At 46.9% G+C, this 57,671-nt stretch carries 57 protein-coding genes (1 of these 57 running past the window's edge); 31 read left to right on the top strand and 26 right to left on the bottom strand.

Going from position 1 to position 57,671, the window contains the following annotated elements:
* The 4 genes from C9J03_RS00270 to C9J03_RS00255 form a co-directional block, all read left to right on the top strand.
* On the top strand, positions 1–862 hold the final stretch of the coding sequence (locus tag C9J03_RS00270; protein WP_044620889.1) for an acetoacetate--CoA ligase. Its footprint begins 1,178 nt before the window's first position; the window shows 862 of its 2,040 coding nt (coding positions 1,179–2,040); its start codon lies beyond the left edge, outside the window; its stop codon occupies positions 860–862.
* Between the two features lie 291 nt (positions 863–1,153).
* Positions 1,154–2,143, top strand: coding sequence for an ABC transporter substrate-binding protein (locus C9J03_RS00265; protein ID WP_044620888.1), 990 nt, complete (start codon positions 1,154–1,156; stop codon positions 2,141–2,143).
* An 80-nt stretch (positions 2,144–2,223) separates the two neighbouring features.
* Positions 2,224–3,123 carry an ABC transporter permease gene (locus C9J03_RS00260; RefSeq protein WP_039460802.1) on the top strand — a complete coding sequence of 300 codons (900 nt, stop codon included), beginning with the start codon at positions 2,224–2,226 and terminating at the stop codon, positions 3,121–3,123.
* Positions 3,116–4,360: a quaternary amine ABC transporter ATP-binding protein gene (locus tag C9J03_RS00255; RefSeq protein ID WP_044620887.1), complete on the top strand. Its 1,245-nt coding sequence runs from the start codon at positions 3,116–3,118 to the stop codon at positions 4,358–4,360. Before C9J03_RS00260 ends, C9J03_RS00255 begins: the two co-directional genes overlap by 8 nt.
* Positions 4,361–4,453: 93 nt before the next feature.
* Here the strand turns inward: C9J03_RS00255 and C9J03_RS00250 are convergent, their stop codons facing one another.
* Together C9J03_RS00250 and C9J03_RS00245 are read right to left on the bottom strand one after the other, a co-directional pair.
* Positions 4,454–4,828 carry a hypothetical protein gene (locus C9J03_RS00250; protein ID WP_044620886.1) on the bottom strand — a complete coding sequence of 125 codons (375 nt, stop codon included), beginning with the start codon at positions 4,826–4,828 and terminating at the stop codon, positions 4,454–4,456.
* Between the two features lie 126 nt (positions 4,829–4,954).
* Positions 4,955–5,929 (bottom strand): CobW family GTP-binding protein, encoded by a 975-nt coding sequence (locus C9J03_RS00245; RefSeq protein ID WP_044620885.1) that lies wholly within the window; start codon positions 5,927–5,929, stop codon positions 4,955–4,957.
* Positions 5,930–6,179: 250 nt separating this feature from the next.
* On the opposite strand from C9J03_RS00245, the gene C9J03_RS00240 reads away from it, so the two are divergent.
* The 3 genes from C9J03_RS00240 to C9J03_RS00230 all read left to right on the top strand — a co-directional run bounded on the left by C9J03_RS00240 (position 6,180) and on the right by C9J03_RS00230 (position 9,635).
* The gene (locus tag C9J03_RS00240) at positions 6,180–7,562 is read left to right on the top strand and encodes a TldD/PmbA family protein (RefSeq protein WP_044620884.1); all 1,383 of its coding nucleotides are present in this window, start codon (positions 6,180–6,182) and stop codon (positions 7,560–7,562) included.
* Positions 7,562–8,905, top strand: coding sequence for a TldD/PmbA family protein (locus tag C9J03_RS00235; RefSeq protein WP_044620883.1), 1,344 nt, complete (start codon positions 7,562–7,564; stop codon positions 8,903–8,905). Before C9J03_RS00240 ends, C9J03_RS00235 begins: the two co-directional genes overlap by 1 nt.
* Before the next feature lie 466 nt (positions 8,906–9,371).
* Positions 9,372–9,635, top strand: a complete 264-nt coding sequence (locus tag C9J03_RS00230; protein WP_044620882.1) for an Lpp/OprI family alanine-zipper lipoprotein — start codon at positions 9,372–9,374, stop codon at positions 9,633–9,635.
* Positions 9,636–9,689: 54 nt separating this feature from the next.
* On the opposite strand, the gene C9J03_RS00225 is transcribed toward C9J03_RS00230, so the two are convergent.
* Positions 9,690–9,938, bottom strand: a complete 249-nt coding sequence (locus C9J03_RS00225) for a hypothetical protein (RefSeq protein ID WP_044620881.1) — start codon at positions 9,936–9,938, stop codon at positions 9,690–9,692.
* Positions 9,939–10,022: 84 nt separating this feature from the next.
* Positions 10,023–10,478, bottom strand: coding sequence for an acyl-CoA thioesterase (locus C9J03_RS00220; RefSeq protein ID WP_044620880.1), 456 nt, complete (start codon positions 10,476–10,478; stop codon positions 10,023–10,025).
* A gap of 358 nt (positions 10,479–10,836) precedes the next feature.
* Here C9J03_RS00220 and C9J03_RS00215 point away from each other — a divergent pair, with 358 nt between their 5' ends.
* Positions 10,837–11,907: a US12 family protein gene (locus C9J03_RS00215; RefSeq protein WP_044620879.1), complete on the top strand. Its 1,071-nt coding sequence runs from the start codon at positions 10,837–10,839 to the stop codon at positions 11,905–11,907.
* A 96-nt stretch (positions 11,908–12,003) separates the two neighbouring features.
* Here C9J03_RS00215 and C9J03_RS00210 read toward each other — a convergent pair whose 3' ends face one another.
* Positions 12,004–14,250 carry a peptidase U32 family protein gene (locus C9J03_RS00210; protein ID WP_044620878.1) on the bottom strand — a complete coding sequence of 749 codons (2,247 nt, stop codon included), beginning with the start codon at positions 14,248–14,250 and terminating at the stop codon, positions 12,004–12,006.
* A 112-nt stretch (positions 14,251–14,362) separates the two neighbouring features.
* The gene (locus C9J03_RS00205) at positions 14,363–15,295 is read right to left on the bottom strand and encodes a LysR substrate-binding domain-containing protein (RefSeq protein WP_044620877.1); all 933 of its coding nucleotides are present in this window, start codon (positions 15,293–15,295) and stop codon (positions 14,363–14,365) included.
* A gap of 140 nt (positions 15,296–15,435) precedes the next feature.
* On the opposite strand from C9J03_RS00205, the gene C9J03_RS00200 reads away from it, so the two are divergent.
* Positions 15,436–16,308, top strand: a complete 873-nt coding sequence (locus C9J03_RS00200) for a DMT family transporter (RefSeq protein WP_044620876.1) — start codon at positions 15,436–15,438, stop codon at positions 16,306–16,308.
* A 3-nt stretch (positions 16,309–16,311) separates the two neighbouring features.
* Positions 16,312–16,824, top strand: coding sequence for a YgjV family protein (locus tag C9J03_RS00195; RefSeq protein WP_044620875.1), 513 nt, complete (start codon positions 16,312–16,314; stop codon positions 16,822–16,824).
* A 309-nt stretch (positions 16,825–17,133) separates the two neighbouring features.
* Here the strand turns inward: C9J03_RS00195 and C9J03_RS00190 are convergent, their stop codons facing one another.
* Positions 17,134–17,484, bottom strand: coding sequence for a hypothetical protein (locus tag C9J03_RS00190; protein WP_231580621.1), 351 nt, complete (start codon positions 17,482–17,484; stop codon positions 17,134–17,136).
* A gap of 543 nt (positions 17,485–18,027) precedes the next feature.
* On the opposite strand from C9J03_RS00190, the gene C9J03_RS00185 reads away from it, so the two are divergent.
* Both C9J03_RS00185 and C9J03_RS00180 read left to right on the top strand, forming a co-directional pair.
* Positions 18,028–19,503, top strand: coding sequence for a peptide MFS transporter (locus C9J03_RS00185; protein WP_044620874.1), 1,476 nt, complete (start codon positions 18,028–18,030; stop codon positions 19,501–19,503).
* Between the two features lie 363 nt (positions 19,504–19,866).
* A complete protein-coding gene (locus tag C9J03_RS00180; RefSeq protein ID WP_044620873.1) occupies positions 19,867–20,910 on the top strand; it encodes a GMP reductase in 1,044 nt (347 codons plus the stop codon).
* 92 nt (positions 20,911–21,002) lie between these two features.
* Here the strand turns inward: C9J03_RS00180 and C9J03_RS00175 are convergent, their stop codons facing one another.
* Positions 21,003–21,662, bottom strand: a complete 660-nt coding sequence (locus C9J03_RS00175; RefSeq protein WP_338064677.1) for a Crp/Fnr family transcriptional regulator — start codon at positions 21,660–21,662, stop codon at positions 21,003–21,005.
* 213 nt (positions 21,663–21,875) lie between these two features.
* Here C9J03_RS00175 and add point away from each other — a divergent pair, with 213 nt between their 5' ends.
* Positions 21,876–22,871: an adenosine deaminase gene (gene add, locus C9J03_RS00170; RefSeq protein ID WP_044620871.1), complete on the top strand. Its 996-nt coding sequence runs from the start codon at positions 21,876–21,878 to the stop codon at positions 22,869–22,871.
* Positions 22,872–22,953: 82 nt separating this feature from the next.
* Here add and C9J03_RS00165 read toward each other — a convergent pair whose 3' ends face one another.
* The 4 genes from C9J03_RS00165 to C9J03_RS00150 all read right to left on the bottom strand — a co-directional run bounded on the left by C9J03_RS00165 (position 22,954) and on the right by C9J03_RS00150 (position 27,237).
* On the bottom strand, positions 22,954–24,051 hold the full coding sequence (locus C9J03_RS00165; protein WP_044620870.1) for an ABC transporter permease: 1,098 nt from the start codon (positions 24,049–24,051) through the stop codon (positions 22,954–22,956).
* On the bottom strand, positions 24,048–24,974 hold the full coding sequence (locus C9J03_RS00160) for an ABC transporter ATP-binding protein (RefSeq protein ID WP_044621859.1): 927 nt from the start codon (positions 24,972–24,974) through the stop codon (positions 24,048–24,050). The genes C9J03_RS00165 and C9J03_RS00160 overlap by 4 nt, the downstream gene beginning before the upstream one ends.
* 2 nt (positions 24,975–24,976) lie before the next feature.
* Positions 24,977–25,942 carry an HlyD family secretion protein gene (locus C9J03_RS00155; RefSeq protein ID WP_044620869.1) on the bottom strand — a complete coding sequence of 322 codons (966 nt, stop codon included), beginning with the start codon at positions 25,940–25,942 and terminating at the stop codon, positions 24,977–24,979.
* Between the two features lie 392 nt (positions 25,943–26,334).
* Positions 26,335–27,237 (bottom strand): LysR family transcriptional regulator, encoded by a 903-nt coding sequence (locus C9J03_RS00150; RefSeq protein ID WP_044620868.1) that lies wholly within the window; start codon positions 27,235–27,237, stop codon positions 26,335–26,337.
* A 127-nt stretch (positions 27,238–27,364) separates the two neighbouring features.
* On the opposite strand from C9J03_RS00150, the gene C9J03_RS00145 reads away from it, so the two are divergent.
* From C9J03_RS00145 to C9J03_RS26565, 5 genes are all read left to right on the top strand, one after another.
* Positions 27,365–28,369 (top strand): zinc-binding alcohol dehydrogenase family protein, encoded by a 1,005-nt coding sequence (locus tag C9J03_RS00145; protein ID WP_044620867.1) that lies wholly within the window; start codon positions 27,365–27,367, stop codon positions 28,367–28,369.
* A 261-nt stretch (positions 28,370–28,630) separates the two neighbouring features.
* A complete protein-coding gene (locus C9J03_RS00140; RefSeq protein ID WP_044620866.1) occupies positions 28,631–29,674 on the top strand; it encodes a GMP reductase in 1,044 nt (347 codons plus the stop codon).
* A gap of 189 nt (positions 29,675–29,863) precedes the next feature.
* Positions 29,864–32,515 carry a molybdopterin-dependent oxidoreductase gene (locus C9J03_RS00135; RefSeq protein WP_107291648.1) on the top strand — a complete coding sequence of 884 codons (2,652 nt, stop codon included), beginning with the start codon at positions 29,864–29,866 and terminating at the stop codon, positions 32,513–32,515.
* A 144-nt stretch (positions 32,516–32,659) separates the two neighbouring features.
* Complete coding sequence (locus tag C9J03_RS00130; RefSeq protein ID WP_044620864.1) at positions 32,660–34,030, top strand: FAD-binding oxidoreductase; 1,371 nt, start codon at positions 32,660–32,662, stop codon at positions 34,028–34,030.
* Positions 34,031–34,202: 172 nt separating this feature from the next.
* On the top strand, positions 34,203–34,370 hold the full coding sequence (locus tag C9J03_RS26565) for a hypothetical protein (protein ID WP_162845536.1): 168 nt from the start codon (positions 34,203–34,205) through the stop codon (positions 34,368–34,370).
* A 22-nt stretch (positions 34,371–34,392) separates the two neighbouring features.
* On the opposite strand, the gene C9J03_RS00125 is transcribed toward C9J03_RS26565, so the two are convergent.
* On the bottom strand, positions 34,393–34,875 hold the full coding sequence (locus C9J03_RS00125; RefSeq protein ID WP_052829587.1) for a GNAT family N-acetyltransferase: 483 nt from the start codon (positions 34,873–34,875) through the stop codon (positions 34,393–34,395).
* Between the two features lie 288 nt (positions 34,876–35,163).
* Between C9J03_RS00125 and ylqF the strand changes: the two genes are divergently transcribed.
* The 4 genes from ylqF to C9J03_RS00105 all read left to right on the top strand — a co-directional run bounded on the left by ylqF (position 35,164) and on the right by C9J03_RS00105 (position 39,473).
* Positions 35,164–36,117 (top strand): ribosome biogenesis GTPase YlqF, encoded by a 954-nt coding sequence (ylqF, locus tag C9J03_RS00120; RefSeq protein ID WP_039463519.1) that lies wholly within the window; start codon positions 35,164–35,166, stop codon positions 36,115–36,117.
* Between the two features lie 244 nt (positions 36,118–36,361).
* Complete coding sequence (locus C9J03_RS00115; protein WP_044620863.1) at positions 36,362–36,748, top strand: hypothetical protein; 387 nt, start codon at positions 36,362–36,364, stop codon at positions 36,746–36,748.
* Positions 36,749–36,820: 72 nt separating this feature from the next.
* Positions 36,821–38,923, top strand: coding sequence for a protein-disulfide reductase DsbD family protein (locus C9J03_RS00110; protein ID WP_044620862.1), 2,103 nt, complete (start codon positions 36,821–36,823; stop codon positions 38,921–38,923).
* A 1-nt stretch (position 38,924) separates the two neighbouring features.
* Positions 38,925–39,473, top strand: coding sequence for a protein disulfide oxidoreductase (locus C9J03_RS00105; protein WP_197078568.1), 549 nt, complete (start codon positions 38,925–38,927; stop codon positions 39,471–39,473).
* 89 nt (positions 39,474–39,562) lie between these two features.
* On the opposite strand, the gene C9J03_RS00100 is transcribed toward C9J03_RS00105, so the two are convergent.
* Both C9J03_RS00100 and C9J03_RS00095 read right to left on the bottom strand, forming a co-directional pair.
* Positions 39,563–40,081: an aminoacyl-tRNA deacylase gene (locus C9J03_RS00100; protein WP_044620861.1), complete on the bottom strand. Its 519-nt coding sequence runs from the start codon at positions 40,079–40,081 to the stop codon at positions 39,563–39,565.
* 168 nt (positions 40,082–40,249) lie between these two features.
* A complete protein-coding gene (locus C9J03_RS00095) occupies positions 40,250–40,762 on the bottom strand; it encodes an NlpC/P60 family protein (protein ID WP_231580620.1) in 513 nt (170 codons plus the stop codon).
* A 132-nt stretch (positions 40,763–40,894) separates the two neighbouring features.
* On the opposite strand from C9J03_RS00095, the gene C9J03_RS00090 reads away from it, so the two are divergent.
* A complete protein-coding gene (locus C9J03_RS00090) occupies positions 40,895–41,197 on the top strand; it encodes a hypothetical protein (RefSeq protein WP_044620859.1) in 303 nt (100 codons plus the stop codon).
* Positions 41,198–41,348: 151 nt separating this feature from the next.
* Positions 41,349–42,110 carry a 1-acylglycerol-3-phosphate O-acyltransferase gene (locus C9J03_RS00085; RefSeq protein ID WP_044620858.1) on the top strand — a complete coding sequence of 254 codons (762 nt, stop codon included), beginning with the start codon at positions 41,349–41,351 and terminating at the stop codon, positions 42,108–42,110.
* A gap of 62 nt (positions 42,111–42,172) precedes the next feature.
* Here C9J03_RS00085 and C9J03_RS00080 read toward each other — a convergent pair whose 3' ends face one another.
* From C9J03_RS00080 to C9J03_RS00065, 4 genes are all read right to left on the bottom strand, one after another.
* Entirely contained in the window at positions 42,173–43,030 is an 858-nt protein-coding gene (locus C9J03_RS00080) for an alpha/beta hydrolase (RefSeq protein ID WP_044620857.1), read from the bottom strand.
* Positions 43,031–43,128: 98 nt separating this feature from the next.
* Positions 43,129–43,719 carry a TetR/AcrR family transcriptional regulator gene (locus C9J03_RS00075; protein ID WP_044620856.1) on the bottom strand — a complete coding sequence of 197 codons (591 nt, stop codon included), beginning with the start codon at positions 43,717–43,719 and terminating at the stop codon, positions 43,129–43,131.
* Between the two features lie 153 nt (positions 43,720–43,872).
* Entirely contained in the window at positions 43,873–44,121 is a 249-nt protein-coding gene (locus C9J03_RS00070) for a hypothetical protein (protein ID WP_039469709.1), read from the bottom strand.
* 161 nt (positions 44,122–44,282) lie between these two features.
* On the bottom strand, positions 44,283–44,636 hold the full coding sequence (locus C9J03_RS00065) for a DUF2750 domain-containing protein (RefSeq protein WP_039469710.1): 354 nt from the start codon (positions 44,634–44,636) through the stop codon (positions 44,283–44,285).
* 241 nt (positions 44,637–44,877) lie between these two features.
* Between C9J03_RS00065 and C9J03_RS00060 the strand changes: the two genes are divergently transcribed.
* From C9J03_RS00060 to C9J03_RS00045, 4 genes are all read left to right on the top strand, one after another.
* A complete protein-coding gene (locus tag C9J03_RS00060) occupies positions 44,878–45,474 on the top strand; it encodes a class I SAM-dependent methyltransferase (RefSeq protein WP_044620855.1) in 597 nt (198 codons plus the stop codon).
* Positions 45,475–45,679: 205 nt separating this feature from the next.
* Positions 45,680–46,576: an EamA family transporter RarD gene (gene rarD / locus C9J03_RS00055; protein ID WP_044620854.1), complete on the top strand. Its 897-nt coding sequence runs from the start codon at positions 45,680–45,682 to the stop codon at positions 46,574–46,576.
* A 90-nt stretch (positions 46,577–46,666) separates the two neighbouring features.
* Entirely contained in the window at positions 46,667–47,065 is a 399-nt protein-coding gene (locus C9J03_RS00050) for a globin (protein WP_044620853.1), read from the top strand.
* Positions 47,066–47,170: 105 nt separating this feature from the next.
* Positions 47,171–47,917, top strand: coding sequence for a hypothetical protein (locus C9J03_RS00045; protein WP_044621856.1), 747 nt, complete (start codon positions 47,171–47,173; stop codon positions 47,915–47,917).
* 31 nt (positions 47,918–47,948) lie between these two features.
* Here the strand turns inward: C9J03_RS00045 and C9J03_RS00040 are convergent, their stop codons facing one another.
* The 5 genes from C9J03_RS00040 to C9J03_RS00020 all read right to left on the bottom strand — a co-directional run bounded on the left by C9J03_RS00040 (position 47,949) and on the right by C9J03_RS00020 (position 53,815).
* Positions 47,949–48,212 carry a DUF2960 domain-containing protein gene (locus tag C9J03_RS00040; RefSeq protein WP_044620852.1) on the bottom strand — a complete coding sequence of 88 codons (264 nt, stop codon included), beginning with the start codon at positions 48,210–48,212 and terminating at the stop codon, positions 47,949–47,951.
* 34 nt (positions 48,213–48,246) lie between these two features.
* Positions 48,247–50,310, bottom strand: coding sequence for an EAL domain-containing protein (locus tag C9J03_RS00035; RefSeq protein ID WP_044620851.1), 2,064 nt, complete (start codon positions 50,308–50,310; stop codon positions 48,247–48,249).
* 459 nt (positions 50,311–50,769) lie between these two features.
* Positions 50,770–51,237 (bottom strand): anaerobic ribonucleoside-triphosphate reductase-activating protein, encoded by a 468-nt coding sequence (gene nrdG / locus C9J03_RS00030; RefSeq protein WP_044620850.1) that lies wholly within the window; start codon positions 51,235–51,237, stop codon positions 50,770–50,772.
* A gap of 68 nt (positions 51,238–51,305) precedes the next feature.
* Positions 51,306–53,426 (bottom strand): anaerobic ribonucleoside-triphosphate reductase, encoded by a 2,121-nt coding sequence (gene nrdD / locus C9J03_RS00025; RefSeq protein ID WP_044620849.1) that lies wholly within the window; start codon positions 53,424–53,426, stop codon positions 51,306–51,308.
* A gap of 194 nt (positions 53,427–53,620) precedes the next feature.
* Positions 53,621–53,815, bottom strand: coding sequence for a hypothetical protein (locus tag C9J03_RS00020; RefSeq protein ID WP_044620848.1), 195 nt, complete (start codon positions 53,813–53,815; stop codon positions 53,621–53,623).
* On the opposite strand from C9J03_RS00020, the gene C9J03_RS00015 reads away from it, so the two are divergent.
* A complete protein-coding gene (locus C9J03_RS00015) occupies positions 53,814–55,253 on the top strand; it encodes an MltF family protein (protein ID WP_044620847.1) in 1,440 nt (479 codons plus the stop codon). The genes C9J03_RS00020 and C9J03_RS00015 overlap by 2 nt on opposite strands.
* Positions 55,254–55,445: 192 nt before the next feature.
* Positions 55,446–55,571 (top strand): hypothetical protein, encoded by a 126-nt coding sequence (locus tag C9J03_RS27075; RefSeq protein WP_276329418.1) that lies wholly within the window; start codon positions 55,446–55,448, stop codon positions 55,569–55,571.
* 152 nt (positions 55,572–55,723) lie between these two features.
* Here C9J03_RS27075 and C9J03_RS00010 read toward each other — a convergent pair whose 3' ends face one another.
* Entirely contained in the window at positions 55,724–56,752 is a 1,029-nt protein-coding gene (locus tag C9J03_RS00010) for a hypothetical protein (RefSeq protein ID WP_044620846.1), read from the bottom strand.
* Between the two features lie 192 nt (positions 56,753–56,944).
* Complete coding sequence (locus tag C9J03_RS00005; protein ID WP_082060451.1) at positions 56,945–57,100, bottom strand: putative quorum-sensing-regulated virulence factor; 156 nt, start codon at positions 57,098–57,100, stop codon at positions 56,945–56,947.
* A gap of 161 nt (positions 57,101–57,261) precedes the next feature.
* Here C9J03_RS00005 and C9J03_RS26415 point away from each other — a divergent pair, with 161 nt between their 5' ends.
* A complete protein-coding gene (locus C9J03_RS26415; RefSeq protein WP_146149045.1) occupies positions 57,262–57,582 on the top strand; it encodes a hypothetical protein in 321 nt (106 codons plus the stop codon).
* The last annotated feature ends 89 nt before the right edge of the window (positions 57,583–57,671 follow it).

The raw sequence follows: 57,671 nt of genomic DNA, 5'->3' as shown, positions 1-57,671 counted from the left end.
GTACCTTGAGACCTTGGAAAAGCAAGGCTATCGCCCCAAAGACAACACAGACCTATCCTCGCTGCGTACCCTGTGCTCTACCGGCTCAGTGCTTGCCCCTGAGCAATTTGATTATGTCTATGACGCTATCCATGATGATATTCAACTCGCCAGCATTTCAGGCGGTACCGACATCTGCGGCTGCTTTGCCATTGGTAACCCTCTCGGCCCGGTTTACCGTGGTGAATGCCAAGGATTGGCACTGGGGATGGACGTACAGGTCTTCAATGACAATGGCCAAGCGATTTACCAACAGCAAGGTGAGCTCGTCTGCCGCAACAGCTTTCCCAATCAACCGGTTGGATTCTGGAACGATCCAGACGGCAGCAAGTACCACAACGCCTATTGGAATAGCTTCCCCGGTGTTTGGCATCATGGCGACTTCGTCAGCCTATCCAGTACCGGGGGGATGGTGTTCTACGGCCGATCCGATGCGGTTCTTAACCCTAGCGGAATAAGAATAGGTACCGCTGAAATATACCGCCAGGTAAACCGGTTGGAGGAAGTCAAAGACTCGCTGGTTATCGGCCAGAACAAAGGCACCGATGTTCGTGTTGTCTTGTTTGTCCAATTAACCGAAGGGGAACTGCTCACAGACGAGCTGAAAGCCCGTATCCAGAAGACGATCCGCGAGCACTGCTCGCCGCGCCATGTGCCGGAAGTGATCCTGGCGGTAAAAGATGTCCCCCGCACCAAGTCGGGCAAGCTGGTCGAGTTGGCCGTGCGCAATATCGTCCACAACCAACCGGTGAAAAATATCGGTGCACTGGCCAACCCTGAATCTTTGGAAGAGTTTAAGGACAGGGATGAGTTGAAGATTTAACTCCGCTCTTTTCCCATCTAATTTCAACCATCACACCACTGAATGTAAGGCTGCCATCATTCACTATGGCAGCCTTACCCTAATAGTTAGAACTCAAAGCACTACCATCAAGCAACCGTAATGAAGTTGAGATCCAAATCTTACTTTTTGATGTGGTTCATTCAAAAGCAGCAATAAAATCATTATTACCGCTCACATTTATTTACAAATCATATACAATCGTATCGAGCAACTAATTTGAACACTAACGATTATTGTTGAACTGAACATTTTTGAGAAAGGATACTCGATATGAAAGTCAAAACCCCATTACTGCTTGCCATAAGCGCACTGGCATTGAATGCCAATGCTAGCGAATGTGGGAAAGTCACCATTGCTGACATGAACTGGAGTTCAGCTAGCCTTATCGCCAATATCGACCGCTTTATTTTGGAGCACGGCTATGAGTGTGACGCTGAACTTATTCCGGGCGACACCATGCCAACCGGCACATCGATGATAGAAAAAGGCCAGCCCGATGTTGCACCGGAACTTTGGAGCAATAGTCTAAAGGATGCGCTGGATAAAGGTGTTGCCGAGAGGCGTCTGCGCTATGCAGGCAAAGCGCTTGTAGACGGCGGTGAAGAAGGATTCTGGGTACCCGCTTACCTTGTTGATAAATATCCAGAGATGAAAACCATTGAAGGTGTTGAGAAACACGCCAAACTCTTTGAGCATCCAGAAGATCCCGACAAGTCAGCCTTCTATAGCTGTCCGGCGGGCTGGAACTGCCAAATCAGTGCTGGCAACCTCTTCAAGGCGATGAAGCTTGATGAATCAGGCTTTGTGATTGTCGATCCTGGCTCAGCCGCAGGGTTGTCCGGATCGATTGCCAAGGCCTATGAGCGACAGGAGCCTTGGTTTGGCTACTACTGGGCACCGACAGCGGTACTGGGCAAATACGACATGGTTAAAGTCGACTTCGGCAGTGGTATTGACCAGGACGAGTTTGTTAACTGCATCACCCAAGAGGAGTGTGAGTCTCCCAAGACCACTATGTACCCGCCATCACCGGTACATACCATTACCACGGAAAAGTTTGCGTCTCGATCACCTGAGGCCTACGAATACTTCACCAAGCGTGGTTTCACCAATGCCGACATGAACCAGATTCTGGCATGGATGGAAGATAATCAAGCTGATGGTGAAGAAGCAATGTTCTATTTCCTCGAGGAGTACCCACAAATCTGGCAGCAATGGGTGCCACAAGATGTCGCGAAAAAGGTGCAGGACGCACTCTAAGCCACATCAAAATGAAAGGTATAGGATTACCATGTTGTATGCCGGGGCCCTTCGGGGCTCCGGTAAAAAAGGAATTAAACATGTCAGAGTCTAATTGGCTAAGCGAGTTTCCGGAGATGGATCGCTCTGATCTCCGTGCAATCCGCAAAACACTAGATGGGGCCTACCGTGATTTTTCACGTGAATACGGCGACCTCATTGAATCTTTCTTCGATCCTCTTCTCTCTTTTCTCGTCTGGTTTGAAAAGCTCCTCATTTCCACCCCCTGGGTGATTGTGCTTGGCGTTTGTACCGCGCTAATCTACGCGGCAAGCCGCTCCTGGAAACTGTCACTGAGCTGTTGTGTTTCCCTCACCCTCATTGGCTATTTTGGCATGTGGGAAGATACCATGCGCACCCTCAGCATAATTACGGTATGTACCCTGCTTGCCATTGTGATGGGTATACCCATCGGTATCGCGATGGCTCGCTCTAACCGCGTGCAAGCACTCGTCACGCCACTATTGGACGTAATGCAAACCATGCCCGCCTTTGTCTACCTAATACCGGTGGTGATGCTGCTGGGGATCGGTAAAATCCCGGGATTAATTGCTGTAGTGATCTACGCTATCCCGCCTGTGATCCGCCTGACAAACCTGGGGATCCGGCTGGTCGATAAAGAAGTATTAGAAGCCGCGACAGCGTTCGGGGCCAATAAAAAACAACGCTTGCTCGGTGTTCAGCTTCCTTTGGCCATGCCGACCATTATGGCCGGGATCAACCAGACCATAATGATGGCGCTATCTATGGTTGTTATTGCCTCAATGATCGGTGTGAAAGGACTGGGCCAGCCTGTACTTAAATCGATAACCAATCAATACTTTACCCTGGGGCTATTAAACGGCCTTGCTATTGTTGCCCTTGCAATCCTGTTTGATCGCGCTTCACAGGCTTATGCCAAACGCACTCAAGCCCACCTGGGAGAACTCACCCATGACTAAACCATTAATTGAAGTTAGCGGTCTATACAAGATTTTTGGCCCAAAATCGACATCGGTGATTGAACGGGTTAAGCAGGGTGACAGCAAAGATAAAATACTCAACGATACCGGCCATACAGTAGGGCTCAAAGACATTAACCTGAAGATAAACAAAGGGGAAATCTTTGTCATCATGGGCTTATCGGGCTCCGGGAAGTCAACCTTAATACGTCACTTCAACCGCTTGATCGACCCGACATTGGGAAAAATCTTGGTCGAGGGAACTGATGTGATGCAGCTATCGGCTGATGAGTTAGTTACCTTCCGTCGGCACAAAATGTCGATGGTTTTCCAACGTTTTGGCTTATTGCCTCACCGAACCGTCGTCGATAATGTCGCTTACGGGCTTGAGATCCAAGGGATCAAAAAAGCTAAACGGCTAGCCAAAGCCACCGAGTGGCTTGAAGCCGTCGGACTGCAAGGGTACGAAAACCAATATCCTTCTCAATTATCTGGCGGCCAGCAGCAACGGGTCGGCCTTGCCCGGGCGCTAAGCACCGATGCGGAAATCCTACTGATGGACGAAGCCTTTTCGGCCTTGGATCCACTGATCCGCAGTGAGATGCAAGACCAGCTCATTGAGCTTCAGGAAAAGCTGCACAAGACCATTATTTTTATCACCCACGACTTGGACGAAGCCTTGCGGTTAGGTGATCGCATTGCGATTCTCAAAGACGGCGAGCTGGTGCAGCAAGGCTCTCCTGATCAAATCCTGCTACACCCTGCCGATGAATATGTTGAGGCCTTCGTCAAGGATGTCAATCGCGCCCGGGCTCTGACTGTTGAAACCGTCATGCAGCCGCCCGCTTACCGGATCACGGCAAAAACTATCGAAGAAGCCTTGGTGGAGATGAAGCGAATCAAGCAAGATTACGCCTATAATGTCACCGAAGATGGGTACCAGGGCGTCATCACCAAAGAGAGTTTGCTTGATGCAGCCAAGACCGGTGCCAGCCAAGACCTAAAGCAAGATATCTATGAAAAAGTGCCAGTTATCTCTCCTGATTCAGCCATTGAAGAAGTGCTGCCTGACACCATGTCATGTGATTACTCTTTGCCCGTTGTTGACGAAGATGGCAACTTGCAAGGTGAATTGGAACGCAGCGCGGTTGCAGAAATCTTCTCTGACATTAGCGAGGTCAAGCCTTCCCCAAAGGAAGCACCGAGCGCCCATCCCGTGATGGATAAAGCCTGTTAGACCTGCGCTGATCATCGCTGCATAGCAAACCGCCCATACCAGTAAGCCGGTATGGGCGGTTTTATAATATACAGTCCCGAAACAAGGGCGATATTATGAGCTCTCTTTCATCGCAGAGATAACCGATGGGTCATTCAGCAAGTTAAAGAGCATGCTTTTAGCTGATGCTCGCTGGGAATCGGATAGCACCTTCTTTGGGTTTTCCCTGGCGAGGGTTAGGATATTCTTGATGAACTTGCTGTTAGTTCCGGATAGCTCATAGACAAAGCGGAGGGTATCGAGCAGCTCACCCTGAGGCAAACTGTAAACCGCCATTTCACAGCTCAGTCCATCCATCGCAAGAAAATTGTTTACCACTTCCCTGCGTTCAGCATTGAACTTCTCTTTGGCTAAATGGCCGTCAATCAACGCCTGAACTCTGTCGGCGATAGCTACAGGCACTTCCATGGTTTTTGTTTCTTGATTCATTACTGATTCTCCTGCTCTCGCTGGTACACAATGCCGATACTGGTTGGTGGGATTTACCTCCAGCTCAAGCAATTTGGTTACGTTTCTTTCCTGACAACTTTAGACTAACCACCTTCAAATAAGGGGTTATAAATCTGAGATACCCAACAGTACCTGCTCTAATTCATCCCAGGGCATGAGCTGACTGTCGATCACTTCGAGGCGGCTTTCAAACCCTTCCAGAGTCACTTGGTTAACAGACACTACACCATTGTTGACGTTGAACGCGTGGCAGCCCTTATTAGTATTAACCACGCCTTTGACCCGCTCAGCCGTCAAGTTACACAACATGGCAAACAGTTGGTCAAAGTCAAAAGTGATTTCGGCACCAAAAATCCAGCCACAGCTGAAGTAGCCCTGACCTTTGTTTTCCTTGCGGATAAACTTCTGGTTCGGCGGCAACTGGAACTGGGGCTCCATTTCTGCATGCTCATGGTGATGGGCCTCCATTGCCGGTGCCTCGTTTTGTTCAGCCCTGTCCGTATCAAGCAGGTTGGCTGGAAACTCGCCCTGCTTTACCAGCATACTCACCAGTTTCTTTGGCTGTTGGGTGGCTACCCAGTGCTCGAAGATACCGACATCAACCTCATCACACTCATCAAGCTTATTGCCAATAACAATTTCTGCCACATCAAGTTGATCGTTGAAGTTCTGGTTTTCCGTATACTTTTTATTGGAAAGGTTACGGGGGTCAACCAGAGCCACCGTCGCTTTCAAGTCGATGTAGTCCTTGAACTGGTTTGAAGTCAGAACCGAGATGATCTTATGCGGATGGCCAAGTCCGGTCGGCTCAATCAGCAATCGATCGGGGTTCTGGCGAAGCAAGGCCGTGATCCCGACGGATGTCGGTACTCCGGCTGTACAGCACATACAGCCGCCCGGAACCTCTTTGATCATCGCACCGGAATCGGTCAGAATGGCACCATCAATCCCGATTTCACCAAATTCGTTGACCAGAACCGCCCACTTTTCATCGGCTGGCTTGTTCTTAAGCAGGTTGAGGATCGTTGTGGTTTTTCCAACACCAAGGAAACCGGTGATAACATTCGTTGGTATGCGCATAGAGAGTGTTTTTCCGTAAATATTGACGGCAAATTACCATGAAATGCGCCCGTGCCACAAATCAGGTTTTTGATTTATTTTGTTATTTTGACTAAGCCTATATAACAAACCAATTTTTGATTAAAAAGTCGCCCTTATTGGGCACATAACACACATTTTACCTTTTAATGCCAAGCCATCATTGGCAATTGTGCTCACAATTTGATTACATATCGTTTTTCGTGAGATTGCTAACACGCAAGGAGCATCTATGCTAAACCCTGCAACAGCACAAGCAGTGATCGACCATGCCCTCTTCCTTGGAGCCGATTTTGCCGAACTGTTCGTTGAACACCACCAGTCCAGCTCTGTCGAGCTTCTATCTGGTGATATCGACAAAGTAAATTCCGGTATCGATTTTGGTATTGGTGTTCGCTTATTCTTCGGCCACAAAGTGCTTTATGGCTACACCAACAGCACCGACGAGGAAGAACTTAAACGCGTCACCAGCCTACTCGCCGCCAAAGACAAACGCGACCAAATCGCCAATGCGGGCGCACTCAACCTCAACCGCTACCAGAGCAAACATACTTGCCACCAACCCTTGAGCCAAAACCCGAACCTTGAGGCCAAGATTGCTTTCCTGCGCCAGTGTGATACTGCCGCGCGGGATGAAGATGACAAGATCAACCAGTTCATCGGCCGTATCTTGCAGCGCGAGCAACAAATCGAGATTTTCAACTCAACGGGACTGCACATTGGTGATACCCGCCATTATACCCGTGTCGCGGCTACCGCCATTGCCCAGAACGGCAGCGAGCAGTCTACGGGCTTCGAAGCACCGGGGGCGCTGACGGGTTGGGAATTCAATACCCAGCTTGATGCCAGAGAGCTTGGCCAAACTGTTGCGAAACAAGCTATGGTCAAACTCTTTGCCGACAATTGCCCGTCAGGTGAAATGCCTGTCATTATCGGCAATGGGTTTGGAGGGGTCATTTTCCACGAAGCGTGTGGCCACCTGCTAGAGACAACTTCGGTTGCCAAAAAAGCCTCAGTCTTCCACGATAAAATGGGCGAAATGATTGCCAATCCTGCAGTCAGTGCGGTTGATGACGGTACGATGACCAACGAGTGGGGCTCAATCAATATCGATGACGAAGGGATGGAAACCCAGCGCACCCAATTAATCAAAGACGGTCAGTTGACCAGCTTCATGGTTGATCACATGGGCTCACTCAAAACTGGCTTTGCGCCTACCGGCTCAGGCCGTCGCGAGTCTTACAAATTTGCCCCGACTTCAAGAATGCGTAACACCTTCATCGAGCCGGGTGATAGCTCGCTGGACGAGATGATTGCTAACGTCGAAAAAGGCATTTATGCCAAGAAGATGGGCGGCGGCTCGGTGCAGCCGGGTACGGGTGAATTCAACTTTGCCGTCCAGGAGGCTTACTTGGTTGAAAACGGCAAGATCACCAAACCACTTAAATCAGCCACGTTGATCAGCACGGGACCTAAAGTGCTTAAAGAAATCTCCATGATCGGACGTGATTTTGCCTTGGCCGCAGGAATGTGTGGCTCAGTGAGCGGTTCGGTGCCAACCACCGTTGGCCAGCCAGCGCTTAAAGTGGACAACATTCTTGTAGGGGGTAACTAATGGCCGATCAACAACAACTGCAACACGCGATTGATCAAGTACTCGAGCGTGCCAAAGCCGCCGGTGCCGAAGCCGATGTCATTGCCAGCAGCAGCAACAACTTCTCGCTGAAAGCCAATGCGGGCGAGCTCGACGAGTACAAAGTGACATCCGGCCAGGTGATTGGCGTGCGTATCGTCAAAGATCAGCATATTGCGACTAGCTACTCTGAGTCACTAGAACCTGCCAGCCTAGATATGATGGTAGAGCATGCCCTTGCCAATGCGACCTACACCAAGCAGGATCCGCATCAAACCATTGCGTGTGCCAATAGTCAGCTTGTCACCGAGTCCCCAGAGATCTATCAAACAGACACAGCAACGGTGGATGACAAAATCGCTCTGGCACTGGCGTTGGAGAAAGGCGTGGTTGAAAAACCAAACGCAACCTCCGCGCCTTACAACGGTTTCGGTGAATCCGATAGCCAGGTCATTCTAGCCAATACCCTTGGCACCCGTTGTTATCACAAAGAGCGTTCAACCTATTGTTATGCCTACACACTGTTTGAAAAAGACGGCAAGCAAGCGATGCACGGCGGCATGTCGACCGGCCGTCGTTTTGAAGAATTAGACCCGCAGTACTGTATCAACCACGGTTACGACATGGCAAAAGCCTTGCTAGATGGTGAGCCGGTGACAACCGGCAACTACAGTGTGGTGTTTGATCTCAATTGCCTAAGCAGCCTGTTTGGCGCATTTGGGATGTGCTTCTCGGGCCAATCGGCCATGAAAGGCATCAACCCATGGCGTGATTCTTTAAATTCCATGGTAGCAAGCCCATTGCTCACGATTTCCGATACTGCCTATATCGAAGGGGGCTCGGCCATCAAAGCCTTCGATAGCGAAGGTTTTGCAACTCGCGACACTATCTTGGTCGGTGAAGGGCAACTACAGAGCCTACTCCATAATAGCCATACCGCGAATTTCTTTGGCATTGAGAATACCGCGAATGGCTCCCGCTCTGCCAAAGGTGGCCTTGGGGTGTCTGCGCGCCATACAGTTATCGCTACGGGACAAAGCAGTGACGCTGAACTGACAGGGGGAGAATACCTAGAGCTTATCGAGCTGCAAGGGGTTCACTCGGGTGCCGATGCGGTTAGCGGTGACTTCTCGTTTGGTGCCAGCGGCTTCCTGTGCCGAGACGGTAAGCGCATTCAACCTGTTCGTGGTATTACGGTCGCAGGTAACTTCTATAAGATGATCAAAGAAATTGATGCCGTCGGCGATACCCTGAGTCATGATCACGGAAAACATTTCTTTGCGCCTCTTATTCGCTTTAGCAAACTCAGCATTGCTGGTAAATAAAACGCTCTAAATAGTCTTAACCCACCGGCAGGAGATATACCTGCTGGTGGTCTTAATGACAACTTTGCAATTAAAGCGTGTTACCAAGCTATTATTGATATGGCCTTCTTTAATTGAGCCTTAAATCCCAAGGTCCTTGCCATCTGACGCGTGATCTATATCACACTTAAGGTCGCCTTTACTTTATCCTGACTTTAGCTACTAAAAAACAATCAGTTGCTGAAACTTCCATAACAATTGCATTCACTTTTTTTGTTCTAATACCGCACATACTGAAAAGCATAAATAAGACTGCTTACGCCATAAATACACCGTACAAAAAGGTATTAAAAATTGACAGAAAATCTAAAAAGTGGTGCTTTCAACACATTTTCTATTTATTTTCTTGTTAAATATAATGGCTTCATGTAATGCTGATTTAGTGTTTGTAGCAGTAGTTAATATCAACCAATTGTGGAGAATAACAATGAAACGTTCTATGACTCTAGTCGCTGGCCTAATTCTAAGTGCTACTCTTATGGGCTGTTCTAGTAGCGAAGAAGCAGAGCAGCTAAGTCAACTAACAAATAAAGTTGATGCACTATCTGACCAAGTTGCCGGCCTACAGAACCAGCAAGATCAAATGGCAGGTGCTATCAACGACACCCGCGCGACATCTGACGCGGCATACCAAGAAGCAATGCGTGCTAACCAGCGCATCGACAACATTGCTGACTCTTACAAGAAGTAATATAAAAGGTGGCGCAAAATATTGCGCCACCTTCTAAAAGATCTACCCAGAGGCTTATCCTATCGCTCTATCCGGATCAACCAAGCCATAGGTATTGATACTGGCCTCACCGAGTTCGGGCTCAAGGTAATCCCTGACCATATCAATTGATTCCGCTTCCCACATGCACTGACACAATTTGTGTCTTTCCACAATCATCGTAGCGTGAAGACGCATCCCTGATGGTGGATGAGTAAGAACACCGCTAGCTCTTTGCCAAAACAATTCAGGATCGGTAATCTCATGCTGGATAACAATATACATCCCCTACTCCTTTTGTTTTAGCAATGGCCATAATCCAATTATAGGTGGAATACAGCCGAAGCGATGTATCAACTGTGATGAGAATCAATCAGTTGTGACGGCAAACTCAGCGAGCTCAGGCTGCATGGACACCATCTTTTCAACTAATGATGGACTCAGGCTCGCGCGTTTTTGTTGCTTAAAGTTGAACATTACCACCTTTGCCGTACCTGAAGTTGTTACAGCCCCTTGCTGTTGACTGACAATTTTGTATTCCATCACAAAACTATCTCCGGTAAGTTCGGATATCCGGCTTCCGACCAATAGCTTATCGGGGTATGTCACAGGCCTACGGTACCGGCTCGAAGTCTCACTCAATACAGGGCCGGTTTGGGTTGCCTGCATTTCTTCCATCAAACCAATACCCGCAAAGTAATCTAGCCTGGCCGTTTCAAAATAGCGGAAATACACCACATTGTTTACGTGGTTTAATGCATCCATTTCCCCCCAGGCCACTGGAATTTCAGTAACGATTGGGTAACCTTCAAGTAAATTGGGCATACGCGGGTCCTTGCAATAAATTTTGTGATAACGCTACCTAACGAAAAACCTCTTACTATAAACACCTGATTTAAACATGCGTTCGACTATTAACCTACACTCGCGATAACAAGTTTGCAACATGCAAGGCGGATTATTGATGTTCCGGTGTTGTTTCTGCATTTATGATGAGTATCTTTTCTACAGTAATGAAAGCAGCGTGTAAAAATTCAGCGTAAAAACGGCAAAGGCCTTAATTTATAAGGGATAGAAGGCTATTTTACGGTATCCTAAGCCACCTTTTTCTACCTGACGATGATAACGCGTTTTTTCGGCAGGTTACTGTCGGCGCTAGCGCCAGTTACAACTATCAACAATTATGCTTTACGATAACAACATTCCAGTCCGTTACCCCAAAGGGGCTTTTGCAATGGGGACGGTGTACAGCTTTACCGGCGCATCGATTCTTGCCTCGATCATTTTCTCACTGCTGCTCTTTCTCTCGATAGATGAAGATCCCGTCATGCAAATTCTGTTCGGCGGTCTTGCGGTTATCTTCGAGCTGGGCAAGTTCTTTGCGTGGTATGAATTTGGTGAACGCCGGGCAAGGCGTAATTACGCCGGAGCCGTTTCCGCCTTTGCCTTTTATGCGGTACTCGCAGCTATCTCTATTGGTGGTTCGGTTGGTGGTATCAATAGCGCGACCAACCAAGCCCAGAGCCATGTCAATGTGCAACAGAGTAGGGTCAACAACTACAATATGCAGATCGCTGCAATTGAACGGCAAATCGAGCTTAACAATAGTGCTGCAGAGAAATATATCGAGATGGAGCGTATTGCCACCGGAGTTGCCCGCATCCAGCGTGAAAACGATGAACTTCGCGAGCAGCAGCTAAAACTTGCCGCCGAGCGGGACAGCTTACCGGTGGTCAATCAAGGCAGCGTGATTGGCCTTATCGACAGCTTAGCCCAGTCTTTGAAGATAGAAACAGAAACTGCCCAGCTCAGCTTGGTGATTTTCCTTTCTGTCTTGCTTGATTTCTTTGCGGCATTTTTCGTTGGCCTCATCGGCGAGGAGCTTCGTTTCAGGAACCAGTTCCGCCGTGTCGGCCCTATTACTATCGATACCTATACGGATAACGAGATCAAGCAGCCTGAGCTGTTGACCAATCAGCAGCAGGAAACGGTAGGCGACGACGATGGGCAGGCTGAGCAACAGCCTGAAGCACCGGCCGAACCAGAAAAGCCTAAATCACTCTACGAGCAAGCGATCGAGGCATTGAGCACCAATCAGGTCAACTGCACCAAACGTGCCGTTACCAAATACCTCAAGACCAGCAGTGATGAGGTCGACGACATCTTCAGCCGCTTTATGGAAGAAGGCATCGTCAGTAAAAAGCCGAACAACCATTACCAATGGCATGGTGTTTCCGCTACTGCCGAGGCATAGATAGCGCCCTATTTAGCGACCCCGCGATAAAAAGCCCGACTTTATCTTCATAAAGTCGGGCTTTTTCATACTGGAAAGCTTGAGGAAATGATTGCCTTACAAGCCTTTTTTGTATTGAGCCATCGTCGTCGGCGCAATCTTGGTATGAAGAGCTGACGGCGCTGCATCACCAGTTAGCTGCTCACAGAAAGCTTCAAGCAATGCCGGTTTTTCCAACGCCATCTGGGTATGGGTCTTAATATCGCGCATATCCACCATATAGCCATCAAATAAACCGGGGTGATCCTTGATCACATCCAAGTTAAGATAATTCTCTTGGCTATACAGCGAATTATGGGCTCCACGCTGTTTATCTACCACATACGAGGCATGCTTTAGGCTCAGGATCGACGCCGACTTATCACACTTTCGCAGACACTTGTCATCGAATCGCTTCTTCTTACAGCCAACCGTTTGGTGGAACAGGCACTGGCGGCTGGTCAGTAGTGTGATCGGGTGATAAATACTGTAGAAAAGCTCAAAGTTATCCGGCTTAACCAATGGTTTTATCTGCTTTTTGTTAATTTCGTTGGAGATAAATGCACCGACACAATTGAACTCTTCCTTCAGGCAAGCCAGACTGTACGAGTTAATAATGTTCATTTGAGGGCCAGCCACCCAGTCAATACCGCGCTGATAGGCCGCATACCCTACCCCGCTGTTATTGGTCACAATACGGCTTGGTTGAACCTGCTCGAGGAAGGCAACTGCTGCATCATAGTTTTCACCAATGAGAATGGCAGGGAACCAAGGCACTAACTGATCATTATGCTCAAATAAGTCAACCAATCGGTCCAAATCACAGGCCAGCGCTTCGGGCAATTGATAGTACACGAAGGTATTTGGCTCTGACTGCAGCACCAGATCCTCTACTGAAGAAATCAAGGTGTGTAATTGAGGGGGTTGAGCATACTCAGAAGCCGCTTCCATTCCAGGTTTGCTCAACTCGACCGGCGCAATAAGTGGCTTGTTGCCGTTAAGCGCTACCGCGACTTTTTCTTTGATTACCGTTTGTTCTTTGTATGGGATGTAAAGGCCGCTTGCCAGCGCGCTCAAGTCGATCTGATTGACCCGGTAGTCGGCATTGGCAAAACTGTTGACCCACTTGCTTACCCCTTCCTTATCAAGGGTAAATTTCTCAGAGGATACCAAATTTGATTCTGATTGCAGCTCAATCAAACCCTGCGGTGTGATGAGCTCAACCTTCAATGGCAGACCTTCAGCAGCAATGACTTTAATATCCAGCGCCAGCTTCTCGACACACAACTCCTTAGTGACACGCTCCACCTGCTGGATAATATCGGTTTTAGTGTCGTAGAGCTTTTTCTTAACCGCTTTGACCTCATCCATGCTGGTGCAACTGTAGATATTCGAGAAATGGGTAGCAGCATGATCCCTCGGATTATCAATAAACATGCTCTTATTGATATCGCCTTTCAAGAACGCATTGGAAAAGTCACGGTTAAATACCGTGTATAGCCGGCTGGTATCTGTCAGTATTTCTCCTTTGCTACAGTAGCTATCAATTTGCTGGCGCCACGTATCTACGACCGTATAGACATAATGGGACTTTTTGATCCGCCCCTCGACTTTCAGCGAATACACCCCTGCATCAGCCAAAGCCGCCATATCAGAAAAGGCCGAGTTGTCTTTCAGATTCAACGGGTAGTCTTTGCCGGTCTCTGTGGTCTGGTACTGCTCTCGGCATGGCTGACTGCAACGGCCACGGTTACCAGAGCTGCCATTTCTGACCGAGCTGATATAGCACAGTCCCGAAAAGCCAATACAGTAGGAACCGTGGACGAAGACTTCCATCAACACATCGTGCTGATGGCCAAATTGCGCCAACTGTTTGATCTCATCAATATTCAGCTCACGCGAGAGGTTAACCCGAGAGGCAGTGAGCTGTTTGAGGAATAATATCTGGCCTTCATTGTGGGTGTTGAGCTGCGTCGAGGCATGCACATCCAAGGAAGGAAAATGCGTCTTTAGTATCGAGAAAAGACCGATATCCTGAACAATCACCCCGTCAATATCAGTATTGACCAGCTTGTTCAACAGACGAACCAGTGCTGGTACTTCGCTCTCCAGAATAATGACATTAAGTGTCAGGAAGATCTTGCATTGGTGCTGGTGAGCCAGCCGGACAACACCGCTGAGGTTTTCAAACGTGAGGTTGGTCGCCCGGTTGCGCGCATTAAAGTTGTCCAGCCCGCAATACACCGCATCAGCGCCGGCAACAATGGCTGCTTTTATTGATTCTAAATCGCCGCCCGGTGCTAACAGCTCAAATTGGTCACTCATTTCGACATTACCCTTTTGCCAATACCCAATGCAAAAGGGCGGTATTCTACGTGGTACGGACTCGAAATGCCATTAATAGCACTGTGGTTAATCTGTCATGTGGAGAATAACCCTATGTCGCGGCCAAGTTCTGGCCATTAGGATCGCTGTCATGCTCAAAACACTGTTGCTTAAGCCATCGCCCTAGGGTTGTTATCTCAAATTGTTTGGCACGTGATTGCTTATACACAAAATAGAGGTTGTCACCCGTTGGCAGCTCATGCATAGGAATACGCACTAGGTTCTGCTGGTGGTCGTGATCGTTTAGGAAGTAGTCATTCAAAAAGGCAATTCCCTGATGATACTTCACGGCCTCTGCAGCAAGAACCATATGGCTAAAGTGACTAACCTTCACATCAGCAGGCAAACTAAACCCGCCACGCTGACACCAAGTTTGCCAATCTAACGCCTGATTCCCATCTTTGAAAATCGAATGTACCGATAAGAGTGGATGCTCCCAGAGTGCCTCTGGTAGGGATTTGCCTTCGATCTGCAGCCAAAGTTTCTGGCTACAGAACGGGTACAGCAACTCCTTATACAGAAAGTCACTGACATAGTTTTTCTTGGGGGGATGAGCTGTAATGAAACAGTCTGCTACCTGATCCGAAAATTCTGGCTCGTCGGCGAACATGGCAAGCGATAAATCAATTTCAGGGTGTTGCTGACGCAAACTTTCCAGTCTGGGAACCAACCATTTCACTGCTAGTGAACTGTACATCGCGAGCCGGATTTTCCCACTTTCACCTTCTCGAATTTGCTGGCTGGCCTGGGCAATATTCTGCAATGAATGGGAGATTTCTTCGTAATACTTTTCACCCATCGGCGTTAAAGACAAACGTCTCCCCTGCCGGACAAACAAGGTTTCACCCAGGTATTCCTCCAACAAACGTACCTGATGACTAATGGCACTCTGTGTCACGTTCAATGACGTTGCCGCATGCGAGAAGCTATTTAAACGAGCAACAGATTCAAAACACTGAACGGCACGTAATGGCGGTAACTTCATTATTAGCTGAACTCATACTAAGTGAATATTTATCATTATATATGAAGGTGATTTATGACTTAAGCTTACGCAATCACAAATCATCACTTTCTTATTGCACTAACACTGAACACGCGTCAGTCAATGACAGGAGCTTGGTCATGCCTTCAATAACTGTTGGAATGGCAATGGGTTTACTCATTGTCGGAAACCTTATTGCGGTTTTTTCTGATGCCTTAATTAAAACGCTGGGTGAAGATACGGCGGTATTTCAATTTGTCTTTTTCAGGCAGTTAACTGCTGTACTGATATTGCTGCCTTTTTGTTATGGCGTGAGTAAAAAAAGCTTCACCGACGGACTGAAATGGCATGCCTTGCGTGCCCATATCTGGTTGCTTGGTGCAATTTTTATGGTCTTTGCCATCAATGCGATGCCACTGGCAACCGCCAATGCCATCTTCTATGCCGCCCCTCTCATGATGCTGCCGCTTGCATTGGTGTTTTTCAAAGAGCAGCTCACCCGCTACTCCATTTCAGCTGGGGTACTTGGCTTCATGGGTATGTTGGTAATTATCCGGCCGACAGAAATTGACTGGGCGGCGATTGCTGCACTGATCGTCGCACTGAGTATCGCCAGCAATAACTTACTTATCCGCAAATTGCCCAAACATCAAACAGTAGCGCAAACTTTGTTATTGACCAATCTGGCGGGTATCCCAGCCTCCCTAGGGTTGGCACTATGGGAAGGGCGAAAATGGGATTGGACACCACTAATTACTGCGGCAGGTTCAAGTAGTTTCATCTTAATTTATGCCGCTATCTGTGTGATTGCCTACCGCTCGGCGGAAAGCAATAAAATTGCCAGTGCCGAATACAGTGGCCTACTCGGTGCTGTCGGGGTTGGCTTGATATGGTTTGGAGAAACCCCGGACTTTGCAATGGTACTTGGCACGGCCATGATCATTTTACCGCTAATTTGGCTGGCTCGAATTGAAAAAAATAAGGCAGCTATGAACCCTGAACTTTCGGAATAACCTATGTCGGCTTTTTTACTCTCACAAATAATAATTGGTATCGCCGTTTGCTTTGACCTTGTTTCATTTCAATTCAAGGATAAAAAAAACATCATCAAATGTTTTATCTGTGCCGTTATCCTGATAGGTATCCACTTTGCGCTCTTAGAGCAATGGACAGGCGCTGGGCTAATGGCGCTGGGAGCATTCCGCTACCTAATCAGCCTCTACACCACATCCAAGAAAATGGCGTTGTTGTTCTGCATCAGCACACTGGCCATCACCTTCTTCACGTATGCCGGTATTGCTAGCATTCTCAGTTGTTCCGCGGCACTGATTCAGAATGTTGCCGCTTTCAGCAACAACGATAAACGGCTTCGCCAACTGATGATTGTCGGTACCAGCTTGTGGCTGACTCATAATATCGTTATTGGCTCACCCACTGCCGTGCTGCTGGAGGCGTTATTCCTCTCAAGTAACCTCATCGGCTACTATCGCTACTACCTAAAACCAGCGAAAACCGCCGAGCAAGTGTAAAAAAGAGTCTATACCCAAGTTACCTCAAGGTGCAGGATTCAGAGGGTTGTCAGGTTATTCAGTACAAGAAGAAGGTTTGCCGGAATGGCATTCCCTTTCAAAAAGCTTCAACGAAGGAGTGAATGGCCTGATACCCTCCCAGAGGGCGAGTTTTCTAAGCTCATATACAGCGTTATTGTTTCTTGATTTAGAGCCACTAGATCTTCAAAACAATGCCTTGTCTATAAGCTTATAAATTCTCGCTGAACCTGCATCTTGAAGTAGCTCGGGTATAAAGAGGCCCTTTTTAACGTTAATCTCTGGTCGATATTAGGCCGTCGCCTTGTCCGCTCTTTCCTTCACCTTTTCAAGGATGGCAGAGATCGGAACAATCGGCCCCATCATATTTACCCGAAGTGCATCACTACCTGAGGCATAATGCAGCTCAGATGAGTCGTAAGAGGAATAGTTATACTTGTAGTTGAACTTTCCCGTCGCGATATGTAACAGATCGAATTCTTTACGGTGGCAAGAGATATAAGCACGCCAGTACATCGCATCCACGACTTCTGACGGGCGGTCTGCACGAATTATAAACCGCCAGCTTCCGTCCTCACCGTAGAAGTCCAAAGGAAAAGTATTTTTTGTTTTTCTTTTGCTAAACAAAGTCAATTTATCCACTTAACCAGCCAATCAAGTGGATTATCCAAGGATTGAGGAAGAATGGAAGAGATTACAGATTAAAACCGTCAATTTTGACATAACTGTACAAATTTCAGCGCCTTTTATTTAACTGTATTCACTTATCCTTCTTGCTGTTAACCCATTACTCATAACGGCAACCCATATCACAACCTTACCCTCAATGCCGCAACACGCACTTTTTCAACATGCGCTTTTTAAACTTCGACCTTTTTATACAAACAAAAATAATAATTATTAATAATAATGTAGCAAGATGGTAATTAGCATAAAGATCAACCAAAAAACAGTTAATCACAATTAAAAATACTTAAATATCAGTAGTATTGATGCATCTGTAATTTATCCACATGAAAATTATTCAACCAATAGATAAATAAAACTAATGATTAACTGCTTGCGAAACATACACTTTATCAAGTAGATGACGGTAAGAAATGATAATATCCCCGGCAATTTACATTTAGTTACAATTGAGCTTTCAAAAAGCCGAATCTAACTCCATAACCTTAGAGATGTATTATGTGGAACAGACTCAATAAGTCGATGATGGTTTGCCAAATGATGTTTGGCCTCTCCTTCTACGGTGTGATGGTGATCCTCACCCGCTTTTTCCTTGAGAACCTAAATTACAGTGAAGCCGACACCATGATGATCGTTGGCGCTTTCTCGTCTATTGGACCACTTTTTGCTATTGCTGGCGGATTTATTGCGGATAAATTCTTAGGTGCCTACCGCTCGCTGACAATCAGCTACTTTGGCTTTGCTATGGGTTATGCACTTTTAGTCATGGGCGCATCCAGCTTGAATATTCCGATGAGCCTGATTGGTATTGCTCTGGCGAGTTATTCACGCGGCTTAATGTCACCTTCATACCCAAGTCTTTACAAGCGTACCTTCAAGTCAGAAGAGGACTTTGAAAACGCCTATCCGGTTAACTACTCAGTAAACAACATTGGCGCTTTCCTAGGACAGTATCTCTTCCCGATGATCGTTTTGATCCTTGGTTTCAATGGCAGCTTTGCGCTGTCAGCAGCGATGGCAACGCTGGCTTTGATTATTCTAATCACTTCACGCAAGCCGCTACTCTCCGTGGCGACAGAGATGGATAACAGACCTGCGGGCGTCAAAAACTGGCTTGCCTTCGGTGTTATCTCGGCATCAATGATCGGCCTGGTGTTCTTTATGTTCTCCCACATGGACATCGGCAAAAACATTGTCTATGACATTGGCGCGGCCGCTATCGGTTACTTTATCTGGCTGATGATGCAGGCAAACCGCTCAGATGCCTTGAGAATGGGCACTATCCTGATCATGACGGCTCTGACCACTGCATTCTTTGTCTACTACGGCCAGATGATGACTTCCATGACTATGGTGACGATCAATACCATGCGTGGTGATCTGTTCGGTATTATCCCTATCGCACCCGAAGCCTCGATGGCAATGAACCCGCTGTGGTGTATCCTTGGCGGCCCACTGGTATCATGGACTTTCTCATCATTAGAAAAGCGTAATATCAACTTTTCGACGGCAACCAAAGTCAGCTTTTCCTTCGTTCTGACTGCCATTGCCTTTGGCATCCTGACCATGGCGATCTACAACATCGGCGAAAACGTCATCATTCGTCCTGAAGTCTTCTTGGCTATCCACTTCTTCCAGGCATTGGCCGAAGTGATCGTGGGTAGCTTGGTTGTCGCCTTCATCCTTTCCGTTGCACCTAAGCATATCGAGAACTTCTCGGTCAGCTTGTTCTCTGTAGCGATTGCACTGAGTGGTATCGTCGGTGCGGTCTTCTCGACCTCAATCGCGATGGAAAAAGGCCAAGCAATCACCCAAGAGTTGGTACAGACCGTATACGGTGACTACTTCAGCCTGCTGACTATACTGGCAGTGGTGATGGTGGCAATTGCCCTGCTGGCCTCAAGAATGATCCGCATCATGCTTAAAAAAGCAGAAGACGGCCAGGAACAAGATGCCGCACTTGCAGAGGCATGATGAATTAATTCGTCTCTTTGCCGAACAGATTATGAGGAGGCTCCTGCACGGGGCCTTTTTGATTTCTGGAGGCAAATGCACTCAGATCGAGCAACGATTACTCTCAACAAATAAATTTGGCGTTTTTTTGTGCAACAGGAGAAGGGGATTTGAAGGATAGACCGGATGCTATCTTGCTAAAGGTAACACAAAAAAATTTACATTATTAGACTTGTTAAAAAACTTTCTCTGCCTATAATGCTGAAAACCGGAGCGTCTGCCAACGCTCCGGTTTTTTTGTGCCTGCAACATGGTGAATCTCAATGCTATCTGCCAATAGCCTCAAAGCCATGATGCTACATTCGATAAGATAAGGAATGACCAATGCGTATCGAACAAGACTTGAAACTGGGCTTTAAAGATGTACTGTTTCGTCCAAAACGTTCAACCCTAAAAAGCCGTTCTCAAGTTGAATTAACCCGCGATTTTACATTCAAGCATAGCGGTCGTCAATGGTCTGGTGTACCAATTATTGCTGCTAACATGGACTCCGTCGGTAGCTTCGAAATGACCGCTGCCCTTGCCAAGCATGGCGTTATGACTGCGGTTCACAAGCACTACACCGTGGCTGACTGGGCTGAATTCGTTAACAACAACGACGCGAGCGTACTGAAAAATGCTATGGTTTCTACCGGTACGTCTGAAGCAGACTTCCAGAAAACCAAAGACATCATGGAACTGTCTGAAGACCTTATCTTCATCTGTATCGATATCGCCAACGGCTACTCCGAGCACCTGGTTGAGTACGTGCAGAAAGTCCGTGCTGAGTTCCCTAACAAGGTTATCAGTGCTGGTAACGTCGTTACTGGCGACATGGTTGAAGAGCTTATCCTTGCGGGTGCTGACATCGTTAAAGTCGGTATCGGCCCTGGCTCTGTATGTACTACCCGTGTTAAGACCGGTGTAGGCTACCCTCAGCTTTCTGCCATCATCGAGTGTGCCGATGCTGCCCACGGCCTAGGCGGCCGTATCATCGGTGACGGTGGCTGTGCCTGTGCCGGTGACGTTGCCAAAGCCTTCGGTGGCGGTGCCGACTTCGTGATGCTTGGCGGTATGCTGGCTGGCCACGAGGAGAGCAACGGTGAAATCATCGAGCAAGACGGCAAGACTTTCATGAAGTTCTACGGCATGTCTTCACAGAGCGCGATGGACAAGCACTCTGGCGGCGTGGCCAAATACCGAGCTGCAGAAGGCAAGACAGTTCTTCTGCCATTCCGTGGCCCGGTTGACAACACTATTCAGGACATCATGGGTGGCGTACGCTCGACCTGTACTTACGTCGGTGCCGCCAAGCTCAAAGAGCTGACCAAGCGCACGACCTTCATCCGCGTACAAGAGCAAGAAAACAACGTCTTCGGTAAAGAGTAAATAGTGCTCTTTAGCTAAGATATGATTTTGCAAAAGCCACTGTTTTTCAGTGGCTTTTTTGTCATTACCGATCAGCTAAACGCAGAAGTGCATCATTGCTGTGATTGATTCAAATAATCTATCAACCCATCTAAATTGACCGGAACGATCGTAGAGTTACCCTCCCCTTTCTTCACCAGACCTTCTTTGATGAGCTCATGAATAATTCGGGTGTAGGCCCGATCCGTGCAACCAAAACGCTGTGCCTCCTGATACATATAATCATGATTTAATGATCGGGTTTCAGAGGTACAGCGACTGACGATATCTTTGACAATGTTGAACTTAAGCGGATACAGAGATCGTTCGATGGCGATATTCATTGATGATTGGTACATATTCGCCATTCGGTGGTTCATCCAAAATGAAATCGTTGCATCTTCAAGCAGGATCTCGGCAAAGCGCTCTTTCGGAATCACAACCAGTTCGGTTGTTGCTGTTGCCACTACATCAAATGAACAAGGTTTCCCCGAGAAAAATTCAATCTCTCCGAAAAAGTTATCTTCGAGGTAGTAGTCACCCAAACTTAACGTTTTGCCATTAAGTGCGGTGTGTAAAAGCATAAACTGAGCAGCCGCAGACCAATACACTTCCGTAATTTCGTGCTCTTGCTGAACGATATAATCCCCCTTATGCCGGGTGATGCGTCGGAAGTTCTCATTGGCAATTAACTGACGGAACCTTGCTGGCCCTTTGCTTAAAAATTCAGACATACCCATTTTGTGTAAACTGTGTCCAACCTATCAAAATATAAAAATAATCTTGCCACATCCGGACAATTGTCGTGCTAGTGTCCCCAAACGATTCTATAAGCTACAGTTCATAAGCTTAGGAAGCAAAATGCTAACTATCTATACTCATAATGATCAACCACAATTTGGGAAACACTGCGTTTTCCTAGATTATACATTGTTGGGACAACACGAATGAATTACTTCGACCTACCGAAAATTGATCTTCATTGCCACCTAGATGGCAGCGTCAGACCACAAACTGTTATCGATCTGGCCAAACAGCAAAACATCACGCTTCCTAGTTATGATGTTGATGAAATCAACGCCTTGATGGTTGCCCCAGAAACTTGCCCTAACCTACCAGAATACCTAAGCCGCTTTGACCTGCCGGTATCGGTTATGCAAACGGCTGAAAGCTTGGAGCGTATTTCGTTTGAGTTGTTTGAAGACGCCGCCAAAGAAAATGTGAAGTACCTGGAAGTTCGCTTTGCCCCTCAGCTTCACATTCAAAACGGCCTGACTTATGAGCAAATCATCGCCAGTGCGGTCAAAGGCATGAAAAAAGCTGAAGCTCTATACGACATCAAAGGTAACTACATCCTTTCGATGGTGAAGTTCCTGCCTTCTGATACCATCCCGCAAGTGATTGATGCCGGTGTTGGCCTGCTGAACCAAGGGGTTGTTGCCTTTGATCTTGCTGGTAGTGAACTTGATGGCTTTAGCCATGACTATGCCACTTTCGCACAGGATGCAAAAGATAAAGGGTATCGAGTGACTATTCACGCTGGTGAACAGGGCTGCGGACAAAATGTCTACGAGGCTATTTCTATCCTAGGCGCAGAGCGCATCGGCCATGGTGTTGCGATTAAAGATCACGAAAAAGCATACAACCTAGTGAAAGAAGAAGACGTCGCGCTTGAGACTTGCCCAAGCAGCAATGTGCAAACTAAAGCGATCCCAGAACTAGCACAGCACCCAATCAAAGCGTTTTACAAAGATGGCGTGCCAGTAACGATCAACACCGACAACCGCACAGTATCCAACACCACAATGACCGATGAAGTTCGCAAGGTGATGGAGCAATTTGAGCTAAATGAAGAAGATTACTACCAAATCTACAAGATGAGTGTTAAGCACTCCTTCGCTTCAGACGACGTCAAGCAAGCATTGATGCAGTTTGCTAAGTAAGCACATCTCAAAATACTTAAAAGGCCACTTCATCTTTAAAGTGGCCTTTTTCATGTTTGCCGTATACCAAGCCGGTTATATATCAATCTAACGATTTCTTAAACCGTTTAGATGCCACCAGCAAGCCGATAACGGTAAAGCCTGCCAGCCATAGCGTGTCTTTCCACAGCCCTATCAAATCAGCACCACGCAGCACAATCCCTCTGATCAAACGCATAAAGTGTGTCGCTGGTAGCGCTTCTGATATCCACTGCGCAGCAACAGGCATGGCTTCATAGGGAAACATAAAGCCAGAGAGCAAGATCGATGGCAGTAGAATGAACACGGTCATTTGCATCGCTTGAAGCTGGGTCGATGCGATCGTCGAGATCACCAAACCCAAGGTCAAACTGGCAGAGATAAACAACAAGGTACCAAACAAGATCTGGCTAATCGCCCCATTGATAGGCACATCAAAAATAAAATGCCCCAACCCGAGGATGATAAAAACCTGAATCAAGCCGACAAAGATATAGGGGACTATCTTGGCCACCATCAGTTCTAATGAATGGATAGGCGTAGTGATCAGCAATTCGAGGTTGCCTCGCTCACGCTCCCTCACTATCGCGGCACTGGTAAACAGGATCATCGTCATGGTTAGAATCACCCCCAAGAGCCCGGGAATAATATTCACTGCCGAGCGTTGCGTAGGGTTGAAATACAGTACCACCTCAAAAGTTTTTTCAATTGGCGGGCGAATTTCAATATCCAAATCCGTGAGCGGCATGGTCTGTAGACCAAGGATTGCAGCACTGATCATGGTATCCGAACCATCGACAATCCACTGGCCAAGCTCTCGGCCCTGCATCGCACGTTGGGTAAGATCACCGGGTAAAATCAACGCAGCCCTCACTTCTCCTTGTTGAATAGCCACCTCTGCCTCTTGGGGGGATAAAAATTTCCTTTTAACATCAATAACCTGGGTCACCCTCACTGACTCGATTATCATTCGCCCTGCGACGCTATTGCTCTGATCCACGATGGCGACAGGGATATTACGAACATCGGTATTTATCGCAAAGCCAAACAGCAACAACTGGATCAGCGGGATCATCACTACCATGCCAAAGGTAATACGGTCGCGTGATAACTGGCGAATCTCTTTCACCATCACTGCTTTCATACGGTTGAGAGCATTCATTGCCTACCCTCCCCAGTCACTGTCACAAAAACATCTTCCAAGCTAGGTCGAGCAATGTTCATCTCGCTATTGGCCAATTTGGGGAACGAACCCTTCAACCACTCAATAGGATCATCGATATGTTGACGTATCAGTACCCGTAAACGGATGCCAAGCTGAGCTGCCGAGCGAACCTCATTTTTTTCCAATAATTGCTCTTTCAGCTCCCGCAAACGTTCTGCCTTAATCTCGACAACATGTACCCCCATCTCTTCCATCAGCGTTTCTGGCTCGCCATCAGCGCGGATCTTACCGGCTTCCATAATTGCTAGCCGGTGGCAACGCTCTGCTTCATCCATATAGTGGGTTGTCACCAAAATCGTGGTGCCCTGATCCGAAAGATCAAAAAGCTGCTCCCAGAACTCACGGCGATTTTCAGGATCAACCGCTGATGTCGGCTCATCGAGAAACAGTAATTCTGGTTTATGCATGGTTGCTGCAGCCAATGACAAACGCTGTTTTTGACCGCCACTCATACCGGAAACACGCTGCTTTCGCCGCTGATCTAAGCCATAGGTAGCTAGCTGCTCGTCAATCCTTTGCGCTAATTCCTTTTTTCCCATTCCGAAGATCTGGCCAATAAACTCTAAGTTCTCTTCCACGCTTAAGTCATCGTAAAGCGAGAACTTCTGGGTCATATAACCTATTTTAAGCCTCAGCTTTTCTGACTCCAGAGGGATAGTTAAACCCAGTACAGAAACATCACCTTCAGTCGGGCTCAGTAAGCCTGTCAGTACACGGATAGTGGTCGATTTGCCGCAGCCGTTGGGGCCTAAAAAGCCGTAGATACTGCCTTTCGGCACATTGAGGTTAATGTTGTCGATAGCAATGAAATCACCAAACGCTTTCTTTACGTTATGGGCTTGGATCGCGTATTCCGTCATGATCATTCCCCAGCCAGTTCCACTTGGGCAGGTACACCAGAGGGGAGTTGTTCCGCACTATCAGGCAAGTCAACTTCAGCGAGATACATCAAACGGGAGCGCTCATCTTCCGTTAATGCATAATAAGGGGTAAATGCAGGCTCTGACGATACCCAACGGACTGTGCCTTCAAAGGGGAGCTCTACACCATCCACATGAACAGGGACTTTTCGTCCAGGTACGAAATCCACCCGATGGCTGGCTGGTACATAAACCCTTGCATAGGGAATGCGGTTGGCCTGAACGACAGCGACGACCCCATTAACAGGCACCCGCTCGCCAAGGTTATATGGCAGGTTATCCAATATGCCATCACGGGTAGCGACAATCGTCAGCTCATCCAGCTTTTGCTGCTCCAACACCACATCCGCTTTGGCAGCGGCCAGTTCGGCCTTAGCTTGATCAATGTCCTCTGGCCTCGATCCTGCGGTCAGTTTGCTGAACTCTTCGCTGGCAGAGTCCAATTCGGCTTTGGCTGAATCCCTTGCTGCGAGTGCACTGTCTTGTTCTGATTGGCTGATCAGTCTTCGACTGACCAATTCGGCCTTACGGTGATAATTCTTATCAGCCTCTGTAAGTTGTGCCTGCGCTCTGGCAACTTTGGCCTGTGCCGCAGCGATATCTTCCGGCCTTTCACCGTTTGTAAGCCTGAGCAAGTAGGCCTCTGCTTTAGATTGCTCGGCAATAGCGTGTGCCAATATTGCTTGCTGGTTCTTACTATCAAGCCTTACCAGCACATCCCCTTGTTGTACCGTACTGCCCTCTTTGACGGGGAGCTCCCTAATGATTTCATTGGCAGTCGCACTGAAAGTGACCCGGTCACGCTCAAGGGTACCTAAAGCTTGCTTGAGTGAGTCTTTCAAACATCCTGTCAGCAGCAAGGGAACAAATAGGAGGAAAATGATACGTACGCAAAAGCTTCCTTTCATTGCTTTATCTCTTATGGCTGGTTCATTGAATCAATGACATTTATCCATACTACTTACAATAGCACTCAGGCAGGGCCAATCACTTAGCACTACCTCATAACTTCAATGGCTTACTTGTTACCTAAGAAGTAAAATATTCCTTCCACTTCCGAAAGGAAATAACCATTTAATCACTTTCTTCTTATTGAAGAATTAATTGAGAGCAATACAAAGAAAACCAATATAGTCAATTTAATCAGTAACTTAATTTCTGACCAGAATACTAAGTAACATCAACATGTAATGTGAGATTGGTTAGATATAGAATAAAGCTACGAATTAAACAGCGATTGGTTTGTCTGCAATGGCTGTTGGGATTGTGGCAATTATTGTTTTACAGTGCTTCGCAAAAATCATGAAGCAAGATAGTGTTTTGCTTTATCTGCCAAAAACTCTTTCAGCGCCTGAATCTGCGGGTTAATGACTCTTCTGCTAGCACAAACCAGATATAAAGGAGCCGGCTCTGGCTCTAGACCAATATCAACGCCCATTAGGCGCCCTGCGACCAGATCTTCTTTCACATCCAACAGCGACTTATAGGCAATCCCCTTCCCCGCAAGCGCCCAGCGCCTGACCGCCTCGCCGTCACTAGCATAGCGATTTCCCTTCACAACCAGCGTCACCTCCTGACCGCGCTGAAAGAACCGCCAGCGGTTATACAAGCTATCTCCCAAGGCAAAACACAAACAGTTGTGAGTAGCCAACTCTTCCGAGGTCAAAGGTGTACCATATTCCGCCAAGTAGCCAGGAGACGCACACAAGATGCGGGTATTTCCCCCAGCAATCGGTAAGGCCACCAACGAAGAGTCACTCGGTTCACCATATCGAAGTGCAATATCGACTGGTTGGGTATACATATCTGCTAACCCATCGCTCAGCTGCACCCTGACTTCCAACTTTGGGTGTTGCGCCATGAACTCATCGATCCAACCTAGAAAGATATTTCGACCACAATCCGAGGGCATAGAGAGTTTAATCACTCCCCGAAATTCTGCCTGGCCCTCAGTGATCGTACTGCAAGCTTCTGTCATCAGACCGACAGCCTGCTCGCAGTAATTAAGGAACTGCTCCCCCTGCTGGGTAAGGCGGAGGTTACGGGTCGAGCGGATAAACAGCAGTGCACCAACTTCACTTTCCAGCCGCTTCAATGCCGCACTGGCTGCCGCTGGGGTGATATCCATGTTCCTCGCCGCTGCAGAGAGGCTGTGCTGTTTGGCTGTCTCGATAAAAATTTTGAGGTCGTTGAGCGCTTTCATTTTCAAAATCTATTTGAAAGTAAATTAAGTCAATACTGGTTTTTCAAAATTTAATTGTCAAATAAACTTCGACCATAGAGTTAAGAAAACACCTACCCTTTTGTAAGGGCAGTCAAAGGAGAAGATCATGAAAGCAGTCGGCTATCAACAATCACTACCCGTTTCTGAACCACAGTCTCTGGTGGATATCACCTTTCCAGAGCCCGTTGCTACAGGTAGCGATATTCTGGTCGAAGTCAAAGCCATCTCGGTTAACCCGGTTGATACCAAGGTACGCATGCGTGCAGCCCCGGAACCAGGCCAGTACAAAATACTTGGCTGGGATGCCGCCGGCATCGTCAAATCTGTCGGCCCGGAGGTCACCCTATTCAAACCTGGCGATAAAGTCTGGTACGCTGGCGATTTGACCCGCTCAGGCTCCAACGCTGAGTACCAACTGGTGGATGAGAAAATCGTCGGTCACATGCCAGCAAGCCTTGACTTTGCCCAAGCAGCTGCCTTACCTCTGACAACCATCACTGCGTGGGAAATGCTATTTGACCGCTTGCAGGTTGAAAAGGACAGCAATAAAAAATTACTGATCATCGGTGCAGCCGGCGGTGTTGGATCGATCATGGTTCAATTGGCGAAGAAATTGACTAACCTGACGGTTATCGGTACCGCTTCACGTCCTGAGACCCAATCATGGCTTAAAGAGCTAGGAGCTGATCATGTTATCAATCACCGAGAATCGCTGAGCAAACAATTGGCCGAGCTGGAGCTGGGCGAAGTGGACTATATCGTAAGCCTGACCAACTCTGATGATCACCTTAGCGAAATTGTCGAATCAATCAAACCGCAAGGCAAATTTGGCCTGATTGATGATCCGGCGTCGTTTGACATCTTGCAGCTCAAGCGTAAAAGCATTTCACTGCATTGGGAATTCATGTACACACGCTCACTATTTGGCACTGAAGACATGATTGAGCAGCATCACCTACTCAACAATGTTGCAAAAATGGTCGATAACGGGGACGTAAAATCAACAATTGCCCATCAAGGCGGTAAGATTTGTGCGGATAATTTGAAGAAAGCGCATGAGCTCTTAGAGTCACAGAGAGCGCTCGGCAAAATCGTACTTGAAGGTTTCTAATTTAAAATCAGAGCACTAGAGGCAAAAAGGAAGGAATTGCGAAGATAGTAAGCAGCAGTCGAGGTGCTATCTTCGTAAAGGTAACACAAAAAAATTTACATTATTAGACTTGTTAAAAAACTTTCTCTGCCTATAATGCTGAAAACCGGAGCGTCTGCCAACGCTCCGGTTTTTTTGTGCCTGCAACATGGTGAATCTCAATGCTATCTGCCAATAGCCTCAAAGCCATGATGCTACATTCGATAAGATAAGGAATGACCAATGCGTATCGAACAAGACTTGAAACTGGGCTTTAAAGATGTACTGTTTCGTCCAAAACGTTCAACCCTAAAAAGCCGTTCTCAAGTTGAATTAACCCGCGATTTTACATTCAAGCATAGCGGTCGTCAATGGTCTGGTGTACCAATTATTGCTGCTAACATGGACTCCGTCGGTAGCTTCGAAATGACCGCTGCCCTTGCCAAGCACGGCGTTATGACTGCGGTTCACAAGCACTACACCGTGGCTGACTGGGCTGAGTTCGTTAACAACAACGACGCGAGCGTACTGAACAATGCTATGGTTTCTACCGGTACGTCTGAAGCAGACTTCCAGAAAACCAAAGACATCATGGAACTGTCTGAAGACCTTATCTTCATCTGTATCGATATCGCCAACGGCTACTCCGAGCACCTGGTTGAGTACGTGCAGAAAGTCCGTGCTGAGTTCCCTAACAAGGTTATCAGTGCTGGTAACGTCGTTACTGGCGACATGGTTGAAGAGCTTATCCTTGCGGGTGCTGACATCGTTAAAGTCGGTATCGGCCCTGGCTCTGTATGTACTACCCGTGTTAAGACCGGTGTAGGCTACCCTCAGCTTTCTGCCATCATCGAGTGTGCCGATGCTGCCCACGGCCTAGGCGGCCGTATCATCGGTGACGGTGGCTGTGCCTGTGCCGGTGACGTTGCCAAAGCCTTCGGCGGCGGTGCCGACTTCGTGATGCTTGGCGGTATGCTGGCTGGCCACGAAGAGAGCAACGGTGAAATCATCGAGCAAGACGGCAAGACTTTCATGAAGTTCTACGGCATGTCTTCGCAGAGCGCGATGGACAAGCACTCTGGCGGCGTGGCCAAATACCGTGCTGCAGAAGGCAAGACAGTTCTTCTGCCATTCCGTGGCCCGGTTGACAACACTATCCAGGACATCATGGGTGGCGTACGCTCGACCTGTACTTACGTCGGTGCCGCCAAGCTGAAAGAGCTGACCAAGCGCACAACCTTCATCCGCGTGCAAGAGCAGGAAAACAACGTCTTCGGTAAAGAGTAAAATAGCGCCCTTTAGCTAAGATATGATTTTGCAAAAGCCACTGTTTTCAGTGGCTTTTTTAGTACGCATCCTCAAAAACCAACCTTTCATAATAACCATTTAAAATACACCTTTATGGTTTATACTGTCTGTTCATCTTTCTTTTTGTGAATGCTTTACTGCCTCACCAGTAAGGCAACGGACATCAAAATGGCTATTTCACGTCGCGCATTCCTCAAAGCCTCCATTGCAACCGCTGTTGCTGCAACAGGCGGACTTACCGTTTTTCATGCATCTACTCGCTTTGACGAGGCTGGTACAATTATCATTCCCCACGCCAGTCATTGGGGGCCATTTAATGCCATCGTAAAAGACGGTATTCTCATCGGCGTTCAACCTCTGAAAAATCTCGACGCCATGCCTACCGAAATGCTGACCGAGGGCATTATCAGCCGAGTCTACGACAAAACCCGAGTAAAATACCCCATGGTACGGCAATCCTATTTAGCTGACCCTAAGGGTGATACGAAGCCTCACTTACGCGGTAAAGAGCCCTTCGTACGAGTGAGCTGGGAAACGGCTTTGGCCTTGGTCGCCGATGCTATTCAGACCACAGCCCAAACTCATGGCAATCAGGCACTGTTTAGTAGCTCTTATGGTGGTTGGTCGCATGCCGGATTGATGCGACCACAAGTGCTACAAGGCCGCTTCTTTAATTTGATAGGCGGACAGAGTACTACCACCGGCGACTATTCCGGTGGCGCATCCCAAGTCATCCTGCCGCACGTTATTGGTGATATGGAAGTCTACTCTCCGCAGACCGCCTGGCCGGTGATCGAAAAGCACGCCGAAGTATTCGTCCTGATCGGTTGTGACCCGTGGAAAAACAACCGTATTGAGTTTCGCGTTGCTGACCACCAAATGTATCCACATTGGAAGCGTTTCGCGGATAACGGCATGCAATTCATCTCCGTCAACCCCCAGCGCACTCGCACCGATGACGAATTAGATGCCGAGTGGGTGAAGATCATTCCAAACACTGACACCGCGCTTTTCCTTGCCATGGCTTACCATGCCTACAACCAAAATCTGCATGATGCCGACTACCTCGACCGCTATACTGTCGGTGCCGATAAGTTTATTGAGCACTTACTTGGCATACAGGATGGCACCGTAAAATCCCCTCAATGGGCTGCAAATATTACAGGTATTCCCGCTGAGAAAATTATCGAGATGGCCGAGCTATTTGCCCGCAAGAAAACCCAATTTGCTGCAGGCTGGTCGCTGCAACGTGCCGATCATGGTGAAATGACCCACTGGGCCATTATCAACTTTGCAGCTATGCTGGGTAAAATCGGTAAACCAGGTGAAGGCGTCGGGTTCAGTTGGCACTACGGCAATGGCGGGATGCCTCAATCCGGCGCAACAATGCCTGTCGGCTTGTCGCAAGGCAAAAACCCTATCAGTGCTAACTGCCCAGCATCACGCATCTCAGAGATGCTGAATAATCCGGGGACAACGTTTACCCGCGACGGGATCGAGTACACCTATCCGGACGTAAAACTGGTTTATAATGCGGGGAATAACCTTCTTTCCCACCAGCAAAACACCAATGAGCTCATTGCTGCGCTCAATAAACAGGTGGAAACCTTCATCTGCCAAGATCCTTGGTGGTGTGCCTCATCGCGGTTTGCCGACATCGTACTGCCTGCCACCAGTACCTTAGAGCGGGACGATTTGTCATCTGGCGGTACTTATAGCAACGACAAAATTTACGCCATGCGCCAGGTTATTCAGCCTTACGGCGAAAGCTTGGATGATTTTGAGATCTTCCGTCGGTTGTCAGAAATATTCGGTGTCGAAGAACAATTCACCGAGGGCCTGAGCTACCCTGAAATATTGCAACGCGCTTATCATGCCTCTTCTGCTACATTGCCGTTCGATGAGTTTTGGCAACAGGGCCATACCAGAGTAATCGCACCGGAAAGCGCCAATACCTGGGTACGTCATGGTGACTTCTACCGCGATCCAGAACAGTTCCCATTGCATACGACTTCAGGAAAAATTGAGCTGTACTGCCAGGATATCGCCAACTTTGCCGTTCAAGACTGCCCCCCAATGCCAACTTTCTTAGCACCGTTTGAGTACCTTGGGAATGCAAAGCCAAACCAAGTCCATGTTGTCAGCCCCCACCCTTACATGCGAGTGCATTCGCAAATGGCCAATGCCGACACAAGGAAATATGAAGATGTACAAGGAAGACAATATGTTCTCATCAACAAGCAGGATGCAGAGCGGCGCGGGATCCGTAACGGGCACTTGGTTGAGATATTTAACGAGCGAGGCCGGATCATAGCTGGCGCTAAAGTCTCTGATAGCATCATGCCTGGCGTGATCAGTTTGGAAGAAGGTGCTTGGCTTCAATTTGATAGCCAAGGACGTTGCAACAGCGGTGCGATCAATGTGATCACATCTAGCCAGGCCTGTAGCGAACTGAGCCAAGCGAATAGTGCCAATACCTGCCTTGCCTTTATTCAGCGCTGCCGTGATCCAGAATCCGACAACTTGGCCTTTGAGCCGCCACAGATATTGACTGACGAGAGAGCGACGCCTATATCATCAACGAACATTACCCTGGCAGCAGACCAAGCCATAAAGCAGGTCGAACAAAGCCCAGGCGAAACCCTATTTTATCAGCGCTGTACGTTATGCCATTCAGCTAAAGACCCGCGTCAGTACACCAAAGCCCAGTGGCACGGAATAACCAAAAGCATGTTTCCACGTGCAGGCCTAAGCCCAGCCGAGCGAGAAGCAGTGATGAGCTTCCTGGAAGCCAACGCAAAAGATTCTCCATCAAAATAGCTGCACATTGAGAACCTGCAACACATGCCTCGGCCATACTTTCGTATGGCCTGTTTCATTCTTTTTGAACTGGAAAAATACCCTCGCCCGTCTACAGTAATGTCTAATACCACCATTTATGGCAATGCCATATAAGCTGACATTATGAGTTCCCACCAAGCCAACCTCACCAGTCAAATTCAGGGAAGAGTGATCGTACCCGGCGACGCTGAATATGATGAAGCCCGTCAAATATGGAATGCGATGATAGATAAACGTCCTGCGGTTATTGTTAAATGCACCAATACATCAGATGTACTCGCCGCATTAAATTATGCCAAAGCCCAAAAGCTAGAAATTACCATCAGAGGTGCAGGCCACAACATCGCTGGTAACGCCATTTGTGATGACGGATTAATGATTGACCTTTCAGACATGAAAAAAGTAACGGTTGATCCCGGGGCCAAGCGCGTCCTCGTCCAGCCAGGGGCGACGTTAGCAGACATCGATGCCGCTACACAGCAACATGGATTGGCAACGCCCGTAGGCATTAACTCGACTACGGGTATATCTGGACTAACACTGGGCGGTGGTTTTGGCTGGCTCACCCGCAAATTTGGCATGACTATCGACAACTTAGTCTCTGCCCAAGTTGTTACCGCCGATGGCCGCCAACTCACTGCCTCTTCAACTGAAAACAGTGAGCTGTTTTGGGCTATCCGTGGTGGGGGCGGTAACTTTGGCATTGTGACCGAGTTCGAATTCCAGCTTCACTCTGTGGGCCCTGAGATACTCGCAGGTTTGATTGTCTACCCATTCGATCAAGCCAAGCAGGTTTTGGAGCAATATCGAACCTTCACTCAAACCGCCCCAGCAGATCTCAATGTATGGGTTGTTATGCGCCAGGCTCCCCCATTACCGTTCTTACCGGAGGAGGTGCATGGCAAAGAAGTGATCGTCCTTGCAATATTTTACGCCGGTGATTTGCAGCAGGGAGAAACCTTGATTGAGCCATTGCGCCAGTTCGGTACCCCACACGGTGAACACATCGGCGCCCAACCTTATACTGCGTGGCAGCAAGCCTTTGATCCATTACTAACCGAAGGTATGCGTAACTATTGGAAATCCCACAATTTCACTGAGCTGCATGACGATGCTCTTGATCTGTTGCTCCACTATGCCGGTAACCTCCCCTCCCCGCATTGTGAAATCTTCATTGGTCAGTTAGCAGGTTCGGCCAATACTGTCGCCTCTGATGCCATGGCTTACAGTAGCCGTGACGCGAAGTTTGTCCTCAACGTCCATGCCCGCTGGGAAACCCCGGCTGAAGATGAAGACGCAATTAACTGGGCAAGGGACTTCTTCAAAGCCACGACCCCCTTTGCCTCGGCGGGTGCCTATGTCAACTTCATGACGGCCGAAGAAGGCGGACGGGTAACCGCCGCATATGACAGTAATTATCAACGTCTGGTGGAAATTAAACGCCAGTATGATCCTGATAACTTATTCCACCACAATCAAAACATTAAGCCATAGAATTATTAACTAAAAGACGACCGCTCCGAAGTCTGTCACCAACCAATAAGGGCTGATACGACTAATCAGCCCTTTTGCCTCGACCCAGATCAAACTTCTGCAACTTAACCCCTGAGCACTTCGATGCAATGACTACACTTATAGTGAAATCATCATTGGAGGGGGAAGCTATATGGACTTCACACAAAAGATGAGACTAAGAGGCAAAGCAGAAGAAGATCTTTATTTCGCCCAGCAAGATCAAGCTTTGATTGAAGCGCTGCATGAGATGCAGGAAAGCGGTGAGATTGAAAAATGGCACAAGTCGGCAAAAAAAGAGAGCAAATCAGAGTCGCAATAACTTTCAGTCAACCTCTAGTGACTTAGATTGCCTTGCTCATATATAACGCCGACCATATTTGCCCATTCGCGGCGTGAAAGCCGGATCTCCGCTTGTCGGTCACAAAACCCAATGACTCATAGCAGCCTCGGGCATGGTGATTGTGCTCGAATACTGTCAGCTTAGCTCGCTCTGCATGAAATTGTTTACGTGCATGTTCTATCGCCAGTTCCACCATTTTCTGGCCATACCCCATACCACGAATAGCAGCCTCGCCAATGAGTACCCGACACAGTCGGTATGTCGTCTCGGATTCACGAAACAGCTCAATGTAACCCACTCGTTGATTACCATGGCACAACATCAGGGCTGTTACCTCTTCAGTTTGAAGATGCGCAGCTAACTGCTTGGTATCGAGAGGATAATTAAAACGGTCTCCACTCCATAAATGGTTGAACTCCGCCGAAGGAACCCAGTCAATCAACACGTCTATATCGTCCTCGGTAAAAGCCACTAATTTCAACATACCGTCCCTCCTTGGTTAAAAATCCGTCTACTTCTTTCTAGCATGTTTTGATGAGGCAAAGAAGCAACTGAAAGGACAAAGCTGCAATCAAACACCGAAAACATTTATGTATCCTGCCAGTTACGTTAAACTTCACCACAACTGACAATCATGAGTCTTGCAAAGATCCACAAACCGCTTGCTACCTTGAACGGTTAATGGTGATCGTTTGAAGACTGATTTTGGGCCAATGTAAGTGCAGCACGACTGCATCAAAAGTGGTACCGAACAATTAAGAGTTAACAATCAATGAGCAACACAATCCAGTGGTTCCCGGGCCACATGCACAAGGCCCGTAAAGAGATCGAAGAAGTCCTACCGAAGGTGGATGTGATCATCGAGGTACTTGATGCCCGCATTCCGTTCAGTAGCGAAAACCCACTGATCAAAACCTTTCGCGAGAAAACCAACAAGCCAGTTGTTAAGGTTCTAAACAAGCGCGACCTTGCTGATCCAGAAATGACCCAGATGTGGATTGAGCACCTTGAAAAAGAGCAAGGAGTGAAGGCACTGGCGATCACCACTGAGAATGTGAACGAAGTTAATAAGATCATGGATCTTTGCCGCAAACTGGCGCCTAACCGTGAAGAAATGGGTAAGAACATTCGTACCATGATCATGGGTATCCCGAATGTCGGTAAATCTACCATCATCAATACCCTTGCCGGACGTACTGTTGCGATCACCGGGAACCAACCAGCGGTTACCCGCCAACAGCAGCGCATCAACTTGCAAAATGGTATTGTCCTTTCTGATACTCCGGGGATCCTTTGGCCGAAAGTAGAAAACCCACACAGTGGTTTCCGCCTAGCGGCTACCGGTGCTGTTAAAGACACCGCCATGGACTACATCGATGTAGCCTTCTTTACCATCGAGTACCTGATCAAGGCCTACCCTAACCTCATCAAGGCCCGTTACGACCTAGATGAAGATGAAGTACCAGAAACCGAAATCGAGCTGATGGAAGCCATTGGCCGAAAACGTGGCTGCCTGAAGGCCGGTGGCCGTGTCGACCTTCATAAAGCTTCTGAAATTCTGATCAACGAGCTGCGTAACGGCACGCTGGGGCAAATCACCATGGAACGCCCAGAAATGATCACTCAGGAACTGATCGACGTCGCAATCGAAGCTGAACAAAAAGCTGAACAGAAAGCGAAAAAGAAAGAAGAACGCCGCAAACGCTACCTGAAAAACAAGCGCTAATTGCGACGATAGGCAAAGCCCTCATATACTTGATGGTATATGAGGGCTTTTTTGTGCCCACCTCATTCGCACTCACAGTCATCTCGCACATCAGTTGCGGTACAGAGCGAAAAAATAGAGAATACCGCCAAGCAAGCTTACGGTGAAACTTTTCCCACCTCTCACGGTCTGAATGACATTGTAAGCCGCTTCTTTGTAACTAGGCAAAGAATCACCATAAATCAATTTCTTACTGAGAGTTTCAATGCGCAAAACGGTAAACCAAAGCCAAACAGCCAAATTTACCTTGCTGTTAGTGTTGGTCGTCATTTTTGTCTGTTCCGGGCAAAATTTCGGCTATGCCGCCACGTGTGAATTGAGAGCCTCTTCCTCTGATGTCATCGACCAAGCGACTTTTTCTGACTCAGTAACAACAAAAACGGGTGCTTCTACGGTCTCAGACCAATGCTCAATGGCCGATCATTTGCTGCAAATGCACAAGCATTCCATTGAGCATGCCATTGTCAGTTTATTCATTTTTGTTCTGGCTGTGCTGAGCTATGCCGCAATAACCAAAGCAATACTGGTATTCACCGAACCGATCCCTCCCACACGGCGGCGTCACCTGACGCTGTGTGTGTTCCGAGAATAAATCAAGGCACACCACTCTCGAACCATACTTGAGACCGCTTTCGCTATTCTTGGAGTTATTACATTGAAAAATATGATTATTAAACGATTTTCCATTCTCACTGCCTTCGTGATGCTGCTGGGCAGCCTTTTTTCGTTATCGGCTTCGGCTGTTGAATACTCAAGCGGCTGGCTACAAAACCCAAATCATCCACCTGTCGAGTTGCGCTACATGCTGACAGGGCAACAAAATCCGGAAAATAAAACCGTCGAAGCCCTGTTGGAAGTAAAACTCGATACTGATTGGAAAACCTACTGGCGCAGCCCTGGTGAAGGTGGCGTCGCCCCCTCTATTGATTGGTCACTATCGAATAACCTCGATAATGTGGACTGGCATTGGCCAATGCCTAAACGCTATGAGTTTTTGGGTGTCGAGACTCTAGGTTACAAAGATACCATCATCTTCCCGATGACCATTCACGTCCAAGATATGTCTAAGCCGGTTTTCCTGTCCGGTATCTTGACCATGTCTTCCTGTACCAACATTTGTGTACTGACCGATTACGAAATCACGCTCGACTTCAATCCCGCCAACCTGACGGTATCAGAACAGGCGATGCACCTGTACAATCAGGGAATAAGCCGTGTACCAACCGAGCAGCCAAGTGTCGAAATCAAGGCTCTCTCTTGGAATAAAGAAAACAAAACGATGTCAGTGATTGCCACTAACACACTGGGATGGACCCAGCCTGATGTGTTCATCGACGGCGAATCGCAAAATGTCCAGGATGCCTCGTTCCTTAAACCGACCATTCACGTAAACGGTGACACCCTCACTGCGCAAATGAAAGTGAGCAGCTGGTTCGGGGAACCCAAATTGCTGGGTGAAGCACTCAATGTCACTATCAGTGATACAGACTTCTCGGTAGAAACCCAGGGCATTGCCACTGATACCCCAGTCATTCTGCCCACAAGTGACAGCAACCTCATCGAAATTATCGGTATCGCCTTACTCGGTGGTTTAATCCTCAACATCATGCCTTGCGTACTGCCGGTATTGGGGATGAAACTGAGCAGTGTCATTGCCGCTGAAGGGCTTGAACAGCGCCAAATCCGTATGCAGTTCCTATCTTCTGCAGCCGGCATCATCACATCATTCTGGCTATTGGCTGGTTTCCTCATCACCCTGAAACTATCGGGGCAGGCACTAGGCTGGGGAGTGCAATTCCAGAGTCCATACTTTATCGCTGCCATGGTGATTATCACCGCGCTGTTTGCCGCCAATATGCTTGGCCTATTCGAAATCCGCCTATCGAGCAAAACGAATACCTGGATGGCCACCAAAGGCGATGACTCTTATGCCGGACACTTTGTTCAGGGTATGTTCGCGACCTTACTGGCGACACCATGCAGTGCACCTTTCCTCGGTACAGCTGTGGCCTTTGCATTGGGTGCTGATATCATCACTCTCATTGCCATCTTCACAGCCCTTGCTGTCGGTATGGCAGCTCCTTGGCTAGTAATCGCTCTATTCCCTCGCCTAGCGAAACTGTTGCCGAAGCCGGGCATGTGGATGGATAAGGTCAAAAGCCTCTTCGGCTTGATGATGCTGGCAACCAGTTTGTGGCTATTGAGCTTGATGACAAGCTTCCTATCAACAGCGTCCGTCGTTCTTGTCGGTGTATTGCTCGTCGTTGTCTTACTGTGGCGTCTGGGCAAGGTTAAAGGTCGCAAGCCTGTTATTCTGGCCATGGCATTTATCATCGTCGGGTCAGGCGGCGGGCTTATCGCAGGCAGCATGACGGCCGAACACTGGTCAACACCGCTTCCCAAAGATCATGCCTGGCAGCCGCTTGATATTAATGCAATCCAACAGCAGGTTAACCAAGGAAAAACCGTCTTCGTTGATGTCACCGCTGATTGGTGTATCACCTGCAAGGTCAACAAAATGAGCGTTCTGCTTCAAGACCCTGTTTATTCGGCATTAGATAATGAACATATTGTATTGATGAAAGGTGATTGGACCCGACCGTCTGATTACGTGACAGGCTACCTGCGCTCCAACGGTCGCTTTGGTGTACCGTTCAATATCGTTTACGGGCCGAGTGCACCGACGGGGATCCCTCTTCCGGTTATTCTGACCAGCAGCGATGTCATCAGCGCAATTGAAGCAGCGAATGGTAAAGGTGTGGAGTGATGTGCTCAAATTGTTCTCCCGAGCCAAAACAGCCCGTACCCAAACAGCAAGGCCGTCGAAAATGAAGCGCTTAGTGAAAGAAGCGGTATTCATGCTGCTGGTATTACTCGTAGTCACAACCGGGCTTGATATATGGCGAAGCCAAAGCATGCCACAAGGAGACACCCCCCACCTTGTCGCTGAATCGACAACCGGCGAGCAGATCGATCTGATTGCCCGCAGCCATGAAAAGCCCGTGATGGTCTATTTCTGGGGGACGTGGTGCAGCGTGTGCCGCTTTGTCAGCCCAACTATCGACTGGCTGGATAGCGATTATGACGTTATCTCTATCGCGGTTAATTCAGGTGATAACCGACGGCTCAATGGCTACCTTGACCATCATGGCTATGGTTTTACCACCATCAACGATAATCGAGGCGCTCTGATGCGGGAATGGGGTATTTCCGCAGTTCCGTCCATTTTTATCATCAAAAGTGGCAAGGTCTCATCGGTAACGACGGGCTTTAGCACACCTCCTGGATTATGGCTAAGAATGCGAATGGCTATCTAATTTGATGAAAGCCATATAATAATCAGCCCAGTTTAAAACTGGGCTGAATTCGATGCTGTTAACCTCGCATCCCGGTAAGGACATGCACTCTACTCCCACTCCCAATGTCTTCCTTCGTGGCCATCAGAAAACATCATCCGGTACCCACTGATATTTTTGTGCGGGATATCATGCATGATTTTGTGGAACTGCTTACTGTCAACATGAATTAGATTTTCATGATCGCCCGACTCTATAAACAGCTCATCTTGGTCGAACAACATGTCATCTACCAGCATATCAACTTGGTAAGCCTGCCCAATTGACGGTATCGCGCCGGGTTCACAATCTTGGAAGATATTGGATAGTTCATGCTCGCCAACAAGGAAGTACTGCTTCCCCATCATGCGGCTGATCTTGTCTATCATTACGCGGCGGTTTGAAGGGACGACAGCCATCAAAAACTCACCGTTTTGATCTTTTAGCATTACCGCCTTTGCAACTTGCGATGTCGGTACATGGGCCGAGATAGCCGAGCTAAATGACGTATCGGTATGTTTATGCCGAGTCAAACTGAAGTCAACATTGTGGCTGTTAAGAAATTGCCCTACTGTCAGTGCCATAGCCATAGGATCACCTCCTGAACAATCACCAAGCCACTCTCAATCGTTGAGTTTAGCCTGATGGAAACTGGGCCTACAGCCTCAGTATGGAAGGGGATAACCGATTTCGCTAACAAATTTCAGCACAACAAACGTAAATATTAACCCACATCAAAACAGTTAAGCATGCTGCTATTAAATAACACGCCTCGCTTGCCAGTAGGTACTCCGCCAGTACGGGTTTTTGAGGTTAGATATCATAACGCCTTGCGAAGTGGAAGCATGTAGAAAGCGAGACTCACCGAGATAGATGCCGACATGGCGCAAGGTACGGCCTGTTTTGAAGAAAACAAGATCGCCCTCCTGCAGTTCAGTGATTGCCACCCACTTACCTTGCCTGACTTGCTCACCAGTCGTCCGGGGCAGCTTCTGCTGAAAGACTTCTGCCAATCCAATCTGTACAAAGGCCGAGCAATCAATGCCGGCCTTGGTCGTTCCCCCTAGGCGATAAGGTGTTCCCCGCCATTGTCGATAGACAGAATCAAGCGAGGGGGATTGGTGAATCGGCACATTCATCTCGACAAATTCATAGCGAGGAGCATTCGTCTGTGTATTGTCTAAAGCATCATCACTTGCCGCTGTATTCGGTGAGGATGAGCATCCTGAAAGCCAAATTGTCACAGCCAGTGATAGTAACAGTCCCTTCACTGAAATAGACCCCTTTGCTGCGCCAGGAAGCCCTGACTATGAATTTTTTGTGGTAGTAATTTATTAGATTAGCTAATTGATAAGGTTTCGGAAACATAATTCTGCGTACAACTGAAGGAATTGACATAACTGATGAGAAAGCCAACAAAGCCGCTGGAAAACTGGGCTTCAGGTAAAAAAAAGGCTGACAATTGTCAGCCAAGAAAACTCCACACAACAGAAGAGATAGATTGCATCGCCCTCCTAATCAAGGAAGGTCCCTTGCATCTATCGGAAAACATTTATCTCTTTAATTCAGCTACTTATCCAGTATTTTTTTGCCAGCTCGCACACAACTGCGAGCAACTTCACGCATTCACGCTTCAAAAAACTGTAATTTGTCAAATATTTGCTTTTTTAGGGAAACACTTACCATACCCAAATAACTTCAAGTAGTTGGCTATATACCAAATAGGACTGCGCAAGAAGCCTTCTCCCATCCCCCTTGAGCAATATTTCTGATAAAACATGCAACTATACACTGGTCATACAACTGAAAAGATTTCATAATGCAGGCAGTTTTTCATTAAATCGCTAAGGAGTAAGCGTGCTTGCATTCTTCCGTATTTTCCTCGCGGCCATTTTCATCGTTTTCACAACACTGTTCGCACTGGTGTACTGTACCCTGTTCAAACCTCGCGATCCTAAGCACGTGCATTTTTTCTGCCGCTGGTTTAATCAACTACAACGTATTGTTGGCGTCGAGCTGATCCATCGCGGCAAAGAAAAAATCGCAGACGTTCCCAAAGCCGTTTACATCTCTAACCACCAGAATGTATTCGACTTTGTCACCTCTCCCGGTATGTTGCCACCCCGTGCTGTATCCATTGGCAAGAAAAGCCTGCTGTGGATCCCTTTCTTTGGCCAGTTGTATTGGATTACCGGCAATATCTTGATTGATCGAGAAAACAAATCAAGCGCCCGAAACACTATCCAACAAGTTGCTGACGCTATCCACAAACGTAACCTGTCGGTATGGATGTATCCAGAAGGAACCCGAAGCAAAGGCCGTGGCCTGCTGCCGTTTAAAACTGGTGCTTTCCGCATGGCTATCGAGGCTGGAGTGCCTATCGTACCGATGTGCGTCAGCTCTATTCACAACAAAATCTCCCTCTCGGACCGCGACAACGGTATTGTAATTGCAGAAATGCTAGATCCTATCGATGTTTCCGGTTACGAGCTGAAAGATGCCCGACAGCTGGCTGATCATTGCCACCAGCTAATGGAAAGGAAGATTGCTGAACTCGATGCCGAAGTTGCCGAGTTAGAACAAGCTCGCTCAAGCGATAAAGTGACTATCAACTCTTAGTTGCCTCTACCTCGAGAAATGAAACAGGCTTGCCAAAGCAAGCCTGTTTTTATTTACGCCGGCTACCCCTTCTGTTCGGTAATCAGCATATCAAAGCCGCTCTTTAGTTGATCACTTTGCAAGATCCGCCCATGCCCTAGCCCCTCGGTTGTAATTAAAGTCACGTTCTGATTCGTACTTGCAAGCTCCGAGTGAGCATAAGAAGCGAAGCGGTCATATTTGTCATGAACAATTACCGCTTTTGCCTGCCGGCCATTCAAGCGATTAAGTGGATTGATACTATCAAGCGGAGAGTGATACTGCTCGGCAATATCTTCGACAACATCATGAAACAGCTTCATTGAATACCCCGACCGCTCTACAGTTGAGATAAGGTTCTCGGTATAGTTCAAAACCGGCGCCACTAGCAACACGGGCTTGTCCTGCAGCAAAGGATGTCGGCTCTCCAACACCATCGCTCCACCCATGCTGTGTGCGACAACCCCAGCAATACAATTCTGCTGCTCCAAGATACTATCAAATGCTGCCACAAAGCCCGGTAAATGCCCGAACTGCCCCTCGCTTTCTCCATGCGCGGGATTATCAAACGCCAACGCTTTGAAGCCTGAGGCAGCAATATGCTCCATCAGAGTATAGAACTGGCGAGAAGAGCCAGACCAACCATGACCAAGTACCCAAGTTGGCCCTTCTCCCAGGCTGTATGTCATCATCATACCTTCTGAAGTGGCAATCGGTTTACGGGTTAATCCAGCTGGCTCTGCAGCGGCTTTTTTGCTACGCACCGGCGTCAGCAACACCTTCCGAGCAACACTTCTGGCATGGTTAGGCGCAATCCGATGATGTAAGCGGGTCGTCAGATTAATTAGCCGCCTGCGTAGATCAAAGCCCCGGCTTTTCTTGAAATAGATTTTGCTGCTCATTATTTATTTACCCCTAAAATAGTACGACCGTGCTTTTCCAAGCTTGAGCTAATTGCCCACTATGCGCTGTGCATCTATTCCTGCTTAAAAGCTATTGACTACACACGCCAATGGGTCATCAGCCCTTCAACCCCTAGCCAAAAACGCTGGTGATCATCCGTTTCCAGCTCCATGCTGAGGAACAAGTGGCTGCTGAGGTATACCCCGTATAACTGATATACGCACTGCCAACTGTCCAAGGTTGCAACAAACTCCCCCTGTTGCTTACCTTGCTCAATCTGCCGGTATAGATAATCAAGCCAGCGTCTTGTAACGCTCTTGAGCCTGAGCTGAACAGACTGCTCTTTATCACCGTGCTCTGTCCAAGCATCAAGAAACATACAAGACCCTTGGAAAGATCGATTCCAAGCTAGCCAGTTCGCCAGCAACAGCCGCAGTTTCTGCTCTATCTTGTCTGGCGCTTGCAGCCTGGCAGGCTGGATGACCCTTTCAACAAATAGCTCTCCAGCATAGTCCAGCACGGCAATTTGCAGGTTTTCACGAGAGTTAAAATGCGCAAACAAGCCGCTCTTTGACATGCCTGACGCTTTAGCCAGTTGGCCAATAGTCAAACTGTCCAGCCCTTCTCGACTTGCCAGCGAAAAAGCGGTATCCAAAATATGCTGGCGAGTTGCTGCTTTCTTGCTCATTAACTATTGTCCTTATTCACGACACCAAGAAAGATGTTGCTTTACTGCTTTTGCTATTTTTAGCACGATCGTACTTTTATTGAAAGCGATAAATCCTCGTCATTAGCCACTCACTTTGTCCCATCGTCAATCCTTGCTATCTTGCAGCTAGCATCAACGTTCAGCGAAACGGAACAAGCTATCGATACGTATTGGGCAATTACCTACCTGATGAACCATATCTTCGGCTTGTTTGAGTGAATCGTAGCTACATGGGATACCATAAGTGTCTGTTATTGGATACTCATTACCCTCAAGATCAATAAAATGAATACTCCAGCCAGCACTGAGAAAATCATGTACCAAGCGCGCTTCGACAATTGCATTATCAGCCATCAACTGGCGACACTCTGACAGGACCATAATACCCTCCTTCACAGAAAGAGCCTTATCCCCACTAAAACACCCGCGTATATGGCATAGCTGGGTTATTGGCTCAGCAAATGTTCAGTACAAGTATAGCAAGGGTACAAAAAAGGCTACCAGAGCGGTAGCCTCAAGAGTTCATTGCTGAGCCAAACAGTTTACAGATACATCTTTGCCACATCAGAAGGTTCAACTTCAGAACCTTCAAGCTGAGCGGTCCAGTTCAAACCAACCAGTACACCGTCTTCAGCCAACGTGATCATCCAGTCTTCAACAAAAACATCTAGCGGGATCATCACTGCAGAAAACTCAGCCCACTCATCAACACAGTGAACAGCTGCATCGGCTTCGTTCGACCAGAATGGCATTACTTCAGATTCTTCGAACTCGCTAGAGTCAACAGAAAGCCAGTCACCTTCTTCGTTACAAAGTCCCCATACCTGCTGAGTATCTTTGGTCTCTTCAACAAACAGCTCGCTATTTGCCTTAATATCTGCGGTTAACTTAGTCATTCTATTCTCTCTTATGGATGTCTATACCCAAGAGGCTTGGATATAACATCAGTAACTTGATGTGCTGTAATAATACCAGAGTTTCATGTCAGAACATGAATAATTTCGTCCCCCCAACTGGTGCTAACTCCATTAGATTATTACCTGTTCAGGGTTTGGATCGAGAATTGGGCATTGATGGCTATACTTGTTTAAACAGCAACAACAACAATACGTAACGGCTAGCATTAGAGGGTATCGCATGGCAACCGTTGACTGGCTATCAAGCCTTAGTAATCAGACCATTTTGAATCCACGCTCGCATCTCATCGAAGCCCACGAGTATATCGGCGAGCATGGTGAAAGAAAGGTTGCGGTTGACTGTGCCTGTGGAAACGGCAGAGATACCTTATACCTACTTGAGCAAGGCTACCATGTCTACGCCTTTGATAATGATCGGCCTCGCCTCAAGGCTCTATCAGAACATCCACTGCTAGGTGCCCATCCTAACCTCGACATTCAAATCAGCAGTTTTGCCGACTATAAGTTTCCCCGCGCTAACTTAATCAATGCCAGCGCTTGCCTGTTCTTCTGCACACCACAGGATTTCAACACGCTGTGGGGCAATATCTCAAACAGTCTCAAGAAAAACGGGATTTTTTGCGGGCATTTCCTCGGAAAGGAAGCGTTAGAGCCAAATGAAAAGCTCCCTATCCTCACCCACAGCCAATTCGAGCTCGAGCAATTATTAGCTGACTACTACATTATTTCCTGGAAAAAAAAGCAAGAGTACTCGGCTAACCTCACCGGAAAGAAAAGGCTCTGGCTAATTCACACTATCATTGCGATGAAGAAATAAACGGCCATTTATTGCCAGCCTGAATAAGCAAAAAAACTGGCAATTTGTGCTTGTTTTTTGTTCTTGTTTAGACCAATCCATGCCAAAATATAGACCTTTCCCCACGGGCTCACCCTGCGCATTCACCGCACTGACTCAAACTCAATCAAACCCTTGATTGACACTGTTGGGGTTTCGTCTTGTATTTATTTGTAGGTTAGCTTCTATGCACACTCAACGTGCCGGAAATGCCCTTGCTGCATTTTCATTTGTGCTATGGGGGATCCTCCCTCTTTACTATCAGTTTCTTCCAAGAGCAGACATTAATGATTTGCTAGCGTTGCGGATTGTTTTTTCCATACCGTTTATGCTGCTGGTAATGCTGCTATTGCGCCGGCCTTTTCCTAAAGCCTCACAGATCTGGCAGGACAAGCGCTCGTTAATGATGGCCGGTATGGCGGGATTAATCATGTGTGTATCATGGTATGCCTTTACATGGGCGATCACCCATGATCAAGTGCTAGAAGCAAGCTTAGGGTTTTTCATTAACCCGTTGTTTGCAATCGCGCTAGGGGTATTTTTCCTCAAGGAAAAGCTCAGTAAAGCACAATCTGCTGCCGTAATACTCGGCATCGTTGGTATTGGCTATCAAGTATGGCATTACGAAGAGCTACCATGGATTTCGCTGATTATGGGGAGTTTCTTCGCCATCTATGGCCTATGTAAAAAACATATTCGCTACGACGCCCTTACATCCGTCACCCTAGAAGCTGTGATACTTGCTCCATTTGCACTTGCTTACTTGGCAATTACCTATGTCAACCAGACTTCCACAGCATTATCGGTAGACATCAGCACCTTGATGCTGTACATCGGTTCTGCGCCAGTCACGCTAGCGCCACTGATTTTCTTTGCACTGGCCATCAGTCGGACCAGTCTAACGATGGTTGGGCTAATGCAGTACATTGAACCGACTTTGCAGTTCTTGTTGGCAGTTTTCTTGTTTGGTGAAGTTTTCGACCAGGTGAAAGCGGTAAGCTTTGGGTTTATTTGGCTAGGCCTATTACTCTGCAGCCTCGAGGCCCTGAGTAGCCTAGCAATGAGGCGACTAAGAACATCGTAATAGCTTCTGAAAGCTACTCTAACTGTTGCATAATTCATTTTAAAAGCCATACTTCTTGTATGGCTTTTTGATGAGGCTCCTGATAGTGGTATGGATACCCATGAAATCTTCAATGACAGCTATGCACGCTGCCAGCGAAACAAGTCATTCTTCCTCATTTTCTATCGCCATTTCTGGCAAAAAGATCAGCGCTTTGAAGATCTTTTCAAAAATGTTGATATGGAGCAGCAAATTCGGATGCTCAAACTCTCTATCTCGATGATAATGTTGGCATCATCGTCTGATCAGGCCCGGGAGGGAATTCGACGTTTTGGCAAAATCCACGGCCGCGAAGGAATTGGCGTTCAGCCCAATGATTTTGAAGCCTGGCTTGACTCGCTTATCGAAGCAGTCAGTATTTGCGACCCAAAATACAATGATGAGATTGCTTTAGCCTGGCGTCAGTGCTTTAAGCAAGGGATCGCTATAATGAAAGAGGAATGTCAATGAGGCAGCCCTATGCCAGCCAGCCCACAACCGAAAAGCACGCAACCTGATAGCTCTCAGCAAAAGTCCGCCCCGGCAAGTAAACGCTCACTTTTTGATTGGCGGTACGTGTTGCTGATAGTCATCGCGCTAATCCTCGGACTACTGGCGATTTATTTCTCGCCGATCCGGCAGAGTCGAAACTTCTATGACTATGCTGATCAACGGTTACTGCTTGGCATCCCGCACTTTTGGAATGTTGTCAGCAACGTGGGTTTCCTTGTCGTCGGGCTGATAGGGCTTAAGAAAAATCACCATCACTCTCTTGCAAGTGAGCCTGCCCTATCCTTCGCTTACCCACTGTTTTTTGTCAGCTTAATCGGGGCTTTTTGGGGATCTAGCCTATACCATTTATTGCCAGGCCCTTTCACCTTGATGCTTGATAGGATCCCAATTACGATCGGCTTCATCAGCCTATATTGCATTATCATTGCACAATACCTTTCCCCAAAATTAGGCAAAGCAATGCTGCTCCCCACTCTGGCCTACGGTGTACTCTCTGTCATCTACTGGTATATGACCGATGTCATCGATGGGCGCGGTGATATGGCACCTTATGTATTAGTACAACTGCTTCCCATTATTCACATTCCCTTAATTCTCTGGCTGTACCCAAACAGAAACAATCCGACCCAATATTACCTCTATGCCCTCGGCTTGTACGTTCTTTGTAAAATCGCCGAATCAAAAGACGACGAGCTATACCAACTCACGTCACAAATCAGCGGCCATACCCTGAAGCATATTCTGGCGGCATTGGCAGGATATTGCGTTTACCAAGGCTGGACAAAAAGCACAAAAAAGCCCCATGGCTAATGGGGCTCTGTTTCAATAGTAACTCGGCGGTCTATTTTTCGCCAATACCGCGATTTTCTTTTTTCGCTAAGGTGATTTTTCCAAAGCCTAGTTTGCGAAAGTGGCTATCGCGAAAATCCCTAACCGCTTTGCTACCAGAAGAAACAGCTTCAACCTGCTGCTCCATCTTCAAGTACTGGCGTAAATCAATTCCTTCTGCTGCTGCTACCGCCTCATGAATCGTATGATACTGAGAGTAAGAAAACGTAAGCGTTTTCTCTTCGTTCTTATAGGTATAAATAATAGTGCGTGACATAACGCCTCCAACAGCAAAACTCAGACAGGAGAATTTACCCTACTTCAATTTCAGAAGAAACCTTTTTTCTAGCCTGACTCGAACATGTCGGCACGATATGCTCGACAATGATCTGTGCTTTGGTCATCGGACGGTAGAAAAAGAAGCCCTGTACATACTGCACCCCTTTTTCATGAATGAAGTCCAACTCTTCTACTGTCTCTACACCTTCTACTACAATCTTTGCCTGCGTGATATGGCCAAGCTGAACAACAACGTCAAACAAGCTTCTGCCTCGTTCAGAATGTAAGTTTTCCACCAGAGAGCGATCGATTTTGATCTTATCAAACTCAAAGCGTGACAAATATGCCAACGACGAGTAGCCAGTCCCGAAGTCATCCAGCGCGACTGATACACCCATGGCTTTGATCTCTTGAATCACTTTCGCCGTACGGACTTCGTCCTGAATAAGCACTTCTTCTGTCACTTCAATTTCGACTTGCTCGTATTTCAAGCGACTACAGTCTATGACCTGCTTCAGTGATTTCACAAATCCCTTTTTAAGCATAGTATCAGCAGACATGTTGACCGAGACAGTAAAATTTGGCGAATACACCATTTCGGACGCGTCTGAAATCGCCTTTTCCAACACCCACAAATCTACATCGGCTAGCAGCCCAAGTTGACCAAATGATTTCAAAAAAGTTGGCCCCGTTACTCGTCCATTGACATCTTCATGGCGCAGCAGCGCTTCCAACGCCACCACCTCGGAACGCTGTATATCAAGTTGAGGCTGATAATAGAGAACAAATGAGCCACTGCTCTGAAGCTTCTCGACTTCTCTTTGGGCATTCATATTGTCCTGTATTGATGGAATAAAGCTGTTCAGTTTGGATTTAAGCGGTAATTCATCATCTTTAAAGAAATGGGTACGAAAAATTGAAGATACATCCACACCAAGAGAACGCTTATCCATGATCTTGAAAAATGGGTAGTAAACAACGACCCCGACAACAATGAGAAATATCTGGAAGAAAGCCACAGATATCTCACCACCAGAGGCAATATACCCACTGAGCACCGGTGGGATCAGCCAGCTATGGACTTCAGTTAAGGGAGGAATAAATCCCGCAGCCGTTGCACCGTAAGCCAATAGGAAACTCAAAAGCGGCACAGATAAAAAAGGCAAGATCATAATCGGATTAAAGATAATAGGAATACCAAACAAAATTGGCTCATTGATGTTGAATATCGTCAAAATGAGCGCAGCTTTCGCCAACAAGAGATACCCTTTGCTTTTAGCGAAAATCAGCATGCATATTACCAAGCTTATTGTATTGCCACTTCCCCCCATTCCGGTGAAAAAATCATAAAAATTAGTGCTGATAATGTTGATCTCAGCCCCAAAGTTCTTCCAGTCCGCCATATTAGCAATACTGATATCATAGAGTTCAGTTTTATAAACATGCAGAATATTATGGCCGTTAATACCCAGACTCCACAATATCCCTCGAACTAACTCATAGATCAGACCATCCTTAAGCGAAGACGGATCTAACTCAGGAACAACTATTTCTGGTTGAATAAATGTTTTAAAGACAACAGCGGATGAATGAGCCGCTATGATTAATATCGCTAAGGTAAGAACACAAGTGACTATCATTTGAATTGACGAGTCCACTGTCGTTATAAACCGGTCAAAGTCAAACAGCCTAACCTTATGTATTCTTGAAATAATGATACAAGAAGCATAAGCCGTCAGCAGGGAAAGCAAAAAATTATTAGGTAGAGCGATGACAGGTGAAATGAGATCCCACTGCTGGGAAATAATAAAAAAGGAGGCCAAAGCACAAGATATCGACGCTGCTTTTGGTAAGCGAAGTATTGATGAATAATATGTCGTCAGAAATATGTTCAATAACAACGGGAACATATGCCCAGTCATCTCACCTACATAGCCAAGTGTGACACTGATACTGTCATAGCCTAGCCTTCCTGTAAATATAGACAACAAGTTAAAAAGTGCCGCCATCAAAGACACAGGTAAAGCCATAATAAAGACATGGCTTATAGCAACTAATAAGGAATTTGTAGATAACTTTGAAAGTAAAGTGGGCAATTTAAACTATCCAATATCTAAAACACAAGCCACATAGGACTATGTTAAAAGCGCATAACTTCAACTAAATCCGTAGAGGTCTTTAATCATATCAAATTAGAATTATGAGCACACTATAATTGAGTTTTAACAATCTTATTCCTAATAATTATAATCTATATCTAAAAGTTAATTCCTAACAAAGTATCTAGTTCAAATGTTTTAAGATTATACATTGAGATGAATTATGATTGATAATATAGAATAATTTACTGTAGCGTTTAATTCAGGACCTATACAACCGGGCGCCACCACTAAGAGAGTGGTATCAGCTATTCAAGCTGTTTTCCCAGAGTTATACACAGAAACAGTGGATAACCCTCTAATTTAAACATAAATTTAACAGAAGAGGGCGAATTACAGACACTTCGTGCCATTTTTTTGGCAAGATTACCGCGTAACGTAGCTAAATGTCTTTCTTTAGTCCTTTAGATGGTGGATAACTTGATTACTACTGCCCCGCCAGACTAATTCAGGGTCATGCAGCTCTTTCTCGAACTTGCCGTCTACGACAACATTGACATACTCTAGTACAGCTCTTTGCTGCTCACCAAGCTCTGCAAGGCGATAACCGGTCCACAACCAAATATCCTTTCCTGTACACTCTGCCTGCACGCGCTTTACCAAAGCTAAAACAGCTGCGACATTCGCAGGGTGCAGTGGATCTCCCCCAGACAAAGAAAGCCCACGGCGCTTAATACGGCTATCATTCAGATCAGCAATAATTAGATCTTCCAACTCCCGGGTATAGGCATGGCCTGCATCCAGCCGCCAAGTGCTCTGGTTGTAACAACCACGGCATTGGTGCACACAGCCAGAGACAAACAAGGTACACCGTGTTCCAGGGCCATTGACTACATCTACAGGATAATAGTTGTGATAATTCATTGCAGCTCCAAATAAAAAAGTGCCGATGACTCGGCACTTAATTCAATATTGCGGATAAACGTCTGTGATTACATATGTTTTACGCGGCGTTTAACTTCTTCTTGTTTTCCGAAGTTAAACGGGCGAGCATCGGGGCTACCTAGGTATCCACACACGCGTCGGGTAACCGACACTTTGGATGGCTCATGGTTGCCGCACTTAGGACAGGTAAAGCCTTTGCTTGTACAGTCAAACTCACCGGTAAATCCACACTCGTAACACTCATCGATAGGGGTGTTAGTGCCATAGTATGGCACACGGGTGTAGCTGTAATCCCACACGTTCTCCAAAGCTTCAACATTATGCTGGATGTTCGGATATTCGCCGTAACAGATAAATCCACCGTTGGCGATCTCCGGATATGGCATCTCAAAGTCAATCTTATCGTAAGGGTTGACCTTCTTCTCAACATCCAGGTGGAAACTGTTGGTGTAATAACCTTTGTCTGTCACACCATCAACCACACCATACTCTTTGGTGTCGATCGCGCAGAAACGACTACACAGGTTCTCACTTGGCGTGCTGTAAAGGCTGAAACCGTAACCGGTCTCTTCTTTCCAGCTGTCTGTTGCCGCTTTCAGGCGCTCAACGATAGCAATCGCTTTTTCACGTAGTGTTTCACTATCGTAAACATGGGTTTCAGTACCATACAGCGCATTAATAGTTTCGTGGATACCAATGTAGCCTAGTGAAATCGAAGCACGGCCATTTTTAAAGATTTCAGAAACATTGTCATCTGGCTGCAAACGCACACCACATGCGCCTTCCATATACAGAATTGGTGCCACGCGAGCTTTAACACCTTCAAGGCGGCTGATGCGAGACTCCAAAGCACGGCGCGCAAGACCAAGCTTTTCATCAAGCAATGCAAAGAACGTTGCTTCATCACCTTTTGCTTGCAAAGCAATACGCGGCAGGTTCAGGCTAACCACACCCAGGTTGTTACGACCTTCATGGATCAGCTCACCATTTTCTTCATATGGACCCAAGAAGCTACGGCAGCCCATCGGCGTCTTGAATGACCCCGTCACTTCCACCACTTTATCGTAGTTTAGGATATCTGGGTACATACGCTTCGACGCGCACTCCAGTGCCAGCTGCTTGATATCGTAGTTGGCATCGCCTTTTTTATGATTCAAGCCATCGCGGATAGCGAAAACCAGTTTAGGGAACACCGCTGTTTTACGGTTTTTGCCCAAGCCAGCAATACGGTTCTTTAGAATCGACGATTGGATCAAGCGCGATTCCCATGAAGTGCCAAGGCCGAAACCAAAAGTGACGAACGGTGTCTGCCCATTGGCAGTATGCAGGGTGTTTACTTCATACTCCAGAGACTGGAATGCATCGTAACACTCTTTCTCGGTGCGGGCTCTGGCGAATTCCTCTGGCTGAGGGATATCCCATTCATTCGCGACTTTTAGGTGTTTCTCGTAGCTCACGGCGACATAAGGAGCCAGCACTTCATCGATACGATTGATGGTGGTACCGCCATAAATATGGCTAGCCACCTGAGCGATGATCTGCGCAGTAACAGCCGTAGCGGTAGAAATCGATTTTGGTGTGTCGATTTCAGCATTGCCCATTTTGAAGCCATGGGTCAGCATGCCATTTAGGTCAATCAGCATGCAGTTGAACATAGGGAAGAAAGGTGAGTAATCCAGATCATGGAAGTGGAGATCGCCGTCTTCATGTGCTTTGACAATATCACGCGGCAGTAGGTGCTGCTTTGCATAATGCTTGGCCACAATGCCCGCCAGCAGATCACGCTGGGTAGGAATAACCTTGCTGTCTTTGTTGGCGTTTTCGTTAAGTAGAGACGCATTGCTTTGCTCAATCAAACCGCGAATTTCACTGTTCAGGTGACTTTTCTTTTCACGCGCGATATCACGGTCATGACGGTACTCAATATAAGCACGAGCAACAACCTTATGTGGCCCCATCATCAGGTGATTCTCAACCGCATCCTGAATAGCGTGGATCTCTACCTGCTCCTGGTCAGCAAACTGAGACAAAACTCGCTCAGCAACAGACTCAGCATAGGTGGCATCCATCGCCTCTACAGATTCGGCAGCACTCAATACCGCTTCTTTAATACGCTTGGTATTAAACGGTACAAGGCATCCATCACGCTTAATCACAACAGGGTTCACACAAGTCTCCTAAAAATGACAGTGTCACTAAAACCACTAAATATAGGGCTTACAAAATTGACCGATACAAGATGTGGTGTATTAAGCGAGAATTCAGGAACAGAAACATTGATCTAAGTCAGTATTTTACCAAGAGCGTTCACCTTACAACCGATGTTTTCGGTGACCTCTCAAAACTGACATTTTCACTCGTTTCATTGCAAAAATGTCAACCCATTTATTTCGGCTTCAGCGCTGAAATCTCTAAAAAAAAGCTTGAATAATTTTGATAGTTTGAGTTCAAAACTGCTTTTATCAAAGTACCACTCTATCACCTTGCTTGAGGCTTTTTGGCGGTTGCCCCCTTGCCCTCTATACTCAAAATCATCATCGTGAAGAGTATTGCCCATGCATTCTGCTTTGCCCTTCTTATTCATTATTGCTCTCTTGCTGCCTTCATTGAGCAATGCATTCCAACTGACGCCGCAGGCCTATGACAGATACACGGGTGATCTGCCGGTGATGGAAAAAAAGCGCGTTATCCGGGTTCTGGTGGCTGCCGACCTTGGGTTTTACTATCTTGACCGAGGCCAGCCCAAAGGGCTCATCTCCGAAATGATCTTGCTGTTCGAAAAGTTCGTGACAGAAAAAACCCAACGCAAATACCGCATACAAGTGATCCCGGTTCATCGCGATCAACTATTGCCAGCCCTGAACGCTGGCATCGGTGATCTAGTCACCGCAAACCTAACCATCACTCCTGAACGAATGAGACTTGTAGACTTCAGCCGACCTATACTCAATGACATACAAGAACTTTTTATTACCCACTCAACCCGCAGTCCAATTACCGACATCAAGCAATTGTCCAAGAAAAGTGTCTGGCTTCGCGCGAGCTCGAGCTACTATCAAAGCATCCGGCGGATTAACAAGCGGCTCCAGAAGCTCGGCAAAGAACCCATGTATGTGCACTTTATAGAAGAGACCCTACAAGACTTTGAGATGCTGCAGATGGTTCAGGAGGGCATTATTCCGATGACTGTCCTTGATTCACACAAAGCGGAATTCTGGGATTTGGTCAATGATGACCTCCAAATCCACTATGAATACCCAATCAGGAAGAATGGTGCCATCGGCTGGAGTTTTCGCAAAAACAGTCCTGAATTTAAAGCGTTAGTTGATGAGTTTGTTGAAAACAACCGACGAGGCACGCTAAACGGAAACATCCTATTCAACCGCTACCTCAACAGTAAGCAATGGTTCCAAAAAGTCATGAGCCCGGACAACATTGAGACATTCAAGAAACTTGAAAAAAAGTTTATCCGCTACGGCAACATGTATGACATCAACTGGCTGATCATCGCGGCCCAGGCTTACCAAGAATCGGGCTTTGACCAATCCAAGCGCTCACATGCCGGCGCCATAGGTATCATGCAAGTCCTCCCCCAAACCGCCAGTGAGCCCTATATCAACATCCGCAATATCCAGCACATCGAAAACAATATCCATGCTGGGGTTAAGTATATGGACTTTATCCGCGAGAATTATGTCGATGATGATGAAACAGATGAACTCAACCAGCTCTACTTTGCCCTTGCCAGTTATAATGCGGGCCCAAACAGGATAAGGCGATTAAGAAAGGTGGCCGAAGAGCGCGGCTATGACCCAACAATTTGGTTTAACAATGTCGAAGTGATAGTCAAAGAAGAAGTCGGCATGGAACCGATTACCTATGTCGGCAACATTAATCGCTATTTCACTATCTACAAACAGATTTTCTCATTGCAAAACGCCGCAGGCCAGCGCATGGCAAACACCAACCGCCTGCGTTTCATGTTATCTCGATAACCCGCATATTTGTTTACATTTCGACCAGAACTAGCCTCAGGGACCCATTTCGATGAGATCAATGTCGCGCTTTCATCACGCTGTCATTTAATGTTCCTATTCTTGCCAGTAAAACATTAGGTAATGGAAATGTCCCTTAGGGGAGAAAATAGCTATGGGGCTCTGCCATAGCACTATACAAGGTGTATAACTATGGATTTACTAAACAATACAACCATTGTCGTACCGACAGATGAAGAGCTGCTGGCAAACTGCCCTGATAGCTTGAATTTCAACGATGATGAAGACGAGCTTGCCAATGACGTTATTGTGCTCTAGCTGCCATCGACATGAAAAAAGAGCGGGTCAATGACTCTAATGACGTTCACTTAACGTGAGCGGCATTTCTTTTTATTGGATATCGACCTAGTTGAGTTAGAAAGCTGTGGAAAGCGCACTATTTTTAAATAGTGCGCTTTGATTATAAGTCGTTATTTTACTTTTGATATAGTTGCAACATAATATGACTGACCACCACTTGTTGAGTTCATACTCATGGTGATTTCATAGTCGGACCTTTCAGACTTAGCAGTGCTACTGAGGCTACTGGTTAACTCGCCATCAATGTTTTCTGCAGTTCTGTTAAATGATACTGCTTGCTTATTGTTACCATTCAGAGGGTTACTAACACCAAGCGAAAATGAGTCGATTATTTGTTCTTCTCGGTCGATAATATTAAAGTTATAACCCGTTTCAACGCCAATTAGCGCACCACTTCTTTTCAGTGAATTAAATACACCAGAAAAATTTGCTCTTGTTATATCGCCATCATCATCTTCATATTTAGTTGCTCCGGCAATGAGTGGAGTGACTGTGTCTGTTTTTCCATGGAAGTTGTGGGTAGATTCTAAAGATATTATTTTGCTTGTATTGTTTATCAGCAGCATTACGCATTGCGCCGGCTTTAAAATGAAGTAAACAAGAGGTATGACGACACTAAATACCACAAAAGTAGCAGCAGCAACGATAACTGCGCTTGACACTGCAGAAGCTGCAATAAAAGTTGTAGAAAAGCTCATTGCTGTAGATCTGAGTAGTTGTGTTGCCACTTGTCTACCCATTTCTAACCCGATAGATGCTGAAAAGCCGCCTAACAGAGTAAAAGATAATTTAAGTGCACCGTCATTATCACCTAAGTCAGCAACGTTATTAAAGTTTGATAACGCTGTTTGAACGTATGTTTTTACTTTATCACCCGAAGCATTGGTCAGTTTGCTAAGAAGCGGTTCAAGTAATACTTGGGAGCCTTGGGAGTTTTCAGAGTCTATGCCTTTTTTTAATGCAGGTAAGCTCAATCCATCTTGCACTAGTGCACTATTGAGAGCTGCTTTAGCTTTGCTGAGAAATATTTCTCTCAGTTGATATAGCTCTTCTTCACTTTTGCAACGCGAAAGAGCGGCAGCCTCAGCAGGGTAAGCTTTAGAGAATAATGCTTTTAAATGTACCAGATCGCTGTTCATAGTTAACCTCGATTGAATGAATCAGTGGAGTTGGATTAACTATGAAATAGTTTGGTTGAGAAAAATATTACTCTCTATTACATCTGCAACGGTATTCTTAATTATTAGCGGCTCAGAGCCATACAGGATGAGCAGACAACTTTAAGGGAGCATCATATTGATTGATGCTCACTTTACCATCACTACGTGAAATCATATCCACTTTAATGGTTTAACTACGCTATCCAGCCCTTCGATTTTCATCTCCAGGGCTAATGCCATCAGCAAACCCAACTCCCCTTCAGGAAAGCCTTTTTTTTGGAAACCAAAAAATATTAGTTTTCTTCGGGAAACTGTGAAATAAGTCAATTTTGGTTTGTATTAGAGCCAAAATCTAGACCATTTGATAACCAACCAAGACCCTGAGCGAATCCTTACAATAATACATTTTGCAACAAAACCAAGCTAGCCACGCTTGCTAACATACATGATAATCTGTTGATTTTTATATAATAAATAATGAGAGTGTTATGAGAAAAGCAGTGTTAGCCGCAGTTGTATTGGGAGTGTTGTCAGGCTGTGGGAGTGATAGTGACGATGGTAAAGGAGATAAAACACTATCAGATAGCGAAGTTTCAGCACTCATTAAATGCAGTAACTTAGCAGAAGCAACTCCATGTACTCAGAATGTATATGGTTCTTGGGGTGTACTTGTTTCACCAGATTATTCCGATGATTACTGCAATGGGATGTATTGCTTTGCTGATGGTAGTTCGGCACCAGAATACCCTCACCTAACTCGGTTTAGAGATTTGCGTATTCCGGCGAAGTTGAACACCGATTCCGGCTGAACGTGAACACTTAACTTTTCAACGTATCACGACAGTTGTTTTTTAGCTTAAGTGTTCATCTTCCGTCAACGTTCCGAGCTTTTTCCTCA

The sequence above is a fragment of the Photobacterium gaetbulicola genome (genome assembly GCF_003025515.1).
Taxonomy (GTDB): Bacteria; Pseudomonadota; Gammaproteobacteria; order Enterobacterales; family Vibrionaceae; genus Photobacterium; species Photobacterium gaetbulicola.
The sequence above is the reverse complement of the archived record's forward strand: the minus strand, read 5'-3'. Positions and strand labels throughout refer to the sequence as shown.

What these genes read in the sequence shown, in the direction of transcription:
- C9J03_RS00165 (WP_044620870.1), bottom strand. Translation starts at nt 24,051, where the DNA reads ATGAATGCTCTCAACCGTATGAAAGCAGTGATGGTGAAAGAGATTCGC.
- C9J03_RS00070 (WP_039469709.1), bottom strand. Translation starts at nt 44,121, where the DNA reads ATGGTCCTGTCAGAGTGTCGCCAGTTGATGGCTGATAATGCAATTGTC.
- C9J03_RS00155 (WP_044620869.1), bottom strand. Translation starts at nt 25,942, where the DNA reads ATGAAAGGAAGCTTTTGCGTACGTATCATTTTCCTCCTATTTGTTCCC.
- C9J03_RS00215 (WP_044620879.1), top strand. Translation starts at nt 10,837, where the DNA reads ATGCTTTACGATAACAACATTCCAGTCCGTTACCCCAAAGGGGCTTTT.
- C9J03_RS00150 (WP_044620868.1), bottom strand. Translation starts at nt 27,237, where the DNA reads ATGAAAGCGCTCAACGACCTCAAAATTTTTATCGAGACAGCCAAACAG.
- C9J03_RS00225 (WP_044620881.1), bottom strand. Translation starts at nt 9,938, where the DNA reads ATGTATATTGTTATCCAGCATGAGATTACCGATCCTGAATTGTTTTGG.
- C9J03_RS00090 (WP_044620859.1), top strand. Translation starts at nt 40,895, where the DNA reads ATGAGAAAGCCAACAAAGCCGCTGGAAAACTGGGCTTCAGGTAAAAAA.
- C9J03_RS00065 (WP_039469710.1), bottom strand. Translation starts at nt 44,636, where the DNA reads ATGACTAAGTTAACCGCAGATATTAAGGCAAATAGCGAGCTGTTTGTT.
- C9J03_RS00040 (WP_044620852.1), bottom strand. Translation starts at nt 48,212, where the DNA reads ATGTCACGCACTATTATTTATACCTATAAGAACGAAGAGAAAACGCTT.
- C9J03_RS00180 (WP_044620873.1), top strand. Translation starts at nt 19,867, where the DNA reads ATGCGTATCGAACAAGACTTGAAACTGGGCTTTAAAGATGTACTGTTT.
- C9J03_RS00210 (WP_044620878.1), bottom strand. Translation starts at nt 14,250, where the DNA reads ATGAGTGACCAATTTGAGCTGTTAGCACCGGGCGGCGATTTAGAATCA.
- C9J03_RS00250 (WP_044620886.1), bottom strand. Translation starts at nt 4,828, where the DNA reads ATGAATCAAGAAACAAAAACCATGGAAGTGCCTGTAGCTATCGCCGAC.
- C9J03_RS00115 (WP_044620863.1), top strand. Translation starts at nt 36,362, where the DNA reads ATGCGCAAAACGGTAAACCAAAGCCAAACAGCCAAATTTACCTTGCTG.
- C9J03_RS00175 (WP_338064677.1), bottom strand. Translation starts at nt 21,662, where the DNA reads ATGTCTGAATTTTTAAGCAAAGGGCCAGCAAGGTTCCGTCAGTTAATT.
- C9J03_RS00015 (WP_044620847.1), top strand. Translation starts at nt 53,814, where the DNA reads ATGCATTCTGCTTTGCCCTTCTTATTCATTATTGCTCTCTTGCTGCCT.
- C9J03_RS26565 (WP_162845536.1), top strand. Translation starts at nt 34,203, where the DNA reads ATGGACTTCACACAAAAGATGAGACTAAGAGGCAAAGCAGAAGAAGAT.
- C9J03_RS00185 (WP_044620874.1), top strand. Translation starts at nt 18,028, where the DNA reads ATGTGGAACAGACTCAATAAGTCGATGATGGTTTGCCAAATGATGTTT.
- C9J03_RS00260 (WP_039460802.1), top strand. Translation starts at nt 2,224, where the DNA reads ATGTCAGAGTCTAATTGGCTAAGCGAGTTTCCGGAGATGGATCGCTCT.
- add (WP_044620871.1), top strand. Translation starts at nt 21,876, where the DNA reads ATGAATTACTTCGACCTACCGAAAATTGATCTTCATTGCCACCTAGAT.
- C9J03_RS00140 (WP_044620866.1), top strand. Translation starts at nt 28,631, where the DNA reads ATGCGTATCGAACAAGACTTGAAACTGGGCTTTAAAGATGTACTGTTT.
- C9J03_RS00205 (WP_044620877.1), bottom strand. Translation starts at nt 15,295, where the DNA reads ATGAAGTTACCGCCATTACGTGCCGTTCAGTGTTTTGAATCTGTTGCT.
- C9J03_RS00160 (WP_044621859.1), bottom strand. Translation starts at nt 24,974, where the DNA reads ATGACGGAATACGCGATCCAAGCCCATAACGTAAAGAAAGCGTTTGGT.
- C9J03_RS00220 (WP_044620880.1), bottom strand. Translation starts at nt 10,478, where the DNA reads ATGCCCAATTTACTTGAAGGTTACCCAATCGTTACTGAAATTCCAGTG.
- C9J03_RS00130 (WP_044620864.1), top strand. Translation starts at nt 32,660, where the DNA reads ATGAGTTCCCACCAAGCCAACCTCACCAGTCAAATTCAGGGAAGAGTG.
- C9J03_RS00195 (WP_044620875.1), top strand. Translation starts at nt 16,312, where the DNA reads ATGTCGGCTTTTTTACTCTCACAAATAATAATTGGTATCGCCGTTTGC.
- C9J03_RS00125 (WP_052829587.1), bottom strand. Translation starts at nt 34,875, where the DNA reads ATGTTGAAATTAGTGGCTTTTACCGAGGACGATATAGACGTGTTGATT.
- C9J03_RS00245 (WP_044620885.1), bottom strand. Translation starts at nt 5,929, where the DNA reads ATGCGCATACCAACGAATGTTATCACCGGTTTCCTTGGTGTTGGAAAA.
- C9J03_RS00230 (WP_044620882.1), top strand. Translation starts at nt 9,372, where the DNA reads ATGAAACGTTCTATGACTCTAGTCGCTGGCCTAATTCTAAGTGCTACT.
- C9J03_RS00100 (WP_044620861.1), bottom strand. Translation starts at nt 40,081, where the DNA reads ATGGCTATGGCACTGACAGTAGGGCAATTTCTTAACAGCCACAATGTT.
- C9J03_RS00135 (WP_107291648.1), top strand. Translation starts at nt 29,864, where the DNA reads ATGGCTATTTCACGTCGCGCATTCCTCAAAGCCTCCATTGCAACCGCT.
- C9J03_RS00110 (WP_044620862.1), top strand. Translation starts at nt 36,821, where the DNA reads ATGATTATTAAACGATTTTCCATTCTCACTGCCTTCGTGATGCTGCTG.
- nrdG (WP_044620850.1), bottom strand. Translation starts at nt 51,237, where the DNA reads ATGAATTATCACAACTATTATCCTGTAGATGTAGTCAATGGCCCTGGA.
- ylqF (WP_039463519.1), top strand. Translation starts at nt 35,164, where the DNA reads ATGAGCAACACAATCCAGTGGTTCCCGGGCCACATGCACAAGGCCCGT.
- rarD (WP_044620854.1), top strand. Translation starts at nt 45,680, where the DNA reads ATGCACACTCAACGTGCCGGAAATGCCCTTGCTGCATTTTCATTTGTG.
- C9J03_RS00265 (WP_044620888.1), top strand. Translation starts at nt 1,154, where the DNA reads ATGAAAGTCAAAACCCCATTACTGCTTGCCATAAGCGCACTGGCATTG.
- C9J03_RS00255 (WP_044620887.1), top strand. Translation starts at nt 3,116, where the DNA reads ATGACTAAACCATTAATTGAAGTTAGCGGTCTATACAAGATTTTTGGC.
- C9J03_RS00145 (WP_044620867.1), top strand. Translation starts at nt 27,365, where the DNA reads ATGAAAGCAGTCGGCTATCAACAATCACTACCCGTTTCTGAACCACAG.
- C9J03_RS00240 (WP_044620884.1), top strand. Translation starts at nt 6,180, where the DNA reads ATGCTAAACCCTGCAACAGCACAAGCAGTGATCGACCATGCCCTCTTC.
- C9J03_RS00075 (WP_044620856.1), bottom strand. Translation starts at nt 43,719, where the DNA reads ATGAGCAAGAAAGCAGCAACTCGCCAGCATATTTTGGATACCGCTTTT.
- C9J03_RS26415 (WP_146149045.1), top strand. Translation starts at nt 57,262, where the DNA reads ATGAGAAAAGCAGTGTTAGCCGCAGTTGTATTGGGAGTGTTGTCAGGC.
- C9J03_RS00010 (WP_044620846.1), bottom strand. Translation starts at nt 56,752, where the DNA reads ATGAACAGCGATCTGGTACATTTAAAAGCATTATTCTCTAAAGCTTAC.
- C9J03_RS00080 (WP_044620857.1), bottom strand. Translation starts at nt 43,030, where the DNA reads ATGAGCAGCAAAATCTATTTCAAGAAAAGCCGGGGCTTTGATCTACGC.
- C9J03_RS00235 (WP_044620883.1), top strand. Translation starts at nt 7,562, where the DNA reads ATGGCCGATCAACAACAACTGCAACACGCGATTGATCAAGTACTCGAG.
- C9J03_RS00200 (WP_044620876.1), top strand. Translation starts at nt 15,436, where the DNA reads ATGCCTTCAATAACTGTTGGAATGGCAATGGGTTTACTCATTGTCGGA.
- C9J03_RS00020 (WP_044620848.1), bottom strand. Translation starts at nt 53,815, where the DNA reads ATGGGCAATACTCTTCACGATGATGATTTTGAGTATAGAGGGCAAGGG.
- C9J03_RS00060 (WP_044620855.1), top strand. Translation starts at nt 44,878, where the DNA reads ATGGCAACCGTTGACTGGCTATCAAGCCTTAGTAATCAGACCATTTTG.
- C9J03_RS27075 (WP_276329418.1), top strand. Translation starts at nt 55,446, where the DNA reads ATGGATTTACTAAACAATACAACCATTGTCGTACCGACAGATGAAGAG.
- C9J03_RS00050 (WP_044620853.1), top strand. Translation starts at nt 46,667, where the DNA reads ATGGATACCCATGAAATCTTCAATGACAGCTATGCACGCTGCCAGCGA.